59 protein-coding genes and 1 pseudogene (2 of these 60 running past the window's edge) are annotated in these 56271 nt (G+C 54.6%); 34 read left to right on the top strand and 26 right to left on the bottom strand.

Annotated elements, in window-relative coordinates; all coding sequences use genetic code 11:
* The 3 genes from ansA to ACQG11_RS18965 form a co-directional block, all read left to right on the top strand.
* Window positions 1–93, top strand: partial view of an asparaginase gene (ansA, locus tag ACQG11_RS18975; protein ID WP_023305945.1) — the 3' end only. It extends 924 nt beyond the left edge of the window; the window shows 93 of its 1017 coding nt (coding positions 925–1017); its start codon lies off the left edge, out of view; its stop codon occupies window positions 91–93.
* Window positions 94–102: 9 nt separating this feature from the next.
* Complete coding sequence (gene pncA, locus ACQG11_RS18970; protein WP_023305944.1) at window positions 103–744, top strand: bifunctional nicotinamidase/pyrazinamidase; 642 nt, start codon at window positions 103–105, stop codon at window positions 742–744.
* A 225-nt stretch (window positions 745–969) separates the two neighbouring features.
* On the top strand, window positions 970–2223 hold the full coding sequence (locus ACQG11_RS18965; RefSeq protein ID WP_022647792.1) for a glycoside hydrolase family 18 protein: 1254 nt from the start codon (window positions 970–972) through the stop codon (window positions 2221–2223).
* 51 nt (window positions 2224–2274) lie between these two features.
* Here the strand turns inward: ACQG11_RS18965 and ACQG11_RS18960 are convergent, their stop codons facing one another.
* Together ACQG11_RS18960 and msrB are read right to left on the bottom strand one after the other, a co-directional pair.
* Window positions 2275–2547 (bottom strand): YeaC family protein, encoded by a 273-nt coding sequence (locus ACQG11_RS18960; protein WP_058647223.1) that lies wholly within the window; start codon window positions 2545–2547, stop codon window positions 2275–2277.
* Between the two features lie 41 nt (window positions 2548–2588).
* On the bottom strand, window positions 2589–3002 hold the full coding sequence (gene msrB, locus ACQG11_RS18955) for a peptide-methionine (R)-S-oxide reductase MsrB (RefSeq protein ID WP_022647790.1): 414 nt from the start codon (window positions 3000–3002) through the stop codon (window positions 2589–2591).
* 341 nt (window positions 3003–3343) lie between these two features.
* On the opposite strand from msrB, the gene gapA reads away from it, so the two are divergent.
* A complete protein-coding gene (gapA, locus tag ACQG11_RS18950; protein WP_006809136.1) occupies window positions 3344–4339 on the top strand; it encodes a glyceraldehyde-3-phosphate dehydrogenase in 996 nt (331 codons plus the stop codon).
* A gap of 74 nt (window positions 4340–4413) precedes the next feature.
* The gene (locus tag ACQG11_RS18945; protein ID WP_426728663.1) at window positions 4414–5298 is read left to right on the top strand and encodes a D-hexose-6-phosphate mutarotase; all 885 of its coding nucleotides are present in this window, start codon (window positions 4414–4416) and stop codon (window positions 5296–5298) included.
* 66 nt (window positions 5299–5364) lie between these two features.
* Here the strand turns inward: ACQG11_RS18945 and ACQG11_RS18940 are convergent, their stop codons facing one another.
* Window positions 5365–6111, bottom strand: a complete 747-nt coding sequence (locus tag ACQG11_RS18940; protein WP_032676322.1) for a MipA/OmpV family protein — start codon at window positions 6109–6111, stop codon at window positions 5365–5367.
* 432 nt (window positions 6112–6543) lie between these two features.
* On the opposite strand from ACQG11_RS18940, the gene yeaG reads away from it, so the two are divergent.
* From yeaG to ACQG11_RS18925, 3 genes are all read left to right on the top strand, one after another.
* Complete coding sequence (gene yeaG / locus ACQG11_RS18935) at window positions 6544–8478, top strand: protein kinase YeaG (RefSeq protein WP_006809140.1); 1935 nt, start codon at window positions 6544–6546, stop codon at window positions 8476–8478.
* Window positions 8479–8567: 89 nt separating this feature from the next.
* Window positions 8568–9851, top strand: coding sequence for a YeaH/YhbH family protein (locus tag ACQG11_RS18930; RefSeq protein WP_426728662.1), 1284 nt, complete (start codon window positions 8568–8570; stop codon window positions 9849–9851).
* Between the two features lie 99 nt (window positions 9852–9950).
* On the top strand, window positions 9951–10451 hold the full coding sequence (locus tag ACQG11_RS18925; protein ID WP_022647787.1) for a YbaK/prolyl-tRNA synthetase associated domain-containing protein: 501 nt from the start codon (window positions 9951–9953) through the stop codon (window positions 10449–10451).
* A gap of 20 nt (window positions 10452–10471) precedes the next feature.
* Here the strand turns inward: ACQG11_RS18925 and yoaI are convergent, their stop codons facing one another.
* The gene (gene yoaI, locus ACQG11_RS18920) at window positions 10472–10573 is read right to left on the bottom strand and encodes a small membrane protein YoaI (protein ID WP_017384693.1); all 102 of its coding nucleotides are present in this window, start codon (window positions 10571–10573) and stop codon (window positions 10472–10474) included.
* Between the two features lie 285 nt (window positions 10574–10858).
* Here yoaI and ACQG11_RS18915 point away from each other — a divergent pair, with 285 nt between their 5' ends.
* The 3 genes from ACQG11_RS18915 to ACQG11_RS18905 all read left to right on the top strand — a co-directional run bounded on the left by ACQG11_RS18915 (window position 10859) and on the right by ACQG11_RS18905 (window position 14795).
* Window positions 10859–12190 carry a glycoside-pentoside-hexuronide (GPH):cation symporter gene (locus ACQG11_RS18915; protein WP_023305891.1) on the top strand — a complete coding sequence of 444 codons (1332 nt, stop codon included), beginning with the start codon at window positions 10859–10861 and terminating at the stop codon, window positions 12188–12190.
* Between the two features lie 15 nt (window positions 12191–12205).
* Complete coding sequence (locus ACQG11_RS18910; protein WP_426728661.1) at window positions 12206–14242, top strand: glycoside hydrolase family 31 protein; 2037 nt, start codon at window positions 12206–12208, stop codon at window positions 14240–14242.
* A 106-nt stretch (window positions 14243–14348) separates the two neighbouring features.
* The gene (locus tag ACQG11_RS18905; RefSeq protein WP_003857881.1) at window positions 14349–14795 is read left to right on the top strand and encodes a DUF441 domain-containing protein; all 447 of its coding nucleotides are present in this window, start codon (window positions 14349–14351) and stop codon (window positions 14793–14795) included.
* Here the strand turns inward: ACQG11_RS18905 and ACQG11_RS18900 are convergent.
* Entirely contained in the window at window positions 14779–15570 is a 792-nt protein-coding gene (locus ACQG11_RS18900) for an AraC family transcriptional regulator (protein ID WP_023305889.1), read from the bottom strand. The two genes, ACQG11_RS18905 and ACQG11_RS18900, sit on opposite strands and share 17 nt — an antisense overlap.
* A 99-nt stretch (window positions 15571–15669) precedes the next feature.
* Between ACQG11_RS18900 and ACQG11_RS18895 the strand changes: the two genes are divergently transcribed.
* On the top strand, window positions 15670–16857 hold the full coding sequence (locus ACQG11_RS18895; protein WP_228338803.1) for a CynX/NimT family MFS transporter: 1188 nt from the start codon (window positions 15670–15672) through the stop codon (window positions 16855–16857).
* 31 nt (window positions 16858–16888) lie between these two features.
* Here ACQG11_RS18895 and ACQG11_RS18890 read toward each other — a convergent pair.
* Window positions 16889–17596, bottom strand: a pseudogene (locus ACQG11_RS18890) (CTP synthase C-terminal region-related (seleno)protein).
* Window positions 17597–17745: 149 nt separating this feature from the next.
* Here ACQG11_RS18890 and ACQG11_RS18885 point away from each other — a divergent pair.
* Window positions 17746–18090, top strand: coding sequence for a DUF488 domain-containing protein (locus tag ACQG11_RS18885; RefSeq protein ID WP_022647779.1), 345 nt, complete (start codon window positions 17746–17748; stop codon window positions 18088–18090).
* Here ACQG11_RS18885 and ACQG11_RS18880 read toward each other — a convergent pair whose 3' ends face one another.
* Complete coding sequence (locus tag ACQG11_RS18880; protein ID WP_022647778.1) at window positions 18091–18396, bottom strand: hypothetical protein; 306 nt, start codon at window positions 18394–18396, stop codon at window positions 18091–18093.
* Window positions 18397–18476: 80 nt separating this feature from the next.
* The gene (locus tag ACQG11_RS18875; RefSeq protein WP_022647777.1) at window positions 18477–18731 is read right to left on the bottom strand and encodes a putative hemolysin; all 255 of its coding nucleotides are present in this window, start codon (window positions 18729–18731) and stop codon (window positions 18477–18479) included.
* Window positions 18732–19044: 313 nt separating this feature from the next.
* Here ACQG11_RS18875 and ACQG11_RS18870 point away from each other — a divergent pair, with 313 nt between their 5' ends.
* The 3 genes from ACQG11_RS18870 to yoaJ are packed head-to-tail and all read left to right on the top strand — an operon-like array spanning window position 19045 to window position 20292.
* Entirely contained in the window at window positions 19045–20073 is a 1029-nt protein-coding gene (locus ACQG11_RS18870; RefSeq protein WP_063146094.1) for a sensor domain-containing diguanylate cyclase, read from the top strand.
* Window positions 20074–20118: 45 nt separating this feature from the next.
* Window positions 20119–20217 carry a YoaK family small membrane protein gene (locus ACQG11_RS18865; RefSeq protein ID WP_426728660.1) on the top strand — a complete coding sequence of 33 codons (99 nt, stop codon included), beginning with the start codon at window positions 20119–20121 and terminating at the stop codon, window positions 20215–20217.
* Window positions 20218–20292, top strand: a complete 75-nt coding sequence (yoaJ, locus tag ACQG11_RS18860) for a protein YoaJ (RefSeq protein ID WP_071785224.1) — start codon at window positions 20218–20220, stop codon at window positions 20290–20292.
* Window positions 20293–20345: 53 nt separating this feature from the next.
* On the opposite strand, the gene ACQG11_RS18855 is transcribed toward yoaJ, so the two are convergent.
* On the bottom strand, window positions 20346–20594 hold the full coding sequence (locus tag ACQG11_RS18855; protein ID WP_022647775.1) for a GlsB/YeaQ/YmgE family stress response membrane protein: 249 nt from the start codon (window positions 20592–20594) through the stop codon (window positions 20346–20348).
* A gap of 370 nt (window positions 20595–20964) precedes the next feature.
* Here ACQG11_RS18855 and yncL point away from each other — a divergent pair, with 370 nt between their 5' ends.
* Window positions 20965–21057: a stress response membrane protein YncL gene (gene yncL, locus ACQG11_RS18850; RefSeq protein ID WP_071524166.1), complete on the top strand. Its 93-nt coding sequence runs from the start codon at window positions 20965–20967 to the stop codon at window positions 21055–21057.
* Window positions 21058–21180: 123 nt separating this feature from the next.
* Window positions 21181–22680, top strand: coding sequence for an EAL domain-containing protein (locus ACQG11_RS18845; protein ID WP_426728659.1), 1500 nt, complete (start codon window positions 21181–21183; stop codon window positions 22678–22680).
* Window positions 22681–22684: 4 nt separating this feature from the next.
* Here ACQG11_RS18845 and ACQG11_RS18840 read toward each other — a convergent pair whose 3' ends face one another.
* Window positions 22685–22930 (bottom strand): DUF2543 family protein, encoded by a 246-nt coding sequence (locus tag ACQG11_RS18840; protein ID WP_022647773.1) that lies wholly within the window; start codon window positions 22928–22930, stop codon window positions 22685–22687.
* Between the two features lie 76 nt (window positions 22931–23006).
* Window positions 23007–24257: an NADP-dependent isocitrate dehydrogenase gene (icd, locus tag ACQG11_RS18835; RefSeq protein ID WP_003857898.1), complete on the bottom strand. Its 1251-nt coding sequence runs from the start codon at window positions 24255–24257 to the stop codon at window positions 23007–23009.
* A gap of 117 nt (window positions 24258–24374) precedes the next feature.
* Between icd and rluE the strand changes: the two genes are divergently transcribed.
* From rluE to purB, 5 genes are read left to right on the top strand one after another with little or no spacing between them, the layout of a single operon-like run.
* Complete coding sequence (gene rluE, locus ACQG11_RS18830; RefSeq protein ID WP_022647772.1) at window positions 24375–25037, top strand: 23S rRNA pseudouridine(2457) synthase RluE; 663 nt, start codon at window positions 24375–24377, stop codon at window positions 25035–25037.
* On the top strand, window positions 25037–25510 hold the full coding sequence (locus tag ACQG11_RS18825) for an NUDIX hydrolase (RefSeq protein WP_367076246.1): 474 nt from the start codon (window positions 25037–25039) through the stop codon (window positions 25508–25510). Before rluE ends, ACQG11_RS18825 begins: the two co-directional genes overlap by 1 nt.
* 40 nt (window positions 25511–25550) lie before the next feature.
* Window positions 25551–26663 carry a tRNA 2-thiouridine(34) synthase MnmA gene (gene mnmA / locus ACQG11_RS18820; protein WP_058647124.1) on the top strand — a complete coding sequence of 371 codons (1113 nt, stop codon included), beginning with the start codon at window positions 25551–25553 and terminating at the stop codon, window positions 26661–26663.
* A gap of 27 nt (window positions 26664–26690) precedes the next feature.
* On the top strand, window positions 26691–27320 hold the full coding sequence (hflD, locus tag ACQG11_RS18815; protein ID WP_006809213.1) for a high frequency lysogenization protein HflD: 630 nt from the start codon (window positions 26691–26693) through the stop codon (window positions 27318–27320).
* A gap of 19 nt (window positions 27321–27339) precedes the next feature.
* Window positions 27340–28710, top strand: a complete 1371-nt coding sequence (purB, locus tag ACQG11_RS18810) for an adenylosuccinate lyase (protein ID WP_155025236.1) — start codon at window positions 27340–27342, stop codon at window positions 28708–28710.
* Window positions 28711–28794: 84 nt separating this feature from the next.
* Here purB and ACQG11_RS18805 read toward each other — a convergent pair whose 3' ends face one another.
* Complete coding sequence (locus tag ACQG11_RS18805; protein WP_022647769.1) at window positions 28795–29187, bottom strand: hypothetical protein; 393 nt, start codon at window positions 29185–29187, stop codon at window positions 28795–28797.
* A 475-nt stretch (window positions 29188–29662) separates the two neighbouring features.
* On the opposite strand from ACQG11_RS18805, the gene phoP reads away from it, so the two are divergent.
* The 3 genes from phoP (at window position 29663) to ACQG11_RS18790 (ending at window position 33011) form a co-directional block, all read left to right on the top strand.
* A complete protein-coding gene (gene phoP / locus ACQG11_RS18800) occupies window positions 29663–30334 on the top strand; it encodes a two-component system response regulator PhoP (protein ID WP_026094318.1) in 672 nt (223 codons plus the stop codon).
* Window positions 30335–31798: a two-component system sensor histidine kinase PhoQ gene (phoQ, locus tag ACQG11_RS18795; protein ID WP_022647768.1), complete on the top strand. Its 1464-nt coding sequence runs from the start codon at window positions 30335–30337 to the stop codon at window positions 31796–31798. It begins immediately after the preceding gene.
* Between the two features lie 91 nt (window positions 31799–31889).
* Window positions 31890–33011, top strand: coding sequence for a cupin domain-containing protein (locus tag ACQG11_RS18790; protein WP_022647767.1), 1122 nt, complete (start codon window positions 31890–31892; stop codon window positions 33009–33011).
* A gap of 92 nt (window positions 33012–33103) precedes the next feature.
* Here ACQG11_RS18790 and ACQG11_RS18785 read toward each other — a convergent pair whose 3' ends face one another.
* Window positions 33104–33595: an REP-associated tyrosine transposase gene (locus ACQG11_RS18785; RefSeq protein WP_023299811.1), complete on the bottom strand. Its 492-nt coding sequence runs from the start codon at window positions 33593–33595 to the stop codon at window positions 33104–33106.
* A gap of 100 nt (window positions 33596–33695) precedes the next feature.
* Window positions 33696–34919 carry a peptidase T gene (pepT, locus tag ACQG11_RS18780; protein WP_032624465.1) on the bottom strand — a complete coding sequence of 408 codons (1224 nt, stop codon included), beginning with the start codon at window positions 34917–34919 and terminating at the stop codon, window positions 33696–33698.
* 237 nt (window positions 34920–35156) lie between these two features.
* Here pepT and potA point away from each other — a divergent pair, with 237 nt between their 5' ends.
* Genes potA through potD form a run of 4 tightly spaced genes read left to right on the top strand, consistent with a single transcriptional unit; the run spans window position 35157 to window position 38965 of the window.
* On the top strand, window positions 35157–36305 hold the full coding sequence (gene potA / locus ACQG11_RS18775) for a spermidine/putrescine ABC transporter ATP-binding protein PotA (RefSeq protein ID WP_163385517.1): 1149 nt from the start codon (window positions 35157–35159) through the stop codon (window positions 36303–36305).
* The gene (gene potB / locus ACQG11_RS18770; protein WP_022647763.1) at window positions 36289–37146 is read left to right on the top strand and encodes a spermidine/putrescine ABC transporter permease PotB; all 858 of its coding nucleotides are present in this window, start codon (window positions 36289–36291) and stop codon (window positions 37144–37146) included. The genes potA and potB overlap by 17 nt, the downstream gene beginning before the upstream one ends.
* Window positions 37143–37934, top strand: coding sequence for a spermidine/putrescine ABC transporter permease PotC (gene potC / locus ACQG11_RS18765; RefSeq protein ID WP_015570805.1), 792 nt, complete (start codon window positions 37143–37145; stop codon window positions 37932–37934). Before potB ends, potC begins: the two co-directional genes overlap by 4 nt.
* Window positions 37931–38965 (top strand): spermidine/putrescine ABC transporter substrate-binding protein PotD, encoded by a 1035-nt coding sequence (potD, locus tag ACQG11_RS18760; RefSeq protein WP_022647761.1) that lies wholly within the window; start codon window positions 37931–37933, stop codon window positions 38963–38965. Before potC ends, potD begins: the two co-directional genes overlap by 4 nt.
* A 34-nt stretch (window positions 38966–38999) precedes the next feature.
* Here potD and cobB read toward each other — a convergent pair whose 3' ends face one another.
* From cobB to lolC, 5 genes are read right to left on the bottom strand one after another with little or no spacing between them, the layout of a single operon-like run.
* Window positions 39000–39821, bottom strand: coding sequence for a Sir2 family NAD+-dependent deacetylase (gene cobB, locus ACQG11_RS18755; protein WP_022647760.1), 822 nt, complete (start codon window positions 39819–39821; stop codon window positions 39000–39002).
* 14 nt (window positions 39822–39835) lie between these two features.
* Window positions 39836–40747 (bottom strand): N-acetylglucosamine kinase, encoded by a 912-nt coding sequence (gene nagK, locus ACQG11_RS18750; RefSeq protein WP_023299807.1) that lies wholly within the window; start codon window positions 40745–40747, stop codon window positions 39836–39838.
* Window positions 40748–40801: 54 nt separating this feature from the next.
* Window positions 40802–42046: a lipoprotein-releasing ABC transporter permease subunit LolE gene (gene lolE / locus ACQG11_RS18745; RefSeq protein WP_022647758.1), complete on the bottom strand. Its 1245-nt coding sequence runs from the start codon at window positions 42044–42046 to the stop codon at window positions 40802–40804.
* Window positions 42046–42747: a lipoprotein-releasing ABC transporter ATP-binding protein LolD gene (lolD, locus tag ACQG11_RS18740; RefSeq protein WP_022647757.1), complete on the bottom strand. Its 702-nt coding sequence runs from the start codon at window positions 42745–42747 to the stop codon at window positions 42046–42048. Before lolD ends, lolE begins: the two co-directional genes overlap by 1 nt.
* Window positions 42740–43939, bottom strand: a complete 1200-nt coding sequence (gene lolC / locus ACQG11_RS18735) for a lipoprotein-releasing ABC transporter permease subunit LolC (protein WP_017384712.1) — start codon at window positions 43937–43939, stop codon at window positions 42740–42742. The genes lolD and lolC overlap by 8 nt, the downstream gene beginning before the upstream one ends.
* Window positions 43940–44195: 256 nt before the next feature.
* Between lolC and ACQG11_RS18730 the strand changes: the two genes are divergently transcribed.
* From ACQG11_RS18730 to ldtC, 3 genes are all read left to right on the top strand, one after another.
* A complete protein-coding gene (locus tag ACQG11_RS18730; RefSeq protein ID WP_426728658.1) occupies window positions 44196–45269 on the top strand; it encodes an acyltransferase family protein in 1074 nt (357 codons plus the stop codon).
* Window positions 45270–45414: 145 nt separating this feature from the next.
* Window positions 45415–48861 (top strand): transcription-repair coupling factor, encoded by a 3447-nt coding sequence (gene mfd / locus ACQG11_RS18725; RefSeq protein ID WP_023305875.1) that lies wholly within the window; start codon window positions 45415–45417, stop codon window positions 48859–48861.
* 144 nt (window positions 48862–49005) lie between these two features.
* Window positions 49006–49971, top strand: a complete 966-nt coding sequence (gene ldtC / locus ACQG11_RS18720; protein ID WP_022650791.1) for a L,D-transpeptidase LdtC — start codon at window positions 49006–49008, stop codon at window positions 49969–49971.
* Window positions 49972–50048: 77 nt separating this feature from the next.
* On the opposite strand, the gene bhsA is transcribed toward ldtC, so the two are convergent.
* Window positions 50049–50306, bottom strand: a complete 258-nt coding sequence (bhsA, locus tag ACQG11_RS18715) for a multiple stress resistance protein BhsA (RefSeq protein ID WP_006809234.1) — start codon at window positions 50304–50306, stop codon at window positions 50049–50051.
* A 245-nt stretch (window positions 50307–50551) separates the two neighbouring features.
* Between bhsA and comR the strand changes: the two genes are divergently transcribed.
* Window positions 50552–51187, top strand: coding sequence for a TetR family copper-responsive transcriptional repressor ComR (gene comR, locus ACQG11_RS18710; protein WP_022647753.1), 636 nt, complete (start codon window positions 50552–50554; stop codon window positions 51185–51187).
* A gap of 60 nt (window positions 51188–51247) precedes the next feature.
* Here the strand turns inward: comR and ACQG11_RS18705 are convergent, their stop codons facing one another.
* The 6 genes from ACQG11_RS18705 to lpoB form a co-directional block, all read right to left on the bottom strand.
* Window positions 51248–51787: a glycine zipper 2TM domain-containing protein gene (locus ACQG11_RS18705; protein WP_017384715.1), complete on the bottom strand. Its 540-nt coding sequence runs from the start codon at window positions 51785–51787 to the stop codon at window positions 51248–51250.
* A 194-nt stretch (window positions 51788–51981) separates the two neighbouring features.
* A complete protein-coding gene (locus tag ACQG11_RS18700; protein WP_017693633.1) occupies window positions 51982–53286 on the bottom strand; it encodes an NAD(P)/FAD-dependent oxidoreductase in 1305 nt (434 codons plus the stop codon).
* A gap of 236 nt (window positions 53287–53522) precedes the next feature.
* Window positions 53523–54065 (bottom strand): alpha/beta hydrolase YcfP, encoded by a 543-nt coding sequence (gene ycfP, locus ACQG11_RS18695; RefSeq protein ID WP_022647750.1) that lies wholly within the window; start codon window positions 54063–54065, stop codon window positions 53523–53525.
* Between the two features lie 31 nt (window positions 54066–54096).
* Complete coding sequence (gene nagZ / locus ACQG11_RS18690) at window positions 54097–55122, bottom strand: beta-N-acetylhexosaminidase (protein WP_046618348.1); 1026 nt, start codon at window positions 55120–55122, stop codon at window positions 54097–54099.
* An 11-nt stretch (window positions 55123–55133) separates the two neighbouring features.
* Window positions 55134–55958 (bottom strand): thiamine kinase, encoded by an 825-nt coding sequence (gene thiK, locus ACQG11_RS18685; RefSeq protein WP_023305871.1) that lies wholly within the window; start codon window positions 55956–55958, stop codon window positions 55134–55136.
* A protein-coding gene (lpoB, locus tag ACQG11_RS18680) for a penicillin-binding protein activator LpoB (protein WP_085929697.1) crosses the window boundary here: on the bottom strand, window positions 55939–56271 show its 3' portion. Its footprint extends 312 nt past the window's final position; the window shows 333 of its 645 coding nt (coding positions 313–645); its start codon lies off the right edge, out of view — the gene reads right to left on this strand; it ends in the stop codon at window positions 55939–55941. The genes thiK and lpoB overlap by 20 nt, the downstream gene beginning before the upstream one ends.

Genomic DNA, 56271 nt, shown 5'->3' with positions numbered 1-56271 from the left:
CTTCACTATTTACTGAGTCAGGATCTGGATATTGATTCCATTCGCCGCGCCATGATGCAAAACCTGCGCGGTGAACTGACGCCGGACGAATAAGGAGTTCCCATGAAGCAACGCGCCCTGTTACTGGTCGATTTGCAAAATGATTTCTGTGCGGGCGGTGCGCTGGCCGTCGCGGAAGGCGACAGCACCGTAGACGTCGCGAATTCGCTGATTGAGTGGTGTAAGGCTCGTGATGAAGCGGTGGTGGCGAGTCAGGACTGGCATCCGGCAAACCACGGCAGCTTTGCCAGCCAGCACAACGTTGAGCCTTACAGCCAGGGCGAACTGGACGGACTGGCGCAAACCTTCTGGCCCGATCACTGCGTGCAGCAGACGGAAGGCGCTGAGCTGCATCCGCTGCTGAACCAGAAAGCCATCGACGCGGTGTTCCACAAAGGTGAAAATCCAACCATCGACAGCTACAGCGCATTCTTCGATAACGGTCACCGCCAGAAGACGGCGCTTGACGCATGGTTACGCCATCATGAGATCACCGAGCTGATTGTGCTGGGCCTGGCGACGGATTACTGCGTGAAGTTCACCGTGCTGGATGCGCTCCAGTTGGGCTATACCGTGAATGTCATTACCGACGGCTGTCGCGGGGTGAATATTCAGCCGCATGACAGCGCCCAGGCGTTTATGGATATGGCCGCAGAAGGCGCAACGCTGTATACGCTGGCTGACTGGATGGAGACGCAGGCGTAAGCTTTTTTAGCCGTGTGGCGGCTTCGCCTTACCCGGCCTACTTTCTCTGGTTTTGTAGGCCGGGTAAGGCGAAGCCGCCACACGGCAAAACCCCCTCCCCGATCTCCCATAAAGTGAACTCCCTCGCATCACAAGCGAAGCGGCGATGGTATTCTCTTCAGGCTGTTTTTTCGCCACGCCTTTTCTGTGGCGTGGTTATTTTTATTCAGTCAAAGAGGAACTTATATGAAACGTTTGCCCTTGCTGGCAGCATTACCCTTGCTTTGCGCGTCACTGGCTTCCGCCGCGCCCCTGATGTCCGTGGGCTACTTCAATGGCGGTGGCGATGTTACCGCCGGACCGGGTGGCGATATCAATAAACTCGATGTCCGTCAGATCACACACCTCAACTACTCGTTTGGTCTGGTCTATAACAACGAGAAAGACGAAACCAACCCTGCACTGAAAGATCCGGCAAAACTGCATCAAATCTGGTTATCACCCAAGGTGGCATCCGACCTGGCGTTACTTCCTCAGCTTCGTAAACAAAACCCGAATTTAAAAGTGCTGCTTTCCGTTGGCGGCTGGGGCGCACGTGGTTTTTCTGGCGCAGCGGCTACCAAAGAGAGCCGCGCGGTGTTTATTCGCTCCGCGCAGCAGATCGTCAGTCAATACGGCCTGGACGGGATCGATCTCGACTGGGAGTTCCCGGTCAACGGCGCGTGGGGACTGGTCGAGAGCACCCCAGCCGACAGGGATAATTTCACCGCGCTGTTAAAAGAGATGCGTGACGCGTTTGGTAAGAAAAAACTGGTCACGATTGCGGTGGGCGCAAATGCAGAAAGTCCGAAAAGCTGGGTGGATGTGAAGGCCATTGCCCCCCTGCTTGATTACATCAACCTGATGACCTACGACATGGCGTACGGGACGCAGTATTTTAACGCGAATCTGTATGACTCCAGCGCCTGGCCAACGGTGGCTGCCGCAGACAAATACAGCGTTGATTTTGTGGTGAATAACTATCTGGCCGCCGGCCTTAAGCCGCAGCAAATGAACCTCGGAATCGGTTTTTACGGTCGTGTACCGAAGCGCGCCGTTGAACCGGGTATCGACTGGAGTAAACCGGACGCGCAAAACAATCCGGTCACCCAGCCCTACTTCGGGCCGCAGGAACTGGGCCTGTTCAAATCGCTTGGCTATGACCTGACCAAAGATACCTACGTGAAATACAACGATATCGTCCGCAAACTGCTAAACGATCCGCAGAAACGCTTTACCGAGCACTGGGACGAACAGGCGAAGGTGCCGTGGCTGTCGGTAAAATCCGCCGACGGGAAGGCGCTGTTTGCGATCTCCTATGAGAACCCGCGTTCCGTGGCGATTAAAGCAGATTACATCAAGGAGAAAGGTCTCGCCGGGGCGATGTTCTGGGAGTATGGCGCGGATGACAACAACCAGTTAGCGAAGCAGCTGGCGGAGTCGCTTGGGATCCCGCACTAAGGTGTAGTGTGCCGGGTGGCGGCTTCGCCTTACCCGGCCTACATGGGAGATTTATTTGAAGGTTGCAATCGGCTTCGGCGTGATACCGAAGTCTTCTTTCAGTTCGCGCTTACTTTTCATCACCATCTGACCGTTAGTGTCGATGGTCATGTGCTGGGCGTTGGTATTGTGACGCGCCTGCCACAGCATCACCAGCTGCAAGCTGTTCTCTTTTTGCTCAGGTGTGAGCGCCACACCGTCCGGCCATTTTCCCAGCTCAACGGCCGTCACCAGGCGCTGATAAACCTCCGGGGTCATGCCAGCAATCATGTCATTAATATTCACGATCTCTCCCTTTCAAAGGAATAATTTGCTGAATCGTTTTTTCAACCCTTGGTCTGGTCGCCGTTTTCGTCATCGGTAAAGCTCATCGAAGCCGAATTTACGCAGAAACGCTCCCCCGTCGGCTGCGGGCCATCCGGGAAGACATGCCCGAGATGGGCGTCGCAATTCCCACAACGAATTTCGGTGCGCACCATGCCGTGCGAGGAGTCCGTCAGATAGCGGATCGCATCATCGCTGACAGGCTCGTAAAAGCTTGGCCAGCCGCAGCCAGAATCGTACTTAGTCTGGGAGTTAAACAGCGGTGCATCACACACCAGGCAGTGGTAGACGCCTTCCCGTTTATTGTGCAGCAAACGCCCGGTAAACGGCGGTTCCGTGCCGTGATTTTGCGTTACGTAAAACTGCATCTCTGTAAGGTTTTTTTTCAAATCGTCGGGGTTATGTTGGTTCGACATATGCTTACATCTCGCTGTTGAAACAGACATCTTTTAACCCAGATTCTAACAAAACATTAACACCCGCGCGTGCACTTTTGATCTAAACTTATGTGTCGCGAAAAGGCGGTCAGGCAATTGTGATCAATTTCACATTTTAATCCTGCGAGGCCTTTAAAATTCCGGGCGCAGCCCCCATGTGGTTGCTAGCTCAAAGGGAAAGTGAGGCGAGTCAGTCGCACAAACGTTAGTCACAGGATTGATTTGTCGCAATGATTGACACGATTCCGCTTGACGCTGCGTAAGGTTTTTGTAATTTTACAGGCAACCTTTTATTCACTAACAAATAGCTGGTGGAATATATGACTATCAAAGTAGGTATCAACGGTTTTGGCCGTATCGGCCGTATTGTTTTCCGTGCTGCTCAGAAACGTTCTGACATCGAAATCGTTGGTATCAACGATCTCCTGGACGCTGAATACATGGCGTACATGCTGAAGTACGACTCAACTCACGGTCGTTTCGACGGCACCGTTGAAGTGAAAGACGGCCACCTGGTTGTTAACGGCAAAACCATCCGCGTTACTGCTGAGAAAGACCCAGCTAACCTGAAATGGAACGAAATCGGTGTTGACGTTGTAGCTGAAGCTACCGGTATCTTCCTGACCGACGAAACTGCACGTAAACACATCACTGCGGGTGCGAAGAAAGTTGTTCTGACTGGTCCTTCCAAAGACAACACCCCAATGTTCGTTCGCGGTGCAAACTTCGAAACTTACGCTGGCCAGGACATCGTTTCCAACGCATCCTGCACCACCAACTGCCTGGCACCGCTGGCTAAAGTTATCAACGACAACTTCGGCATCATCGAAGGTCTGATGACTACCGTTCACGCTACCACCGCTACTCAGAAAACCGTTGATGGCCCGTCTCACAAAGACTGGCGCGGCGGCCGTGGCGCGGCTCAGAACATCATCCCATCTTCTACCGGTGCTGCTAAAGCAGTAGGTAAAGTACTGCCAGAACTGAATGGCAAACTGACTGGTATGGCGTTCCGCGTTCCAACTCCTAACGTATCCGTTGTTGACCTGACCGTTCGTCTGGAAAAAGCTGCTTCTTACGAAGAAATTAAGAAAGCAATCAAAGCTGCTTCCGAAGGCCCAATGAAAGGCGTTCTGGGTTACACCGAAGACGACGTTGTATCTACCGATTTCAACGGCGAAGTGTGCACTTCCGTGTTCGATGCTAAAGCAGGTATCGCACTGAACGACAACTTCGTGAAACTGGTTTCCTGGTACGACAACGAAACTGGCTACTCTAACAAAGTACTGGACCTGATCGCTCACATCTCCAAATAAGTTGAGATGAGTGCTTGATCCTAAAAGGCGACTTCGGTCGCCTTTTTTATTGTTTTTAGACAGAGGATTGCTTAATGATTAATAAAATTTTTGCACTTCCGGTAGTCGAACAACTTACCCCTGTGCTCTCCCACCGTCAGATTGACGGCGCCGATATCATCGTCGTCGATCATCCGCGCGTTAAAGCCTCCGTAGCGCTCAATGGCGCCCACCTGCTCTCCTGGAAACCAGAAGGCGAAGAAGAAGGCCTGTGGCTGAGCGAGGCCACCTCGTTCAAAAAAGGGGCGGCGATCCGTGGCGGCGTACCGATCTGCTGGCCATGGTTTGGTCCGTCAGCGCAGCAGGGATTGCCGTCTCACGGTTTCGCCCGTAACCAGCAGTGGACGCTGAAAGCCCACAACGAAGATGATAACGGCGCGGTGTTGACCTTTGAACTTCAGGCAAATGATGAAACGCGCGCCCTGTGGCCACATGAATTCACCCTCTATGCCCGCTTCAAGCTGGGTAAAACCTGCGAGATTGAACTGGAAGCGCACGGCGAATTCGAAACAACGTCCGCCCTGCACACCTATTTCAACGTAGGCGACATTCAGGCCGTTAAGGTGAGCGGACTTGGCGATACCTTTATCGACAAAGTGGACAACGCGAAAGAAGGCAGGCTGGACGACGGCGTTCAGAGCTTCCCGGACCGTACCGACCGCGTGTATCTGCACCCGGAAGCCTGTAGCGTCATCCACGACAGCGCGTTGAACCGCGGCATTGACGTGGTTCACCACCACCATAGCAACGTGGTGGGCTGGAACCCGGGCCCTGCCCTTTCCGTCAGCATGGCAGATATCCCTGATGACGGTTACAAGACCTTCGTGTGTGTGGAAACCGCGTGCGTGACCGCCCCGCAGAAAACCAGCGAAGAAAAACCGTCCCGCTTAGGCCAAACGATCAAGATTGTGAAGCGCTAATATTTATCAGGCACCATAAAAAACAAACGGGGCGCAAGCGCCCCGTTTTAATACATCACGTTCTGGTCAGAACTTGTAGGTCACACCCACGGAGAAGATGCCGGACCAGGACTTGTCGACCATCGGACTGTCCTTCACTTCGTCGCTCAGACGGGTATAACGGCCAGTACCGTACACGTTCCAGTCACCGAGGAAGTTATACGAGGCGGTGAGTTCCAGGTACGGATCCCAGCCATCATCAGCGCTGTAGCTCTTCAGACCACTGCGGCGAGACTCAGCCTTAGACACGCCATAGTAGTAGTCATTGTAATTCTCGCTGCTGTACTGCACACCGATACCCGGCGTCAGGGTCACCGCGCCGTTGGTATAGCGATAAAGCCACGCCAGATCCCAGATGAAGCCATTGCTGTTGTCCAGGGTATCGCCCGCCAGCGCCGTGCGCAGGAAGCCATACTCGGTATTATGGACGTAAGAAAGCCCGGCCATCAGTGAGCTTCTGCGCTTGTCCAGCTGACGAAGCGCATTGCTGTCGCTGTCGCCTGGTTTAAAGTACGTTGGGTCGTAATAGGCCATGATGGAGAGCTTATCGGCCGTATCGTTCCACAGATAGTAGCCGCCGCCCAATCCACGGAACCAGAAGTTATCGCCTTCATAGGTGACAACGGGGACAGGATAAACGTCGCGGTCATACTGCTTGTACGGGCTGTTGATCACGCCAGCACCCGCGCCAACAGTCCACTGGCTCTCAGCCTGTACGGTGCTCGCTGCGGTAGCGGCAAGGATGCCCAATGCCAGAAGTTTGAGTTTGGTCACAATCCATTCTTTCCTGTAGTCAAATAATCAGCGGGTGAAGTGTAACCGCCATTCCCGTACATCCCAAAATTTTTTGCGCGCGAATCCATTTGATTAACCCGTTATTTTTCATTTTTCAGATGACATCCCGCTTTCATTTATGTGACCGATAAATGAAAAACCCCCTTTTCGCTTATAACCGCAGTGGAAATTTTTGGATGAGTTATTGATATGTCATTGAAAGTAGATTTTATCCGTATGCAAGTTTTGCAATTGCCATCTACGCTTTAATTTAAGAAGAGGTTTTGCTGAACACCCTGCGGTTCATAGCCTTCGACCTGGCACACAGGTTGCTGCTCTGGCAGTGAGGTGCGAAAGATTCTCTTCCGGGAGCCTCCACTACTCATACGAACGGCTCTTATCCTGTGCTAAAAAACGAAAGGACGGCATGCCATGAATATATTCGATCACTATCGCCAGCGCTACGAAGCTGCCAAGGACGAAGAGTTCACACTGCAGGAGTTTCTTACCATTTGTCGGCAAGATCGCAGTGCCTATGCCAATGCGGCAGAACGGCTATTGATGGCTATCGGTGAGCCAAACATGGTTGATACTGCCCTGGAGCCACGGCTTTCCCGTCTTTTTTCGAATCGGGTAGTCGCCCGATACCCGGCGTTTGAAGAGTTCTATGGTATGGAAGATGCCATTGAGCAGATCGTCTCCTACCTGAAGCATGCCGCTCAGGGGCTGGAAGAGAAGAAACAGATCCTTTACCTGCTGGGTCCCGTCGGCGGGGGTAAATCCTCCCTGGCTGAACGGCTGAAAGCGCTGATGCAGCGCGTGCCGATCTATGTGCTGAGCGCCAACGGCGAGCGCAGCCCGGTCAATGACCATCCGCTGTGCCTGTTTAATCCGCAAGAGGATGCGCAAATTCTGGAAAAAGAGTTTGGCATTCCGCATCGCTATCTCGGTACGATCATGTCGCCGTGGGCGGCAAAACGCCTGCACGAGTTTGGTGGGGACATCACCAAATTCCGCGTCGTGAAAGTGTGGCCGTCTATCCTCGAGCAGATCGCCATTGCTAAAACTGAACCCGGTGACGAGAACAACCAGGACATCTCGGCGCTGGTGGGTAAAGTCGATATCCGTAAGCTGGAACATCACGCGCAAAACGACCCGGATGCCTACGGCTATTCCGGTGCGCTGTGCCGCGCCAACCAGGGGATTATGGAATTTGTCGAGATGTTTAAAGCACCGATCAAAGTGCTGCATCCGCTGCTGACCGCCACCCAGGAGGGGAACTACAACGGGACGGAAGGTATTTCCGCCCTGCCGTTTAACGGGATTATCCTCGCCCACTCGAACGAATCTGAATGGGTGACCTTCCGTAACAACAAAAACAATGAGGCGTTCCTTGACCGTGTGTACATCGTCAAAGTGCCTTATTGCCTGCGGATCTCCGAGGAGATCAAGATTTACGAAAAACTGCTCAACCACAGTGAGCTGGTCCATGCCCCTTGCGCACCGGGAACGCTGGAAACGCTGTCACGCTTCTCGATCCTGTCGCGCCTGAAAGAGCCGGAAAACTCCAGCATTTACTCCAAAATGCGCGTGTATGACGGCGAAAGCCTGAAGGATACCGACCCGAAAGCCAAATCGTACCAGGAATACCGCGATTACGCCGGGGTCGACGAAGGGATGAACGGTTTGTCGACGCGTTTCGCGTTTAAGATCCTCTCCCGCGTCTTTAACTTCGACCACGCGGAGGTGGCCGCCAACCCGGTTCATCTGTTCTACGTGCTGGAACAGCAAATTGAACGTGAACAGTTCCCACAGGAGCAGGCTGAACGCTACCTGGAGTTCCTGAAAGGCTACCTGATCCCGAAATACGCCGAGTTTATCGGCAAAGAGATCCAGACCGCCTACCTGGAATCCTATTCCGAATACGGCCAGAACATTTTCGATCGGTACGTCACCTACGCTGACTTCTGGATCCAGGATCAGGAGTACCGCGACCCGGATACCGGCCAGCTGTTTGACCGTGAATCCCTGAACGCAGAGCTGGAAAAAATTGAGAAACCGGCCGGGATCAGCAACCCGAAAGACTTCCGAAACGAGATTGTGAACTTCGTGCTGCGCGCCAGAGCGCATAACAACGGCCGCAATCCAAACTGGACCAGCTACGAAAAACTGCGCACGGTTATAGAGAAGAAAATGTTCTCTAACACGGAAGAGCTGTTGCCGGTTATCTCGTTCAACGCCAAAACCTCAACCGACGAGCAGAAAAAGCACGACGATTTTGTCGACCGTATGATGGAAAAAGGCTATACGCGCAAACAGGTCCGCCTGCTTTGTGAATGGTATCTGCGCGTGCGTAAATCGTCTTAAAACAAGTGCCCGGTAACGCGCTTACCGGGCCAACAAAATGTCCGGCACTTACGGACGCTGCAAGTTGGCAAATGCAGTACGGGGGATATATGACCTGGTTTATTGACCGGCGTCTTAACGGCAAAAACAAGAGCACGGTGAATCGCCAGCGCTTCTTGCGCCGTTATAAAGCGCAAATTAAACAGTCGATCTCCGAGGCCATCAACAAACGCTCGGTGACCGACGTCGACAGCGGCGAATCCGTCTCCATTCCCAACGATGACATCAGCGAACCGATGTTTCATCAGGGGCGTGGCGGTCTTCGCCATCGCGTGCACCCAGGTAATGACCACTTCGTCCAGAATGACAGAATCGAGCGGCCACAAGGCGGAGGCGGCGGTTCTGGCAGCGGTCAGGGACAAGCCAGCCAGGACGGTGAAGGCCAGGATGAGTTCGTCTTTCAGATTTCAAAAGACGAATATCTCGACCTGCTGTTTGAGGATCTGGCCCTGCCGAATCTGAGAAAGAATCAGCACCGTCAGCTCAACGAATACAAAACCCATCGTGCGGGCTATACCGCAAACGGGGTGCCCGCCAACATCAGCGTAGTGCGTTCACTGCAAAACTCGCTGGCGCGACGCACGGCGATGACGGCAGGCAAACGGCGCGAACTGCGCGAGCTGGAAACCAGCCTGAAAGTGGTGGAAAACACCGAACCGGCGCAACTACTGGAAGAGGAGCGCCTGCGAAAAGAGATCGCCGAACTGCGGGCGAAGATCGACCGGGTACCGTTTATCGACACGTTCGACCTGCGCTACAAGAACTACGAAAAACGTCCGGAGCCTTCCAGCCAGGCGGTGATGTTCTGCCTGATGGACGTGTCAGGTTCAATGGATCAGGCCACCAAGGATATGGCTAAGCGTTTTTATATTCTGCTCTATCTGTTCCTGAGCAGAACGTATAAGAACGTGGAGGTGGTCTACATCCGCCATCACACTCAGGCGAAAGAGGTGGATGAGCATGAGTTTTTCTACTCGCAGGAGACCGGTGGCACCATCGTGTCGAGTGCCCTGAAGCTGATGGATGAGGTGGTAAAGGAGCGTTACGACCCGGAGCAGTGGAACATCTACGCCGCACAGGCATCGGATGGCGATAACTGGGCGGATGACTCGCCCCTGTGTCATGAAATTCTGGCGAAGAAGATCCTGCCGGTGGTGCGCTACTACAGTTACATTGAAATTACCCGTCGCGCCCACCAGACGCTGTGGCGAGAGTATGAGCATCTGCAAGCGATGTTCGATAACTTTGCGATGCAGCACATTCGTGACCAGGATGACATCTATCCGGTCTTCCGGGAACTGTTCCAGAAACAGTCTTCCACCAGCAACGCATGAATCAACAGCCAGCGCTCCCGCTGGCTGTTTTCTTTCAGCCCTCTCCCTCCCGTGCTAATGTAGCAAGCTACGTATTGGCTAATCACAGGTGAAATCGTTATGTCTGATGACGTGATCGGGACGACAACCCATCAGCAGCTAATCAGCTTATTAACCGAGCAGGAGGCGCACTTTCGTGTGGTGGCGCATGAGGCCGTAGGGAAATGCGAAGCGGTCAGTGAAATTCGCGGGACCGATCTCCGCCAGGGAGCAAAAGCGCTGGTCTGTAAGGTAAAAGGCAACGGCGTTAAGAAACATATTCTGGCAATCCTCGCCGCCGATCGGCAGGCCGATCTGAGCCTGCTGGCCAGCCATTTCGGAGGGCTTAAGGCATCTCTCGCCAGTCCGGCCGAAGTGGATGCGCTTACCGGCTGCGTTTTCGGCGCCATTCCCCCCTTCAGCTTTCACCCGGATCTGACGCTGGTCGCCGATCCGTTGCTGTTTGAGCGCTTTGACGAGATCGCCTTTAACGCCGGTCTGCTGGAAAAATCGGTGATTATGGATACCCAGGACTATCTGCGTATCGCCCGTCCTGAACTGGTGTCGTTCCGTAAACAATAAATACAGAGGCTGGCTAACGGTCAGCCGTTTTCCAGCAGCAGCACGGAAGCAATCAAAATAATCGCGATGATAAAAAACGATGAGGAGATAATCAGCGTTTCGACAAACATAGGATCGTTCATGATGCCCTCTGCCTTGCCCATTTCCTTTTTTTTTACTCCCGCATAATGACAGTTAAATGACAATGACGCGTCCGCGAAATGACAATTTTTCGCTGAAACGATTCGCTGTTAACTCCCCTCCCCCGTATAAAGTCACTGTTTAAATACTTTATTTGTTACCGGTATCACGAAAAGAAATTTACGTAACCCCGATGCCAGATCTCGCAATTGTTAACCTTTTCATGATGGTTAACCTTGTTTACGGAGCACCTCATAAATAAACCTTACACTGGCAAGGTGAATACAATGACCGAGATAATTACCCGTAAAGAAAAAATCAGTTATGGGTTAGGCGATATGGCGAGCCATATTGGGCTGGATAACGTCATTATTTTTCTGACGTTTTACTATACGGACGTGGTGGGGTTACCTGCCGCATTCGTGGGCACTATGTTTCTTCTGGCGAGAACCGCCGATGCCATAATTGATCCGGCGATGGGCTATATCGCAGACAGGACGCGTACCCGCTGGGGAAAATTCCGCCCCTGGATGCTGTGGCTGGCGCTGCCCTTTGGCGCAAGCTGTCTGCTGACCTACGCCGTGCCGGCGTCGCTCGACCTGCACGGTAAAATGATTTTCGCCACCGTCAGCTATACCCTGATGATGCTGATGTATACCGCAATCAATATTCCCTATTGCTCCATGGGCGCGGTAATTACGCCCGACAACGATGCGCGAATTTCCCTTCAGTCTTATCGCTTTTTCCTTGCCACGCTGGGTGGCGCGTTGTCGACATTCTTTATGATGCCGCTGGCAGAGTTTTTAGGCGGCGACGATAAATTACTGGGCTACCGCTGGGCGATGGCCATTATGGCGACCGTCGCGGTCATCATGTTCTGGATCTGCTTCGCGAATACGCGTGAACGTATTAAGGCTCCCGCCACCCACAATAATTATCTTGCGGAACTACGGGATTTATTACGAAACGACCAATGGCGAGTTGTCGCCGTCCTGGTATTAACCAATATTGGTTTTGGCGTTATTCGCCTTGGCGCAATGATGTATTTCGTCACTTATTATCTCGGTAGCGCAAGCTATTTTATGTGGATGCTCGGGGCGCATATTCTCGGGAAAGCCGCAGGCAGCGCGCTGGCCAAACGTCTGACGCAGAACGTCAGCAAAGTGCAGATGTTTGGATATTGTTCCGTACTGGCGGGGGTACTCAGCATCGCCCTGTTCTTTGCGCCTAAGTCGGTGCTTATTCTGGTGCCCATGACGTTTATCGTCTCCACCCTTTATCAGGCCACCACCACGCTAATGTGGGTGATGATGGCGGATGTCGCCGATTACGGCGAATGGAAACAGGGCAAACGCATGGACGGCGTGATCTTCTCCACCTTCCTCGCCGTACTCAAGCTGGGGATGGCGATCAGCGGCGCGATTGTTGGCTGGACGCTGGGCTTAAGCGGCTATGTTGCCAATGCCCCGGAACAAACTACCACGGCCATGTACTGCATCATCGCCCTCTTCACCGTCGTACCTGGCATCTTGTCGCTCTGCGCGTTTGCCACGCTGCGCTGGTACAAGCTCGACGACAGCACAATGCAATCCATCCATCTCGCCAAACACCCTGTTTAGAAGGACGCATTATCCATGAGTGAGCTGATTCAACATTCCAACTGTATCGAATGTCGTTTTGAACGCCAGATCCTGCGCATCGAACCCTGGGGAGAAAACAGTCTTCGCGTCAGGGCCACCTGCTCCCCGGCATTTGATGACGCCTTACAGGCACTGTTACCCGCCGCCCCTTGCCAGGCCGAGATTGTCGCCGAAGCGGAAAGCCTGACGCTGCGCAACGGCAATATTACCGCGACCCTGAACCTTAAAGGTCAGTTGGCCTTCTACAATCAGCGCGGCGAACTGCTGCTGGAGGAGATGTGGCGCCAGCGTTCAACGGTGGGTATCGGTGCCAGCGAGAAGAGTCAGGATAAATATGTCAGCGCTCTGAAGCTGGATGGCCGCGAATTTAAACCGCTGATGGGCGGCAAATATCAGCTCACCGTCCGGTTTGAATCGCGTCCGGATGAACGCATCTATGGCATGGGTCAGTATCAACAGCCGTGGTTGGATCTGAAAGGCTGTACGCTGGAGCTGGCTCAGCGCAACTCCCAGGCCAGCGTGCCCTTTATGCAGTCCAGCCTTGGCTATGGCCTGCTGTGGAACAACCCGGCGATTGGTGAAGCCAGCTTTGCAAAAAATCAGACGGAATGGCGCGCCCGCGTCACAGGAGAGATGGACTACTGGATCACCGCCGCTGACACGGTGGCGGAGATCACCCGCCAGTATGTGAAAGCCACCGGTACTCCGCCCCCCGCCCCGGCGTTTATCAGTGGACTGTGGCAGTGCAAATTACGATACCGCACCCAGCAGGAGGTGCTTGAGGTTGCGCGGGAGTATCGCCGCCGTAATCTGCCGCTGTCGGTGATGGTCATCGACTTTTTCCACTGGCCGAATCAGGGCACCTGGTGCTTCGACCCCGTAGACTGGCCCGATCCTGAAGGCATGGTCGACGAGCTGCGCGAAATGGGTATTGCGCTGATGGTGTCGGTGTGGCCAACGGTAGAGGCGCGCAGCCCCCTCTACCCGCTGATGAAAGCCAAAGGCTGGCTGGTCAGCAGTGAGCGCGGCGTGCAGGTCAACCTCGATTTTATGGGCAATACCACCTTCTTTGATGCGACCCATCCAGAGGCGCGGAAATTCGTCTGGGATACGGTGAAGAAAAATTACTACGACATGGGCATTAAGCTGTTCTGGCTGGACGAAGCGGAGCCGGAATACCGCGCCTATGATTTTGACAACTATCGCTACCACGCCGGTCCGGTACTGGAAGTGGGCAATCGCTACCCGCGTGACTTTGCGCAGGGCTTTTACGATGGGCTCCAGGCAAACGGCGAAACCGACATTGTTAACCTGGTACGCTGCGCCTGGGCAGGCAGCCAACGCTTCGGCGTGCTGGCGTGGTCGGGTGATGTCCACTCCTCGTTCCATGCTTTTCGCAATCAACTCGCCGCAGGACTGAATATGGGGCTGGCGGGGATCCCATGGTGGACGACCGATATCGGCGGCTTCCAGGGAGGGAACGTTAACGACCCGGCATTCCATGAATTGCTGATCCGTTGGTTCCAGTGGGCGGTGTTTACACCGGTACTGCGCATGCACGGCTATCGCGAACCGCAGATCCAACCTCCGGAGCGCTACCGTGACGGTATTCCTCAGTGTAACAGCGGTTCGCCTAATGAGCTGTGGAGTTACGGAAAAGAGAATTACGCCATCATGCAGCACTGGCTTACCGTGCGCGAAACCCTGCGCCCATATATTGACGCGCTGTACCAGCAGGCGCATCTGCACGGAGACCCGCTCATGCGTCCGCTGTTCTGGCACTATCCGAAGGATGAGCAGAGCTGGGCGTGTGAAGATCAGTATCTGTTTGGTGAAGATCTTCTGGTGGCGCCGGTTATGCAGGCCGGTCAGCGTGAGCGCGATGTCTGGCTGCCGACGGGCAATAGCTGGATCGCCCTCAACGGTGAGCGCTACGCCGGTGGGGAGCATATCCGGGTGCCTGCGGCGCTGGAAACCATCCCGGTGTTTATCCGCGAAGGGAGTCCGCTTATCCAGCAACTGGTGGACTGACGTCAGGCAAGTGCCCAAAAATAGACAATTTTTTCAGTAAAGCCTGCCTGCCGTCGCGTTTGCGCGTAAAGTAAGCAGGCTTACTATTTTTGGCAAGGATCCCGTCATGTTCGACCCTACACTACTCATACTTCTGGCCCTGGCTGCTCTGGGTTTTGTCAGCCACAATACCACCGTCGCGATTTCCATTCTGGTCCTGATCATCGTTCGCGTCACACCGTTGAACACCTTCTTCCCGTGGATAGAAAAACAGGGGCTTACCATCGGGATCATTATTTTGACCATCGGTGTGATGGCCCCGATTGCCAGCGGAACGCTACCGGCCTCAACGCTGCTGCACTCCTTTGTGAACTGGAAATCGCTGGTGGCGATTGCAGTGGGCGTTTTTGTCTCATGGCTTGGCGGGCGCGGCGTGACGCTGATGAGCAGCCAGCCTTCTCTGGTGGCCGGGCTGCTGGTGGGCACCGTGTTAGGCGTGGCGCTGTTTCGTGGCGTGCCGGTTGGCCCGCTGATTGCTGCCGGACTGGTTTCGCTGTTTATCGGGAAGTCGTAGTCAGGCTGGCGATATAGCGGGCGGGCGTCTGTCCCAGTCCTTTCTTGAACATGGTGATAAAGGCGGTGGTGGAGTCATACCCCAGCGCCTGCGCCGCCTGCTGGACCGACTTTCCGCCGATCAAAAACTGCAATGCGACAATCAGCTGGAGCTGGTGTCGCCAGCGGCGAAAGCTTAAGCCGGTCTCTTTCACCACCAGCCGCGCCAGATTGCGCTCGCTCATGGCAAAGTGGCTGGCCCACTGCGCCAGCGTCTGCCAGGCGGCAGGTTCGTTTGCCATGGTCTCACTCATCAGACGAATTTTCGGATGCGGAGATACCGGCAGCTGGAGATGCTCCTGCGGTTGCAGGGGCAGTTCATCAAACAGGACGTCAACCAGCCTTCCGGTAGCGGGAAGAGGCAGTTCCTCCTGTGACCTGTCCGCGAGCGCCAGCACCAGCTCCCGCACCAGGGGCGATATTTTCAACGTACAGGTACGCGTCGGTAATTCGAGCGCACCGGGTTCAATAAACAGCAGGCAGAGCTGCGCGCCGGGCGTCGCCTTGTTGCTGTGCGGCGTTTGACCCGGTATCCACACCGCATACTGGGGCGGCACCATCAGCATCGCGTTCTCTACTTCACAGGTGATCGCTCCTCCCAGCGCCATAATCAGCTGCCCTTTACGGTGCTGATGCAGCGGAATGTACTGTTCTTGTGCCACCACGCGGATGCGAAAGGCCACCGCCGCGTCGTGCTGGCTATCGGGATCGTAGCCGTCGAGTCCCAGTCCATACATAAAGTTGTCCGATATTAGCGATAAACTGTCATTTTAGCCTGATTTCAACCACGACTTAAATCGGTATGGTATGCGCTCGCCTGAACGTAAGAGACAATAATGACTACTGCTATTCAACCTTCCGGGAAACAGGGCGCGCTGCTGGTTGCAGGCATCCTGATGATCGCCACGACGCTGCGCGTCACCTTTACCGGGGTCGCCCCCCTGCTCGACACCATCCGACAGGACTATGGCTTAAGCACGGCGCAAACCGGCCTGCTCACAACGCTGCCTCTGCTGGCCTTCGCCTTTATCTCTCCCCTTGCCGCAGGCGTCGCCCGGCGCCTGGGCATGGAGCGCAGCCTTTTTATCGCTCTGCTGCTGATTTGCATCGGGATTGGCGTACGTTCGCTGCCGTCGGCCTCGCTGCTGTTTATCGGTACGGCGATCGTGGGCTGTGGGATTGCGCTGGGCAATGTCCTGTTACCCGGATTAATCAAACGTGATTTTCCGGGCCAGGTCGCAAAACTGACGGGGGCTTATTCGCTGACGATGGGGGCCGCCGCTGCCGCAGGGTCGGCGCTGATCGTCCCGCTGTCGCTGGGGAGTGGTGGCTGGCACGGGGCGCTGTTGATGCTGATGTTCTTCCCGCTGGTGGCGCTGCTGCTGTGGTTACCGCAATGGCGCAAGAGGCCGGCCGCCACCCTGACCGGCGCGGGCGCGTTGCACAATCGGGCAATCTGGCGCTCCGCACTCGCCTGGCAGGTGACGCTTTTTCTGGGCATTAACTCGCTGATTTACTACGTCATTATCGGCTGGTTACCCGCGATTTTATTTAGCCACGGCTACAGCGAAACGCAGGCTGGCTCCATGCACGGACTTCTCCAGCTGGCAACCGCTGTTCCCGGTCTCGCCATTCCGCTGATCCTGCACCGTCTTAACGATCAGCGTGGCATAGCCGGGCTTGTCGCTCTGATGTGCGCCGTCAGTGCGGCCGGGTTCTGGTTCGCGCCGGGGCTGGCCGTCGTCTGGACGCTGGTGTTTGGCTTTGGATCCGGCGCCACCATGATCCTCGGCCTGACGTTTATCGGACTGCGCGCCAGCTCGGCCCATCAGGCCGCCGCGCTCTCCGGCATGGCACAGTCGATTGGCTATCTGCTGGCGGCCTGTGGCCCACCGCTGATGGGGAAAATTCACGATACCGCCGGAGACTGGCGCATTCCGCTGCTGGCCTGCGCGCTGGCTGCGGTAGTGATGGCCCTGTGCGGCATGCTGGCCGGGCGTGACCGGGAGATCACACCCCGCTGACATTCAAGGCAGACCTGACGGTCTGCTTTTTTTATCCCTGCGCCGCCCGCAGCATGGCCTGTACCAGCATGACCGGGCGCCCTTGAAGCGCAGCCCGCTCATGCTGGAACAGGGTGATGACAAAGAAAGGATGGGTCAGCAGCTCTGCCGCGCGGATCTCGCCCTGCTCGTCCCAGCCCGTTACGCGCATGTCGCCCCGCTCAAGCTGGCTGGCAAACTCAGACGAGACGCCGTAATTGCAGTGATAACCTTCATGAATTTCCGGCTTGCCGTACGCTTTGGCAATCAGCGTGTTGTTCCGCAGCTCAATCGCGTCGGTTTTTTCCACCAGCGAGCAGGCCAGCGGCGCAATCACCATCCTCCCCTCGGTATCGGTTTCGGCATGGCCTGCATCGTGCCAGCCCAGCACATTACGGGCATACTCAATCAGCGCATGCTGGAACCCGCCGCAGGTGCCGAGAAAAGGGATGCTGTTTTCACGCGCGTAACGCGCGGCAATAAACGCCGCCTCGGTGTTTTTATACGGGCTTGCCGGTACCAGCCAGATGGCATCGTACCCGACCAGGTCTTCGGGGTTGGTCAGCTCAGGCGTGGCGAGCCAGTCATAATCAGCGGTGAGATCCAGAACCGCAGCGGCGTCGTCAATCGCCAGCGGGATCGCCTAGTGCGCAATAACATCGGGATTGTAATCACCAACCAGCGCAATGCGCAGCGTCGTTTTAACCGGGGAGAGTTCCATGAGAGATTCCTTATGCCGGAGGATTTTAGATAACATAAGGAACCTCAGACTACCGTTCTTTTGCAATTATCACAATACCTTAAATTGGGTGGTTAAACACCGGGTGCTATAGTGTTCTTGCCGAACGTCGCACGGTAGGAGGAAAACGGATGATTCAATGTAAGCGCGTATATGAACAGGCAACGTCAGACGATGGTTACCGGGTGCTGGTAGACAGACTCTGGCCGCGAGGGATAAAAAAGACCGACCTCGCCTGTGATGAGTGGTGTAAAGCGCTAACGCCGTCCAGCGAACTGCGGAAAGCCTTTCACAGTGAAACGATCGATTTCACCGCGTTCAGTGAAGCCTATCGTAAAGAGCTGGCGCAGCAGCAGGATGAAGGCAAACGCCTGGCGGCCCTCGCCCGACAGCAGACCGTGACGCTACTCTATGGGGCGAAAAATACGGAGCAGAATCACGCGCGGGTACTGGCGGACTGGCTGCGTGAACTGTGATTAACCGATTGCCAGCTCATCCACGTTGTGTGGCATCTCGTCGGGAGTAAGCGGCATCAAATGTTCCGGGCGAACAAACGCAAAACCGTGCTGATTATCAAAGGCGTAAACATCACCGGTGACCAGCCACAGCGCACGCGCTGATGTATCAGGTAATTGCGTCATGACGCCGTTAACCGGGTTCACAAAACGCTGGCCCGGCTGACAAAGGCCAAACAGCTCTACGGATTTACCGATATTTCGACGGCCCGCCGTCGTACGCGCACCCACAATTATCGCCATGCTGCCCGGTTTTAACTGAAACATACTTCTTCTCGCAAACGTACCGCCAGAAACTGGCTAAGAATAATCCTAAAGAGAAGTGTATCGCAGTTTTATTGCCGTTGTCATCTGGTCGGTTGCGGATGATCGCGTCGATAGAGATCCCATTCATCGATCACTTCCCCGCCTGGCAATTTACACTCGGTACGTACACCCTGCGGGCTTTGAACAGGGATTTGCTCTCCCCCTTTTTCCAGACAGTACACTGACGCCGGATTTGCCATACCAATAGCGTGCGGCGGTTGAGGCGCATCGGGAGGAGGTGTCTTTGTTGAGCATGCGGCCAGCGGTAAAACCAGCGCCAGGAGAAGATATTTCATTATCATGATCCTTCAGGGTGTTGAAAACGTCAGAGTAACGGGTCATCGCCGTTTTCTCCATGATTTCTCCATTAAACCTGCACGATTCATCCCTATAGTGGTGTCTGTTCTCACTCTGACCAGAGAACATCATTCCGTAATCAAGATGTTTTGCCCCGATCTCAACATCGGGGCTTTTTTTTAGCCTCTCCTTCATCCGCTTTCAGAAGAATCTATAAAATTAATCCAGTTCATGTTTTACTATGACCGGAGTCTATATTTTCAGCATAACATGCAGATACAGAGGTCTTCTGCATGGGAGTCAACCTGCCTCATGTCAGATATCATTCTTGCCCGTGTTTCAGAAACCCTCTCCACCGAGCAATCTCTCGACAGTCTGGTGCGTCAGCTACTGGAAATGCTGGAAATTGTGACGGATATGGAATCAACCTACCTGACCAAAATCGATATCAACGCGCGTTTGCAGCACATTTTATATGCCCGTAACAGCAAGCAAATGCAGATCCCGGAAGGGTTCAGCGTGCCTTGGGACGAAACGCTCTGTAAGCGCGCCATGGATAGCGACACCTTGTTCAGTAACGAGGTGCCCGACCGCTGGCCGGAGTGTGAAGCGGCAAAAGCACTGGGTATTACAACCTATATGAGCGTGCCGGTTCACCTGGCTGACGGTTCTCTGTACGGCACGCTTTGCGCTGCCAGCACCGCACAGAAACAGTTCAGCGAACGTGGCGAGCAGGTGATCAGGCTCTTTGCCGGGTTAATTGGTCAGTACATTCAGAAAGAGTCGCTTGTGCTTCAGCTTCGTGAAGCAAATGCGGCGCTCATTGCCCACTCTTACACCGACGCCCTTACCGGCCTGCCGAATCGTCGCGCCATTTTTGAAAACCTTACCACCCTGTTCTCACTGGCGCGCCATCTTAACCGCAACGTCATGATTGCCTTTATTGATCTCGATGATTTCAAGCGAATCAATGATCAGTACGGTCATGAAGCGGGCGATCGGTTCCTCGTTCAGGTCGGCAATCGACTGACTCACCAGCAAACGCAGGACGAAATTATCGGCCGGCTCGGCGGCGATGAATTTCTGGTTGCCAGCCTGAGTCACAGCGATGATGGCGACGCCAGCACAGAGGTCAACGCTATCAAAACCCGCCTCAACGGCCGTATCGCGGGCGAATACGGGTTAGGTAATGTCACTATTCTCTATCCCGGTGCAAGCTATGGCATCGTTATTGTTGATCCTCACTGCACAGATGAAGATAGTGCCCTGCGCACCGCAGACCTCGCGATGTATCAGGATAAAAAAGGAAAAAACAAAACAGGCTTTGTCGCGTTAGATTAAAACCGTACACTCTACGGCCTTATACAAACTCAAACAGGTGATGGCATGAGAATAGGGATCCTCTTTCCGGTGTTTATTTTTATCACGGCAGTCGTGTTTTTAGGCTGGTTTTTCCTTGGCGGTTACGCCGCGCCGGGGGCATAAATGAGAAAAACGACCCTCATCATGCTGATTGTCGCCATCGTGGCCGTCGCCGGTACGCAGTTAGGCTGGTGGTAACGCCCAAAGTAAAAAGGCCGCCCTCAGGCAGCCTTTTTTAACACAGGTCAGATTTAGCTTTTGATTTTTCTGTAGATAAACAGAACAACCAGCGCGCCAATCACCGCGACGACAAAGCTGCCGAAGTTGAAGCCATCAACTCTGCCAAAGCCGAACAGGGTACTGATCCAGCCACCGACGACTGCACCCACAATCCCCAGAACGATCGTGACGATGAAACCGCCGCCATCTTTGCCCGGCATAATCCACTTCGCCAGGATCCCCGCAATCAGCCCAAAGATAATCCAGGATAAAATTCCCATAGCTTTCCTCTCTGTATGGTTTTTGTCATTAAATCAACGACACAGAAAAGGATAGCACAGGATCTGAGAAAGGAAATTTGTGATAAGAATCACACGGTTCGTTTGAGTAAAATCTGAGCAATAAAAATTGCCGTTCCACACTCATCGTGGGGTTGCATCTTTTACTGAGAAAGATTATCTTTCTCATTACTGAATAGTTGAGCAAATCACTCAGGTATTCAGTACGACATTGCTCACATTGCTTCCAGTATTTCTTGCCCACTTTTTAGTGGGCTTTTTTTTGCCTCACCCCACCAAAATCTGGCGTTTTTTCCCATGAGGTGAACCGCTATTCTCTGTGGCTACTGAACAGCAAAGTGAATCTGATAACATGAACGTATCGAGCAAGTTCGTCATCTGCCTTAATCTTGTTTCTGCCAGTACGCTACTGTTACTGCTCTCAACACGGTTTGAGTGGTTCTGAGATGTAATGAGTCGGCATGGTGGCTTTCCTTTCAATTACGTGCGGGCTCAACGCGCATACTTGTAGCTTTAATGACCTGTGTTAAGATCCCTGCACCTCAGGACGTGGCGGGACAGCAGGAAAATGAACAAGGCCATTGCCGTTGCTATCATCTCAACCTTTATGGTCGTCCTGTCGCTGTATGCGGTTAACGCCATTATCGTTGAGCAGCAAAAGGACCGGCAGAGGGAGATCTCCCACACGCTCTTACGCTATTCCGAAGACTTGACGCAAAATATCGCCAGTACGCTTAAAAATACCTCCGCGAAGGGATGCGATAACGCCAGCCTGAACGTCTACCGTAATTTAAAGATGCAGAGTCTCTATTTCGCCGATATGGGGTTTATTGAAAATGGGAAAATTACCTGCACCGCATTTTGGGGCAAGCTGGCAAATCCCATCGCCCTTCCCTCTGAGCTTCACAACACCCTGAACGGATTCAGTCTGGCGCAATTTTCACAGAAAGATTTTTTTGTAGGCAATGCGACAATTTATAACCATCTTATTATCTTCACATCACGTTCAGCCTACGATAAATTCTCTCCGGTCACCGCCAACTATTCACTTCGTTCTACCACGAAAGATTTCGACCGAACCTTTTTTACCGTTACGTCACCTACAGAAAACCTTAGCCGCTTGTCGTCACTGTTATTCACACAGACCGTGACGCAGTGCAGCACGCGCTGGGATTTGTGCGTTACCGTCACCCACCACAATGCCGGACTGGCATCGCTCTCCCGCGTAGTGATGGTACTCCTGTGCCTGTTTTTATACTTTATCTGGGTATCCCTGACGCTGTTTTCTCTTCGACTTTATGAAGATCGACTTTCTCTTGAGCGAACGCTGGTCAAGGCGGTGATAGCGAATACTATCAGCGTTCATTTTCAGCCCATAATTCGGGTTGCTGATAAGAAAATCGTCGGGGTTGAAGTGTTATCAAGATGGCAGGATAACAATCACAAAGAGGTTTCTCCTGAGCTGTTTATCCCGTTAATTAAAAAAATTGGTCTGTATAACGTTTATTATCAGAACATGATAAAGAAATCCCTGGCGGAAATTGCCGGGCTGGCGGCCGAACATCAGTTAATGATTTCACTGAACGTTGGCCGGACGGAAATTGAAGACGGCAAATTTCTGGCGGTATTACGTCATGCATGCTTAGAGAACGCTATTCCCTTATCGTTAATCAAAGTTGAGTTATCCGAGAATGGCGTTTCCACCTCGGCCATCCTTGAAGAGTTTTGTGAGGATCTTAAATCGGCAGGCGTCAAAATTTCAATAGACGATTTTGGCGTGCAAAACTCTAATCTGGCAAGGCTGTCCAATCTCAAATATGACGAAATCAAAGTGGATAAGTCGTTAGTGGATGGCATCAACGAGCATTATAAACAGGATATCCTGGTGATCTTTAGCGACGCGCTCGCTAAACTGCACAAAACCCTGGTGTTTGAGGGAGTCGAAAGCGAAACGCAATATCAGTTCATCGCGCAGAGATACCCCGATGCCCTCGTGCAAGGCTGGTACTTTTCAAAATCACTAACCCGGCACGACCTCGCCAGCCTGCTGGCTTACTCAGCGCGATGAAGCGTTATTCATTGCCCCATTGATTCAGGAAGTTCGCAATATCGTCAATGCGCGCTTCATCTATCTCCGCCTGGACAGCCATCTCCCGCTGCGCCTCTTCACTGATTTCCTCATTGTTGTATAAGCGAGTGAGCAGCAGCTGAAAATAGTGTGCCAGTGGCGTACGCTCCGCCTCTTCTGGCGGTTTTGCCGTTTCAGTCGCATACTCGTCGACGATGTCATAATACTTGAGCGGGATATCATGGGTCATAACGTTGTTTTCCGTCTTGTGTGCATAAAAAACGGGAACCCTCAGGCTCCCGTTGTCATTTAACCCAGCGAGTGGATTACATGTTCGCGATAATCGCGTCGCCAAACTCTGAGCATTTCAGCAGTTTAGCGCCTTCCATCAGACGTTCAAAGTCATAGGTGACGGTTTTGGCGTTAATCGCGCCTTCCATACCCTTAACAATCAGGTCTGCGGCTTCGAACCATTCCATATGACGCAGCATCATCTCTGCGGACAGAATGATTGAGCCTGGGTTAACTTTGTCCTGGCCTGCATATTTCGGTGCAGTACCGTGAGTTGCTTCAAACAGGGCGCACTCGTCACCGATGTTCGCGCCCGGGGCGATACCGATACCACCGACCTGCGCTGCCAGCGCATCAGAGATGTAGTCGCCGTTCAGGTTCATACAGGCGATCACGTCATATTCAGCAGGACGCAGCAGGATCTGTTGCAGGAACGCATCGGCGATCACATCTTTAATGATGATCTCTTTACCGGTGTTCGGGTTTTTAATTTTCTGCCATGGGCCGCCGTCGATCAGTTCACCGCCGAACTCTTCGGTCGCCAGCTGGTAGCCCCAGTCTTTGAACGCGCCTTCGGTGAACTTCATGATATTGCCTTTGTGAACCAGGGTCACAGAGTCACGATCGTTGGTGATAGCGTATTCGATGGCGGCACGCACCAGACGCTTGGTCCCTTCTTCGGAGCACGGCTTGATGCCGATGCCGCAATGCTCAGGGAAGCGAATTTTCTTCACGCCCATCTCTTCGCGCAGGAATTTAATCACTTTTTCTGCATCAGCAGAATCCGCTTTCCATTCGATACCGGCGTAGATGTCTTCAGAGTTTTCACGGAAGATGACCATGTCGGTCAGTTCCGGGTGCTTAACCGGGCTTGGAGTGCCCTGGTAGTAACGCACCGGACGCAGACACACATACAGATCCAGTTCCTGACGCAGCGCCACGTTCAGGGAGCGAATGCCGCCGCCAACTGGCGTGGTCAGAGGGCCTTTGATAGCAACGCGATAGTCGCGGATCAGGTCCAGCGTTTCGGCTGGCAGCCAGACGTCCTGGCCATAAACTTGAGTCGATTTTTCACCGGTGTAAATTTCCATCCAGGAAATTTTACGCTCGCCTTTGTAGGCTTTCTCAACAGCGGCATCAACCACTTTCAGCATTGCCGGGGTAACGTCTACACCGATACCGTCACCTTCGATGAACGGGATAATCGGGTTGTGAGGAACGTTAATCTTGCCGTTTTGCAGGGTGATCTTTTTACCTTCCGCCGGAACAACTACTTTGCTTTCCATTAACCTCTCCTTCGAGCGCTTCTGGTTGTTACTGATCTTATGTTAATAAATTGTAATGAGCCTTTCGATAGTACCTGATTGTCCGACGCCATGAAAGGTCTTCGTTATTAGGCTATAATGCGGCAATTGATAGAGCCTGAAAATACCATGAAGAAAACTTCTTTTAGAAAACACCGGGTTGAGCGATTCAGCTCACGACAAGCCACCAGAAGAACGCCAGAACCCCAGCCAACGCGGGTCATACTGTTCAATAAACCCTACGATGTATTGCCGCAGTTTACCGACGAGGCCGGGCGCAGCACGCTGAAGGATTTTATCCCCGTTCAGGGGGTCTACGCGGCCGGGCGTCTGGATCGCGACAGCGAGGGGCTGCTGGTGCTTACCAATGACGGCGTGCTCCAGGCCAGGCTTACTCAGCCGGGCAAACGTACCGGAAAAATTTACTATGTGCAGGTTGAAGGCGAGCCGGACGACGCGTCGCTGGCAAAGCTGCGCAACGGCGTAACGCTGAACGATGGTCCTACCCTGCCAGCTGGTATTGAGCGCGTGAATGAACCCGAGTGGCTGTGGCCGCGCAACCCGCCGATTCGTGAGCGCAAATCGATTCCCACCAGCTGGCTTAAAATCACCCTTTATGAAGGCCGCAACCGACAGGTCAGGCGCATGACTGCGCATGTGGGCTTCCCTACCCTGCGACTCATTCGCTACGCCATGGGCAGCTACACGCTGGACTCGCTGGCTAACGGGGAATGGCGGGATGTTACCCCTAAGGAGAACTGATGTTTAAACCCCATGTTACGGTCGCCTGCGTGGTCCACGCGCAGGGGAAATTCCTGGTGGTGGAAGAGACCATCAACGGCAAAGCGCTTTGGAATCAGCCAGCCGGGCATCTTGAAGCCAACGAAACCTTATTGCAGGCAGCGAAACGCGAGCTCTGGGAAGAGACGGGTATCCGCGCCGAACCGCAGCACTTTATCCGTATGCATCAGTGGATAGCGCCTGACCAGACATCTTTCCTGCGCTTTTTATTCGCCGTTGAGCTTAACGAAACGTGCGCCACTGAACCGCACGACGACGATATCGATCGCTGCCTGTGGGTGACCGCAGACGAGATCCTGAACGCGCCAAACCTGCGCTCGCCGCTGGTTGCGGAAAGCATCCGCTGCTGGCAGTCTGCGGCTCGCCTGCCGCTGGATGTCATTGCAGAATTTAACTGGCCGTTTACAGAGGGTGTCAATGGTGGGGGGGCGTGATAGAATACGCCGCCTTGAAGTTCAATGTCGTGAGTATTCCATGTCAGATAACAGCCAGAAAAAAGTGATCGTCGGCATGTCCGGCGGTGTCGATTCCTCCGTTTCCGCCTACCTGTTGCAGCAACAGGGCTATAAGGTGGAGGGCCTGTTCATGAAGAACTGGGAGGAAGACGATGGCGAGGAATACTGCACTGCCGCTGCGGATCTCGCCGATGCGCAGGCCGTGTGCGATAAGCTCGGCATCGAACTGCACACCGTTAACTTTGCCGCAGAATACTGGGACAACGTTTTTGAACTCTTCCTCGAAGAGTACAAAGCGGGCCGCACGCCAAACCCGGATATCCTGTGTAACAAAGAGATCAAATTCAAAGCCTTCCTGGAATTCGCCGCGGAAGATCTGGGCGCAGACTACATTGCGACCGGCCACTACGTGCGTCGCGCGGATGTGAATGGTAAAAGCCAGCTGCTGCGCGGTCTGGATGGCAATAAAGATCAGAGCTACTTCCTCTACACGCTGAGCCATGAACAGATTGCCCAAAGTCTGTTCCCGGTCGGCGAGCTTGAAAAGCCGGAAGTGCGTAAGATTGCTGAAGATTTGGATCTGATCACCGCGAAGAAAAAAGACTCCACCGGTATCTGTTTTATCGGCGAGCGTAAATTCCGCGAGTTCCTGGGGCGCTACCTGCCTGCACAGCCGGGCAAAATCGTCACCGTTGACGGTGATGAGATTGGTCAGCACCAGGGGCTGATGTACCACACTCTCGGCCAGCGTAAAGGTCTGGGTATCGGCGGCACCAAAGAGGGCAGCGAAGATCCGTGGTACGTGGTCGACAAAGATGTCGAAAACAATATTCTGGTGGTGGCTCAGGGTCACGACCATCCGCGCCTGATGTCCGTTGGACTTATCGCGCAACAGCTGCACTGGGTCGATCGCGAGCCGCTGAAAGGCACGCTGCGCTGCACCGTGAAAACGCGCTACCGCCAGACCGACATCCCTTGCACCGTCACCCCACTGGATGACGATCGCATTGACGTGCGTTTCGACGAGCCGGTTTCCGCCGTTACCCCTGGCCAGTCTGCTGTTTTCTACAGCGGCGAAATTTGCCTCGGCGGTGGGATTATTGAACAGCGCCTGCCGCTGCCTGCTGTTTAAACCGTTTGCACACATAAAGGAGACCGTGTGGCGAAGAACTATTACGACATCACCCTGGCGCTGGCGGGAATTTGCCAGTCAGCCCGTCTGGTGCAACAGCTGGCGCATCAGGGTCATTGCGACGCTGATGCCCTGCACGTTTCACTCAACAGCGTTATCGATCTTAACCCAGGCTCCACGCTGGGCGTCTTTGGCGGCAGTGAAACCAATCTTCGTCTCGGTCTTGAAACCCTGCTCGGCGTGCTCAACGCCAGCAACCGTCAGGGGTTGAACGCGGAACTGACCCGCTACACCTTAAGCCTGATGGTGCTGGAACGTAAGCTGAACGCGGCGAAAGGCGCAATGAATACCCTGGGCGATCGCATCGCCGGGCTACAGCGCCAGCTCGACCACTTTGACCTCCAGTCTGAGACCCTGCTGAGCGCGATGGCCGGTATCTACGTCGACGTAATTAGCCCGCTCGGCCCGCGTATTCAGGTCACCGGTTCGCCTGCCGTATTGCAAAGCCCACAGGTACAGGCGAAGGTACGTGCTTCGCTGCTGGCAGGTATCCGTGCCGCCGTGCTGTGGCAACAGGTCGGCGGTGGCCGCCTACAGCTCATGTTTTCTCGTCATCGCCTGACGACTCAGGCAAAACAAATTCTTGCTCATTGTTAACCTCCCGGAGTTGCGAATTATGGAATTATCCTCACTGACCGCCGTATCCCCTGTCGATGGACGCTACGGCGATAAAGTCAGCGCGCTGCGCGGGATCTTCAGCGAATATGGCCTGCTGAAGTTCCGTGTTCAGGTTGAAGTGCGCTGGCTGCAAAAGCTGGCCGCCCAGACAGCAATCAAGGAAGTTCCTGCTTTTGACGTAAAGGCAAACGATTACCTTGATAAAATCGTTGCTGAGTTCAGCGAAGAAGATGCCGCGCGTATTAAAACCATCGAACGCACCACCAACCACGACGTGAAAGCGGTTGAATACTTCCTGAAAGAGAAAGTGGCAAGCGTCCCTGCGCTGCACGCGGTATCTGAATTTATTCACTTCGCCTGTACCTCTGAAGATATTAACAACCTGTCTCACGCGCTGATGCTCTCTACCGCACGCAAAGAGGTGGTACTCCCTTACTGGTGTAAAATCATCGATGCGGTGAAAGCGCTGTCCGTGGAGTACCGTGATATTCCGCTGCTGTCCCGTACTCATGGCCAGCCAGCAACCCCATCCACCATGGGTAAAGAGATGGCGAACGTGGCGTACCGCATGGAACGCCAGTATCGTCAGCTGGAGCAGGTTGAGATCCTCGGCAAAATCAACGGCGCGGTGGGTAACTACAACGCCCACATTGCGGCGTACCCGGAAGTGGACTGGCACCAGTTCAGTGAAGAGTTCGTGACGTCTCTGGGGATCCAGTGGAACCCGTACACCACCCAGATTGAGCCGCACGACTACATCGCTGAACTGTTTGACTGCATTGCGCGCTTCAACACCATCCTGATCGACTTCGATCGTGACGTCTGGGGCTACATCGCCCTGAACCACTTCAAGCAGAAGACCATCGCCGGGGAAATCGGTTCGTCCACCATGCCGCACAAAGTGAACCCAATCGACTTCGAAAACTCCGAAGGTAACCTGGGCCTGGCGAATGCCGTGTTGCAGCATATGGCGAGTAAGCTGCCGGTCTCCCGCTGGCAGCGCGACCTGACTGACTCCACGGTGCTGCGTAACCTGGGCGTGGGTATTGGCTACGCGCTGATCGCCTACCAGTCCACCCTGAAGGGTGTGAGCAAGCTGGAGGTGAACCGCGACCGTCTGCTGGACGAGCTGGATCACAACTGGGAAGTGCTGGCGGAGCCGATTCAGACCGTGATGCGTCGTTATGGCATCGAAAAACCGTACGAGAAACTCAAAGAACTGACCCGCGGTAAACGCGTTGATGCTGAGGGTATGAAACAGTTTATCGATGGTCTGGCGCTGCCCGAAGAAGAAAAAGCGCGCCTGAAAGAGATGACCCCGGCAAACTATATTGGCCGCGCCATTACTATGGTTGACGAGCTGAAGTAATCACCCTCCCCCTTTCCACCCGGAAAGGGGGCTGCTTTTCATCATCGTGTCGACGTTCACACCCCGTTACAGGCTCTGCCGGGATTACAACCTGTTGTCAGGCTGGTTGTTATTTTTCGCCGTGGAATAACTTTCCGGAATATATCGTTTTAAGCCGAACGGGCACAGCCTGAACTGGCACGGGGTCTCAACCGTGCATGGCCGATCCATCTCCTGCCGGTTACCTGGACACGCGTTTTTCTGTTTGAACCCCATCCAGCCTATTGATGTATAGGGCATTGCCTGCGCTATCCATACCCTACGCCGCCGATCGTTAATCAGGATACCCTGGTTTGAGGTGGTGATGATTTCACCGGCACGAACGTAATAATCCCCTTTTAGCCAAAGGATATAATTCAGGCCATATTGTGTTTCAACTTTGCAAAAGATGGTTCCACTTTCCGGGCTCGCAATAGTCTCAACAACCTTCCATTCCATAGAATCCTCTTTACTCGCTATATTGCTGTTTTGTTGTGTAAAAATGCTGATTTTCTGGCACATCTTATGCAAATCTAATTTCGCACCATAAAATAAGCGTAGACAAAGACAGACATAGTGAGAACATCCTTACAAAAAAAAGGGCAATCTTTACAAAACTGGCGTGCCCGTTCTGTCAAAAAAGCGACTCGCCTTCAACCGTTCATAAACGGATGGATGTTTTATCCGGATTGCGGAAGCGTGCGAAAACAAGTCAGTTTATATTACCCGCGCCTTCTGGGGGCGTATGAGGCTTATGTGAGGTGGGTGGGCGATTTGAAACAGGATCAGGTCAACATACTTAATAATCAGATGCCTGGCGTAATGCCACCTGTCTTCAGAAGCATGAAAAAAATCATTTAATTTCATAACGCTGGTGTCAACCTGGATAATCAGCGTTAAACTATTCATACCATTTATAAAGGGAGAAATGATGATGCGCGTACTGGTTGTTGAGGATAACGCATTGCTACGTCATCACCTGAAAGTTCAACTTCAGGAGATGGGTCATCAGGTGGACGATGCTGAAGACGCAAAAGAGGCCGATTATTATCTCAATGAACACCTGCCGGACATCGCCATTGTCGATTTAGGGCTGCCGGATGAAGACGGATTATCTCTTATCCGCCGCTGGCGTAGCCATGACGTTTCCCTGCCGGTACTGGTGCTGACTGCTCGCGAAGGCTGGCAGGACAAGGTTGAAGTGTTGAGCGCAGGCGCAGATGACTACGTGACCAAACCCTTCCATATTGAAGAAGTCGCCGCGCGTATGCAGGCGCTGCTGCGCCGCAACAGCGGGCTGGCGTCACAGGTGATCTCTCTGCCGCCGTTCCAGGTGGATCTCTCCCGCCGCGAATTTTCAATAAATGATGAAGTAATCAAGCTGACCGCATTCGAATACACCATCATGGAAACGCTGATCCGTAACAACGGTAAAGTGGTGAGCAAAGATTCCCTGATGCTTCAGCTTTATCCGGATGCCGAACTGCGCGAAAGCCACACCATTGACGTGCTGATGGGCCGCCTGCGCAAAAAAATTCAGGCACAGTACCCGCACGACGTGATTACCACCGTGCGTGGTCAGGGCTACCTGTTCGAATTACGCTAAATGAAAGGGATTTTGCGCCACATTTTACCCCTTTCACTGCGGGTTCGCTTTCTGCTGGCAACCGCCGCCGTCGTGCTCGTGCTGTCCCTCTCTTACGGAATGGTGGCGTTGGTCGGGTACAGCGTAAGCTTCGATAAAACCACCTTCCGCCTGCTTCGCGGCGAAAGTAATCTGTTCTATACCCTGGCGAAATGGGAGAACAACCAAATCACCGTCGAGATGCCGGAAAACCTGAACCAGCAGAGCCCAACGCTGGCACTCATTTACGATGAAAAAGGAAAATTGCTGTGGGCGCAGCGCGACGTCCCCTGGCTGAAAAAGCGCATCCGTCCGGAATGGCTTAAAACCAATGGTTTTCACGAAATAGAAGCCGACCTCAACTCTACCAGCATCCTGCTGCGTGACGATCGGGCGTTACAGAACAAGCTCAATGAGATCCGCGCTGAAGATGACGACACGGAGATGACCCACTCGGTGGCCATCAACCTGTATCCCGCCACTCTGAACATGCCGCAGCTGACCATTGTAGTGATCGATACCATACCGGTTGAGCTAAAACGTTCGTATATGGTCTGGAACTGGTTCGTGTACGTTCTGGCTGCCAACCTGCTGCTGGTGATCCCTCTCCTGTGGGTTGCTGCGTGGTGGAGCCTCCGCCCGATTGAATCCCTTGCCAAAGAGGTGCGCGAGCTGGAGGAACATCACCGCGAGAAGCTTAACCCTGAAACTACGCGCGAACTGACCAGCCTGGTGCGCAACCTCAACCGCCTGCTGAAAAGCGAACGTGAACGTTACGACAAGTATCGCACGACGCTCACCGATCTTACGCACAGCCTGAAAACCCCGCTGGCAGTGATGCAAAGTACACTGCGTTCAATGCGCAGTTCGAAAATGAGCGTGGATGACGCCGAGCCGGTAATGCTGGAGCAAATCAGCCGTATTTCACAGCAGATTGGTTATTACCTGCACCGCGCGAGCATGCGTTCCGGAAGCGCCTTATTGAGCCGTGAACTGCACCCGGTAGCCCCGCTGCTGGATAACCTCACCTCTGCGCTGAACAAGGTTTACCAGCGTAAAGGGGTAAACATCAGTCTGGATATCTCACCGGAAATAAGCTTTGTTGGCGAGAAGAATGACTTTATGGAAGTGATGGGAAATCTGCTCGATAACGCCTGCAAATATTGTCTGGAGTTTGTCGAGGTGTCCGCGCGCGTAACGGATAACGAACTGCATATTATCGTTGAGGATGATGGTCCTGGCATTCCCCATAATAAACGCGAGGTGGTATTCGATCGCGGTCAGCGCGCCGATACGCTGCGCCCGGGCCAGGGTGTCGGATTATCCGTCGCCCGGGAAATTGTCGATCAGTACGAGGGCAAGATTGAAACCGGCGAAAGTCTGCTGGGCGGTGCCCGTATGGAAGTCATTTTTGGCCGCCAACAGCCCGTATTGAACGATAGTTAACCCGAAATGTGAAAAATACGCGGATCTCGCAGCCAGGGGTCGGTGCTTCCGTTATAATCCGTTTCAGTAAGAGCCTGCGGAATACAAAAATATGGATTATCAATTAACGCTTAACTGGCCCGAATTTATTGAACGTTACTGGCAAAAACGCCCGGTCGTTCTTAAACGCGGGATCAGCAATTTTATCGACCCTATATCTCCTGACGAACTCGCTGGTCTGGCGATGGAAAACGAGGTAGACAGCCGTCTGGTGAGCCATCAGGACGGGAAATGGCAGGTCAGCCACGGTCCCTTTGAAAGCTACGATCACCTGGGCGAAAGCAACTGGTCTTTACTGGTGCAGGCGGTCAACAACTGGCACGAACCCACCGCAGCCTTGATGCGTCCCTTCCGCGCCCTCCCAGACTGGCGAATGGACGATCTGATGATCTCCTTCTCTGTTCCCGGTGGCGGCGTGGGTCCGCATCTTGATCAGTACGACGTGTTTATCATTCAGGGTACCGGTCGCCGTCGCTGGCGAGTGGGCGAAAAAGTGCCAATGAAGCAGCACTGCCCGCACCCGGATCTGCTTCAGGTTGATCCGTTTGAAGGGATCATTGATGAAGAGCTGGAGCCAGGCGACATTCTGTATATCCCGCCAGGCTTCCCGCATGAAGGTTATTCCCTTGAAAACTCGCTAAACTATTCGGTTGGTTTCCGCGCGCCAAGCGGCCGCGAGATGATCAGCGGATTCGCTGACTATGTTTTACAGCGCGAGCTGGGCAGCCATCGTTACAGCGATCCGGATGTTCCGGCGCGTGAGCACCCGGCCGATATTCTGCCAGAGGAGCTGGATAAGCTGCGCGGTATGATGCTGGATCTGATCAACGAACCGGAGCACTTCAGACAGTGGTTTGGCGAGTTTATCAGCCAGTCGCGTCACGAACTGGACGTCGCACCGCCAGAGCCGCCGTATCAGGCAGATGAAATTTATGATGCCCTCCAGCAGGGCGATAAGCTGGTTCGTCTGGGCGGATTACGTGTATTGCGCATTGGCGAAGAGGTATTCGTCAACGGCGAGCGCCTGGACTCTCCACACCGTCCGGCACTGGAAGCGATTGCCAGCCATATGGTGCTGTCTGCGGATACCTTTGGCGACGCGCTGGACGATCCCTCCTTCCTCGCCATGCTGGCCGCGCTGGTTAACAGCGGGTACTGGTTTTTTGAGGACTGAGTCATGATGTTTGCCGGGTGGCGGCTACGCCTTACCCGGCCTACAAAAGCCGTTCCCGCAGGCCCGGTAAGCGATGCGCCACCGGGCTTTTTTTACTTCCGCTCCCCCGCCGCAAAATCCTCAATCTCACCCGCCCAGTCTGCCGGATATAACCCCTCCCGCACGTCCCGATGAAACGTTGAATAGGGCCAGTCGACGACTTTCCCGACATAGCCATGCTTCAGCGGATTGATGTAGACGTAATCCATATGCCGCCGGTAATCCTGTTCATTGCGAATGGTGTGTTCCCAGAAACGCGGTTGCCAGACGTGGCGCATCTCAATGTTGCGGCTAAACATTTTTTTGATGTCGCGCCAGCGCGACGAAAAGTCACTGTCCCCTTCCGGTAAGGTCCAGATACAGTGCATATGTTCAGGCAGGATAACCCAGGCGTTAATGGTGAAGGGCTTCGCATGCTTAACCGTGGCGGTAGCGGAACGCAAGCTGTCGATGTGGCGGGTAAGTAAATCGCTCTGGCGGTTTTGCAGATTGACGGTGAAAAACCAGGTTCCACCGGGGATGTAGTGGCGGCGGTAGTTTGACATTTGAACTCCCTGTTCATGTGCCGGGTGGCGGCTACGCCTTACCCGGCCTACAAAAGCCTTTACTGTAGGCCCGGTAAGCGCAGCGCCACCGGGCTTTTTCTTACCGCTTCGCGGTTAACTCTGCTATCCGCACAATCACCTGCACCGCTTTTTCCATCCCTTCCAGCGTCACGAACTCATGCTTGCCGTGGTAGTTATATCCACCGGTAAACAGGTTCGGGCACGGCAGGCCCATAAATGACAGCTGCGAACCATCGGTACCACCACGGATCGGTTTCATCACCGGCTCGATATCACAATCGCGCATCGCCTGCTGGGCGATATCAAGAATGTGCGGATGCTCCATCACCTTCTCGCGCATATTGTAATAGCTGTCTTCGATGATGAGCTCAATATAGCAATCCGGGTGCAGCCCCTTGCCGACCTTTTTCGCGATCTCCATCATCTTACGCTTGCGCGCTTCAAAGGCTTTGCGGTCAAAATCGCGGACGATATAGTGCATCTGCGCGCTGTCCACGTTCCCCTTGATGCTGGTCAGATGATAAAAACCCTCATACCCTTCCGTCATCTCCGGGCTCTCTTCGGCAGGAACTTCCGCATGAATACGCGCAGCCAGCGACAGCGCATTCACCATCACCCCTTTCGCAGAGCCCGGGTGCACGTTATTCCCGACGATTTTGATCGTCACCGATGCCGCGTTAAAGTTTTCATACTCAAGTTCACCCACGCCGCCACCGTCGACGGTGTAGGCCCACTGAGCGTTAAACGCCTCAACGTCAAAATGTTTCGCGCCTTTTCCTACCTCTTCATCCGGCGTGAAGGCCACGCGGATATCGCCATGTGGGATATTTTTGCCCTTCAGCACCGCCAGCGCCGTCATGATCTCGGCGATACCCGCTTTGTCATCGGCCCCCAGCAAGGTTTTGCCGTCGGTGGTGATTAACGTCTGCCCCAGCAGCTGATGCAGTACCGGGAACATCACCGGCGACAGCACTTCGTCGCCAATGCCCAGCGCAATATCTCCGCCGCGGTAGTTTTCAACAATCTGCGGATTAACGTGTTTACCGCTAAAATCAGGTGAGGTATCGACATGAGAAATAAAGCCAATCGCCGGGATATCTCCCTCAACGTTGGCCGGCAGCGTTCCCATCACGGTCCCTTTTTCACTGAGCGTGACATCAACCAGCCCCATGGCCTCCAGCTGCTCTTTCAGCAGATTTAGCAGCTTCCACTGGCCTTCGGTGCTTGGCACCTGTCGGACCCCCGGCTTAGATTGGGTATCCAGCGAAACGTAATGTAAGAAACGCTCAAGTAGTTTATCCATGCAGTCACCCTCACTTTTTGTGACAACATTATCATTAAGCAGCAAAACGCAAATATTGCGTCAGGTCACTTTTATCCCGCAAACGAGAACTTTTTACGTTTATATCGTTCTGCGTTAATAAATGTAGCTTATGAATAAGTGAGAAGGATTGGCGATTCAATGGGTTTGCCGTAGAATGTCCGCCCTCATTACGAGTCACCAAGGTGGTTACACACAAACCCCGCTTCAGTCTGCTGCCTGAGGCGTCTATATGGGACAGCGCGAAAATTGAATACACAACCCCGTTCCCTTTCACCGCTGGTGCAACTGGAACGAATTCGTAAAAGTTTCGATGGCAAAGATGTCATTTCCGATCTTAATCTGACCATCAATGACGGTGAGTTTCTCACGCTGCTTGGCCCCTCCGGCTGCGGCAAAACCACCGTCCTGCGCCTTATTGCCGGGCTGGAAAGCGTCGATAACGGCCATATCCATCTTGAGAACCAGGACATTACCCAGGTCCCTGCCGAAGATCGCCACGTCAATACCGTCTTTCAGAGCTATGCCCTGTTCCCGCACATGACCGTGTTTGAGAACGTGGCGTTTGGCCTGCGGATGCAAAAAACACCCGCCAGCGAGATCCCGCCGCGCGTTACCGAAGCCCTGCGCATGGTGCAGCTGGAGGCATTCGCCCAGCGCAAGCCGCATCAACTTTCTGGTGGTCAGCAGCAGCGTGTGGCTATTGCCCGCGCCGTGGTCAACAAACCACGCCTGCTCCTGCTGGATGAATCCCTCTCCGCGCTGGACTACAAACTGCGCAAGCAGATGCAGAACGAGCTGAAAGCGCTTCAGCGTAAGCTCGGCATCACGTTCGTGTTTGTCACTCACGATCAGGAAGAAGCCCTGACTATGTCAGACCGTATCGTGGTGATGCGTGAGGGCAAGATTGAGCAGGACGGCACACCGCGTGAAATTTACGAGGAGCCGAAAAACCTGTTCGTCGCCAGCTTCATTGGCGAAATCAATATTTTCAACGCCACGGTGATTGAGCGTCTGGACGAGCAGCGCGTGCGCGCCAACGTGGAAGGCCGCGAATGCAACATCACGGTGAACTTTGCCGTGGAAAAGGGACAAAGGCTCAACGTTCTGCTGCGCCCGGAAGATCTTCGCGTCGATGAGATCCACGACACGGCTGACGCCGAAGGTCTGATCGGTTACGTTCGCGAAAGAAACTACAAAGGGATGACCCTCGAATCCGTTGTGGAACTGGAAAACGGCAAAATGGTGATGGTTAGTGAGTTCTTCAACGAGGACGATCCGGACTTCGACCACTCGCTGGATCAGAAGATGGTCATCAACTGGGTAGAAAGCTGGGAGGTTGTACTGGCTGATGAAGAACACAAGTAAGTTCCAGAATGTGGTGATTGCCACGATCGTCGGTTGGCTTGTGTTGTTTGTCTTTCTGCCCAACCTGATGATCATCGTAACCAGCTTCCTGACCCGCGACGACGCGAACTTCGTCGCGATGGTCTTTACGCTGGACAACTACGCACGCCTGCTCGATCCGCTCTACTTTGACGTGCTGCTGCACTCGCTCAATATGGCGCTGATTGCCACCGTTGCCTGTCTGGTGCTGGGGTATCCGTTCGCGTGGTTCCTGGCTCGCCTGCCGCAAAAAGTGCGTCCGCTGCTGCTGTTTTTACTGATTGTGCCATTCTGGACCAACTCGTTAATCCGCATATATGGGCTGAAAATCTTCCTCAGCACCAAAGGTTATCTTAACGAGTTTCTGCTGTGGCTTGGGGTTATTGATACGCCGATCCGCATTATGTTCACTCCGAGCGCGGTGATCGTCGGCCTGGTCTATATCCTGCTGCCGTTTATGGTGATGCCGCTTTACTCAAGCATTGAAAAGCTTGATAAACCACTTCTGGAAGCCGCGAGAGACCTGGGGGCCAGCAAGCTGCAAACCTTTATCCGCATCATTATCCCGCTGACCATGCCGGGCATTATTGCCGGATGTCTGCTGGTCATGTTGCCTGCGATGGGCCTGTTCTACGTGTCGGACCTGATGGGCGGGGCGAAAAACCTGCTGATCGGCAACGTGATCAAGAGCCAGTTCCTGAACATCCGCGACTGGCCGTTCGGCTCGGCCACCAGCATTACGCTGACGGTGGTAATGGGGCTGATGCTGCTGGTTTACTGGCGTGCCTCACGCCTGCTGAATAAGAAGGTGGAGCTGGAATGATCGGTCGACTGCTTCGCGGCGGTTTTATGACCGCCATTTATGCGTATCTTTATATTCCGATAATCATTTTGATCGTGAACTCCTTTAACAGTTCACGCTTCGGGATCAACTGGCAAGGGTTTACCACCAAATGGTATGGCCTGCTGATGAACAATGACAGCCTGCTACAGGCTGCTCAGCACTCGCTGACGATGGCGGTATTCTCTGCCACCTTCGCGACGCTGATTGGCTCGCTGACCGCCGTGGCGCTGTACCGCTACCGTTTTCGCGGTAAGCCGTTCGTCAGCGGTATGCTGTTTGTGGTGATGATGTCCCCGGACATCGTGATGGCCATTTCACTGCTGGTGCTGTTTATGCTGCTGGGCGTCCAGCTCGGTTTCTGGTCGCTGCTGTTTTCGCATATCACCTTCTGCCTGCCGTTTGTGGTGGTAACCGTCTACGCGCGACTGAAAGGATTCGACGTACGCATGCTGGAAGCGGCGAAGGATCTGGGAGCCAGCGAGATGACCATTCTTCGCAAAATCATCCTGCCGCTGGCGATGCCTGCCGTGGCAGCCGGATGGCTGCTCAGCTTTACCCTGTCGATGGACGACGTGGTCGTGTCCTCCTTCGTCACCGGGCCGAGCTACGAAATTCTGCCGTTGAAGATCTACTCAATGGTGAAAGTCGGTGTTTCACCCGAAGTGAACGCGCTGGCGACTATTCTGTTGGTGTTATCGCTGGTTCTGGTGATTGCCAGCCAGGTTATTGCTCGTGATAAAACAAAATCTCAGGGGACACAGAAATGAAAAAAATGCTTGCCGCTGCGGCACTGGTGCTCGGAATGGGTGCCGCGCATGCTGATGACAGCAAAACGCTCTATTTCTACAACTGGACCGAGTATGTGCCGCCGGGCCTGCTGGAGCAGTTCACCAAAGAGACGGGCATCAAGGTGATCTATTCGACCTACGAGTCGAATGAAACCATGTACGCCAAGCTCAAAACCTATAAAGATGGCGCGTATGACCTGGTGGTGCCGTCGACCTATTTCGTCGACAAGATGCGCAAAGAAGGCATGATCCAGAAGATCGATAAAACGAAGCTAACCAATTTTTCAAACCTCGATCCTGAGATGCTAAACAAGCCATTCGACCCGAACAACGATTATTCCATTCCGTACATCTGGGGCGCGACGGCAATTGGCGTCAACAGCGATGCCGTTGATCCAAAAACGGTTTCATCCTGGGCTGATCTGTGGAAGCCGGAATACAAAAGCAGCCTGCTGTTAACCGATGATGCGCGCGAAGTGTTCCAGATTGCGCTGCGTAAACTCGGCTACTCCGGCAACACCACCGATCCGAAAGAGATCGAAGCGGCGTATAACGAACTGAAAAAGCTGATGCCAAACGTGGCGGCGTTCAACTCGGATAACCCGGCTAACCCGTATATGGAAGGTGAAGTGAATCTGGGGATGGTCTGGAACGGCTCTGCGTTTGTGGCGCGTCAGGCCGGTACGCCGCTGGAGGTGGTCTGGCCGAAAGAGGGCGGCATCTTCTGGATGGACAGCCTCGCGATCCCGGCTAATGCGAAAAACGTCGATGGCGCCCTGAAGCTGATTAACTTCCTGCTGCGCCCGGATGTGGCAAAACAGGTGGCGGAAACTATTGGTTACCCGACACCAAACCTGGCCGCGCGGAAGCTGTTAAGTCCTGAAGTGGCGAATGATAAATCGCTTTATCCGGACGCTGAAACCATCAGCAAAGGGGAATGGCAGAACGACGTCGGTGACGCGAGCCGCCTGTATGAAGAGTATTATCAGAAGCTAAAAGCAGGCCGTTAATGCACAACGGGCGACGCAAGGTCGCCCGTTACCCTTACAGCCCCTTAAGGAGTTTATCAACAAAGGCTGGCACCACCTCGCTGGCCAGACCGTAATGCTTCTCTTCAAACTCACTCCCGACCTGGCTTGGCTCCAGATTAAGCTCAACCGTATGGGCACCTTGCAGTCGCGCTTCGTGAACAAACCCCGCCGCTGGATAGACATGCCCTGAGGTACCAATGGCGATAAAGACGTCCGCCATGGCCAGGGCGCTGTAGATCTCATCCATTCCCAGCGGCATTTCGCCAAACCAGACCACATGGGGACGCAGACGCGAAGGGAACTGACAGCAGTGGCAGCGGTCTTCGTCCAGCACGTCCTCTTTCCACTCCAGCACCTGCCCACTCCATGCGCACCGCACCTTGAGCAGTTCGCCGTGCATGTGAATGATGTTGTGGTTTCCGGCTCTTTCGTGAAGATTGTCGATGTTTTGCGTCACCAGCAGAAAACGATCCCCCAGCGCCTCCTCCAGCTTTGCCAGCGCCAGGTGCGCCGCGTTTGGCGCAATCTCCGGCTGCTGAAGCTGGCGACGACGGGCGTTGTAAAACGCCTGAACCAGCGCCGGATCGCGGGCGAAACCTTCCGGCGTCGCCACATCTTCTACTCGGTGTTCTTCCCACAGCCCGTCCGCCGCGCGGAAGGTCTGAATACCGGATTCGGCGGAGATCCCCGCCCCGGTCAACACCACCACTCTGGGTTTATCCATCGCTTCTGGCATCATCCTGTCTCTGAAAAAGATCCGCTGACGCAGGCGTTCACGTAAGCGGCGTTTATTTTTGCGAAAACGGCTGAGTCGACCCTGGCGACGCGACAGCATAGTAACCTCGTAAACTAATCGGTGAGATGAAGGAATGCGGCTCCGCGCATGCCTCCTGCGTCCCCGTGTCGCGCACGCTCAATGCGCGGCACGCGGGCGACCGGCAATAAATGTCGGGGCAAACGCCCGGACAGCTGTTCCGTAATCGCAGTGAAATTTGACAGCCCTCCCCCGATCACCAGCAGATCCGGGTCGACGATGGTCAGGATATTCCCCAGACACACCGCCAGCAAATCAAGATAGCGCTCAACGTGCTCACGCGCCTGCGCGTCTCCCTGCTCCCACAGCGTAATGATTTGAGGGGCCTCAAGTTTCTGATGATAGAAGTGTTCATAAAGCCATGCAAACCCGCGCCCTGAAAGGTAACTCTCAATGCAGCCGTGCTGACCACAGCCGCAGCGGGTAAGCGGGAAATCACGACCAACGACGTCCAGCGCATCCACTGGCAGACGGATATGACCAAATTCTCCGGTAATGTAGCTGCGCCCGGTAATGGGCTTACCGTTAATGACAATCCCGCCACCGACGCCCGTTCCGAGGATCAGCCCCATCACCAACGGATAGCGACGAAACTCGTCGTCCCAGGCCTCTGAGAGAGCAAAACAGTTGGCATCGTTGTCTAAGCGCACGTCGCGCTCAAGGAGAGCAGAAAGATCGGCACGCAGCGGTTTGCCGCTGGCAGCAGGAACGTTGGCGGCATACAGCGTGCCGTCGTCGGTTTCGGGCATACCCGGTATACCAATGCCGACGCTGCCTTTGACGCCAAAGCGTTCATCCGCCTGCGCCACCAGCGCGGCAATGGCGGTTAAAAATTCATCGTAGCTATCGCGCGGCGTAGGCACGCGGGTTTCCCATTGTAGCTTAAGGTCTTTATCGAACACGCCGAGCGCAATCTTGGTGCCGCCAATATCAAATCCGTAATACATGATGCATTCCTCTGTTTGATTCAGCGGCCAAAAGACCGCTAAACCATGACGAAATTACTGGCCACTTAATACCCTCGCCGGATCAATTCGGCTTGCGCGACGCGCCGGATACCAGCTTGCCAGCAGACTCAGTAAAAGTGCTGTAACCAGCACATAAATGACGTCCAGCCAGTGCAGTTCAGACGGCAGGAAGTCAATAAAATAGATATCGCCTGACAGGAATTGATGGCCGATAAGCGCCTCAATCCCATTGATAATCGGCGTCAGCTGAAGAGACACCACCACGCCGATGACCACGCCGCAGAGGCTACCAAACAGCCCCGCCAGCAAACCGTACCAGACGAAGATGGCGCGAATAAGACCGTCTTTCGCCCCTAAGGTACGCAGCACGGCAATGTCGCCGCTCTTGTCCTTAACGGCCATGACCAGCGTCGAGACGATATTAAAGCACGCCACGCCAATCACCAGCACCATCGCCAGATACATAATCGCGCGGATCATCTGGATATCACGGTACATATACCCGTAAGTGCCGATCCAGCTTTTGATGTAGACATAGTTATTGGTCACGCTGCCAGCGTCACGCACCAGTGTATTGGCGTTGAAAACGTCGTTAACCTTAATGGCAATGCCCGTCACGCTGTCGCTCATATCCAGATACTGGCGCGCATCTTCCAGCGGCACCATCGCGAAGCTGTGATCGAGCTGGCCGCTCAGCTGCAAAATACCGGTGACGTGCAGACGCACGCGCTTAGGCTGCTGCAATTTGTGATCAGCGCTGGCGTTCGGGATCATGATCGAGACCCAGTCGCCCTGCTTCACCTTCAGTGCATCGGCAACGCCTTTGCCCATGATGATCTGCTGTTCGCCAGCCTTAAAGTTTGCCCATGCGCCATTTTGCACATAGCGAGGCAGCGCACTCAGACGCTCCTCCTGACGTGGATTCACCCCTTTCACCTGAATGGCGCGCAGGTTTACCCCGCTCTCTACCAGCCCGGTAAAGTTGATGTAAGGTGCAGCCGCCGCAATGCCGGGTACCTTTTCCACTTTGTTCAGGGCATCACGCCAGCTGGACCACGGCTGGTTAACCGGCTCGATTTCACCGTGGGGTACAACGGCCAGAATGCGGTTATTCAGTTCGCGCTCAAAGCCATTCATGGCGCTTAAGCCCACGATTAGAACCGCCACGCCCAGGGCGATACCGATGGTGGAGATCACGGAGATAAGGGAAACCATCCCGCTCCGGCGACGACCGCGGCTAAAGCGTAACCCAATGAGTAACGATAACGGTGAAGCCATTACTCCGCTCCCATCAGCGTCAGTTCTGCATTCAGACGACCGTCGCGCATTTCCAGCTGACGGCCCATCCGCTTAGCCAGCTGCAAATCGTGCGTGACCACCAGAAACGCGGTTCCCTGCGCGGCGTTCAGTTCGCCGAGAAGCTGGAAAATGCTGTCTGCGTTACGCGCATCGAGGTTGCCTGTCGGTTCATCCGCCAGCACCAGGCGCGGGTTGTTGACCAGCGCACGGGCGATGGCCACACGCTGACGCTCGCCGCCGGAAAGCTCAGACGGACGATGATTCCCGCGATGACCCAGCCCTACCGCGTTTAGCATGTCGCTGGCGCGGGCATTAATTTCCGCGGGTTTCTTTTTACCAATCAGCAGCGGCATTGCGACGTTTTCCAGCGCCGTAAAGTCCGGCAGCAGGTGGTGGAATTGATAGATAAAACCCAGCTCACGGTTACGCAGCTCGGCTTTCGCCGTAGACGACATTTTACTCAGCGGCTGACCGGAGAAGATCACATCGCCTTCGGTTGGCGTGTCCAGCCCGCCCAGCAGGTGCAGCAGCGTACTTTTGCCGGAGCCGGAGCTGCCAACAATCGCCATCATCTCGCCTTCACCCACGCTAAAGCTGACATTGTGCAGCACGTCGGTCTGCACAGTGCCTTCCTGATAGCGTTTGGACAGGTTGTCGCACTGCAACAGGATCTTATTCATAACGTAAAGCCTCAGCGGGTTGAGTGGCGGCAGCCCGCCAGGAAGGATAAAGCGTAGAGAGCAGCGCAATGGCCATCGCGGCCAGCGCAATACCGACCACCTGGAGCGGCTCGATAGCCACTGGCAGCGCCGCGCCATCAAGCAGCGCGCCGATAATCGGCATGAGATTGTTGAGCTGGCTGGCGAGCAGCGCACCCAGCGCCGCGCCGAGCAGCGCGCCGATGATGCCAGCGCTGGCACCCTGGACCATAAATACCGCCATGATCTGGCGCGGCGTCAGCCCCTGGGTTTGCAGAATGGCGACTTCGCCTTGCTTCTCCATCACCATCAGCCCGAGCGAGGTGATGATATTAAACGCGGCAACGGCCACGATCAGGCTCAGCAGCAGCCCCATCATGTTTTTCTCCATGCGCACGGCCTGGAACAGTTCGCCTTTGCGGTCGCGCCAGTCCTGCCATTTCGTTCCTTCCGGTAGCGTCTGCTGGCTAAGGGTATCCACCTTTAGCGGCGCATCAAGCCACAGACGCCAGCCGGTGATATTTCCCGCCGGGTAGCGCATCAGACGCGAGGCGTCCTGAATGTTAACCAGCATCTGGTAACCATCGACTTCGCTGTTCGCCGCAAACGTGCCAATCACGTTGAACAGGCGCTGGCTTGGCAGACGCCCCATCGGCGTAAACTGACTGGCTGAGGGCACCATCACGCGCAGTTGATCGCCACGGTTGACCCCGAGCTGCCCGGCAAGCTGCTCGCCGAGGATGACGTTGTATTTACCCGCTTCCAGGTCGGTTTGTTTTACGTTGACCAGGAACGGCGTCAGCGGATCTTTTTGCGCCGGATCGATACCCAGCATCACCCCGACCGCCACGCTGCGGGCGCTTTGCAGCACCACATCGCCCGTCGTGAGGGGCGCAACGCGCGTGACACCCTGTAACTTCACCGCGCTTTCCGGCAGCTGTTGCGGGTTAACGGAGCCCTGAGTGGAAGAGAGAACGGCCTGCGGCATCAGCCCCAGGATATTGTTTTGCAGCTCGCGCTCGAAGCCGTTCATGACGGAAAGCACCGTCACCAGAGCCATCACGCCAAGCGTAATGCCAATAGTCGAAAGCCAGGAGACAAAGCGACCGAAGCGGTCCGCGGCGCGCCCACGCATGTAACGTAAGCCTATGAAGAGTGCGACAGGTTGATACATGAAATCCGTCTGTTTGCTGATAGCAGACCCACGAGTATATAAGCGAATCCGCTAAGCGTAAATGACTGAAACCGTAAGATTCGGTAATCATTTTTCCGAAAAATTCAGATAAATCATCATGCTACTGACTGAACTTCCGCCATACAGCCTCCACCTTTTCCGAAAATCGTCCTGATACAGACTGTTACCCGTTACATCGGGGTTTCATTTTACAACAATCGACCTTTCGTTTATGGCAACAAGGTCGTCACACACAATGAAACAAAAAGCATTATGGATTAACCAGATAAAAGGTCTGTGCATCTGCCTGGTGGTGATTTACCACTCGGTGATCACCTTTTATCCTCACCTGGACGGGCTACAGCATCCGTTATCGGGCCTGCTCGCCAAATGCTGGGTCTACTTTAATCTTTACCTCGCCCCGTTCCGTATGCCGGTGTTTTTCTTCATCTCCGGCTATTTGATTCGTCGATATATTGACGAGGTGAACTGGCGCACCAGTCTCGACAAGCGGATCTGGAGCATTGTCTGGGTGCTGGCCCTGTGGGGCGTCCTGCAATGGCAGGCGCTGACCCATCTGAATGCCTGGCTCGCCCCCGAGCGTGAACTGGCGACAGCATCCAATGCGGCCTACGCCGATTCCGTTTCAGGGTTTGTACTGGGAATGCTCACGGCCAGCACCAGCCTGTGGTACTTGTACGCCTTAGTGGTCTACTTCACGCTCTGTAAACTGCTGAGCCGCTGGAAACTGCCGATGCTGGGGCTTCTGGCGCTGGCAAGCCTCGCCATTAACTTCCTGCCTTTACCGTGGTGGGGAATGAACAGCGTGGTGCGCAACATGATCTACTACAGCCTCGGCGCATGGTACGGCGCGCAGTTGATGACGTGGATGAAAGGGATGAATTTACGCCGCAGCTGGCTGGTACTTATCGCCTCTGGCGCGGTGTCGGTAGTGCTGTGGTTTGCTAATGTTCCTCTGCCGCTCTCACTGCTGTCGATCGTGGTCATCATGAAGCTCTTTTACAGCTTCGAGCAGCGTTATGCCGTTCATCCCAATAATCTGCTGAACGTCATCGGTTCAAACACCATCGCGATTTATACCACCCACCGCATTTTAATTGAGGCGTTTAGCCTGCTCCTGATTCGCGAAATGAATGCGGCGTACTGGACGATCTGGGCGGAGTTAACGCTGATTCTGGTCTATCCGTTCGTCAGCCTGCTCGTCTGCACGCTGGTTGGACTGGGCGCACGTAAGCTCTCGACCGCCCTCTTTGGCGACCTTTTCTTCTCCCCTCCCGCACGGCTTACGCCACAGCTCGCCAGCCGCTAACCTACCCTGCCCCCATCCGGGGGCACTTTTCCTCTTGTGCGGTTACGATTTGCTTATGCATAACGATCGAGGATAATAAAGACATTGCGTATCAGTGATATGCCCCAATACTGTTGGTATATCCCCAAGAGACCCTGACATAGCCATGCCTGAACACTATCGTTTTTCCTTGCCTGTAAAAGCAGGTGACCAACGCCAGCTGGGCGAACTGACAGGCGCGGCCTGCGCCACGCTGGTGGCGGAAATTGCCGAGCGCCATCCGGGGCCGGTGGTGCTGGTTGCCCCGGACATGCAAAACGCCCTGCGCCTGCACGACGAAATTCGTCAGTTCACCGACAGTCTGGTATTCAGCCTGGCCGACTGGGAAACGCTTCCCTACGACAGTTTCTCTCCGCACCAGGAGATCATCTCCTCACGCCTGTCGACGCTGTATCAGCTCCCCACCATGCAGCGCGGCGTGCTGATTGTGCCGGTGAATACCCTGATGCAGCGCGTCTGTCCGCACAGCTATTTGCACGGCCATGCGCTGGTGATGAAAAAAGGCCAGCGCCTGTCGCGCGATGCCCTGCGCGTGCAGCTTGACGGAGCCGGTTACCGCCATGTCGATCAGGTGATGGAACACGGCGAATACGCGACGCGCGGTGCGCTGCTGGATCTCTATCCGATGGGCAGCGACCAGCCGTATCGTCTGGATTTCTTCGATGATGAGATCGACAGCCTGCGCGTGTTCGACGCCGACACCCAGCGCACGCTGGAGGAAGTGGACTCCATTAATCTGCTGCCCGCCCATGAGTTCCCGACGGATAAAACCGCCATCGAACTGTTCCGCAGCCAGTGGCGCGACAGGTTCGACGTGAAACGTGATGCCGAACATATCTACCAGCAGGTCAGCAAAGGCACCCTTCCGGCGGGGATCGAGTACTGGCAGCCCCTGTTCTTTAACGAACCGCTGCCGGCGCTGTTCAGCTACTTCCCGGCCAATACGCTGATTGTTAACACCGGGGATATCGACGCCAGCGCCAGCCGCTTTGAAAGCGAAACGCGCGCCCGCTTTGAAAACCGGGGCGTTGACCCGATGCGTCCGCTGCTGCCGCCGGAAATGCTGTGGCTGCGTACCGACGAGCTCAACGCCGAGCTAAAACGCTGGCCGCGTATGCAGCTCAAAACCGATTCGCTTGCCGATAAGGCGGCGAACACCAATCTCGCGTTCCGGACGCTGCCCGATCTGGCCGTCCAGGCGCAGCAGAAATCCCCGCTCGATAACCTGCGCAAGTTTCTTGATTCCTTCACCGGGCCAGTGGTGTTCTCCGTTGAGAGTGAGGGTCGTCGTGAAGCGCTGGGCGAACTACTAGGGCGGATCAAAGTTGCACCGAAGCGCATTCATCGCCTGAGCGAAGCGACCGGAAATGGTCGTTACCTGATGATCGGCTCCGCCGAACACGGATTTATTGATACGCTCAATAACCTGGCCTTGATTTGTGAAAGCGACCTGCTGGGCGAGCGCGTGGCGCGCCGTCGTCAGGACAGCCGTCGCACCATCAACCCGGACACCCTGATCCGCAACCTGGCCGAACTGCACCCCGGTCAGCCGATCGTTCACCTGGAACACGGTGTGGGTCGCTATCAGGGAATGACCACCCTCGAAGCAGGCGGCATCAAAGGTGAATACCTGATGCTGACCTACGCGAACGACGCCAAACTGTACGTGCCAGTGTCGTCCCTGCACCTTATCAGCCGCTACGCCGGTGGCGCGGAAGATAACGCGCCGCTGCATAAACTGGGCGGCGACGCCTGGTCACGCGCGCGGCAGAAGGCGGCGGAAAAAGTGCGCGACGTGGCCGCCGAGCTGCTGGACATTTACGCCCAGCGTGCGGCCAAAGAGGGTTATGCGTTTAAGCATGATAAAGAGCAGTACCAGCTGTTCTGCGACAGCTTCCCGTTTGAAACTACGCCGGATCAGGCTCAGGCCATAAATGCCGTGCTGAGCGACATGTGCCAGCCGCTGGCGATGGATCGCTTAGTCTGCGGCGACGTGGGCTTCGGTAAAACCGAGGTAGCAATGCGTGCCGCTTTCCTGGCGGTGGAAAACAACAAGCAGGTGGCGGTGCTGGTGCCGACTACCCTCCTCGCCCAGCAGCACTTCGACAACTTCCGCGACCGCTTCGCCAACTGGCCGGTACGCATTGAGATGCTGTCGCGTTTCCGCAGCGCCAAAGAGCAGACGCAAATCCTGGAACAGGCAAGCGAAGGCAAAATTGACATTCTGATCGGCACCCACAAGCTGCTGCAAAGCGACGTGAAGTGGAAAGATCTGGGGCTGCTGATCGTCGATGAAGAGCACCGCTTTGGGGTGCGCCACAAAGAGCGCATCAAAGCGATGCGCGCCGACGTCGACATTCTGACCCTGACCGCCACGCCGATCCCGCGCACCCTGAATATGGCGATGAGCGGCATGCGCGATCTGTCGATTATTGCCACCCCGCCGGCGCGCCGTCTGGCGGTGAAAACCTTTGTTCGCGAGTACGACAATCTGGTGGTTCGCGAGGCGATCCTGCGTGAAGTGCTGCGCGGCGGCCAGGTATATTACCTGTATAACGACGTTGAAAACATTCAGAAAGCCGCCGACAGGCTGGCAGAGCTGGTGCCGGAAGCGCGCATCGCCATTGGTCACGGCCAGATGCGCGAGCGCGAGCTGGAGCGGGTGATGAACGACTTCCACCATCAGCGTTTCAACGTGCTGGTATGTACCACCATCATTGAGACCGGGATCGACATTCCGACGGCGAACACCATCATCATCGAACGCGCGGATCACTTCGGCCTGGCCCAGCTGCATCAGCTGCGCGGGCGCGTCGGGCGTTCGCACCATCAGGCCTACGCGTGGCTGCTGACGCCGCATCCGAAGGCGATGACCACCGACGCGCAAAAGCGTCTGGAAGCTATCGCCTCGCTGGAAGATCTGGGTGCTGGTTTTGCGCTGGCGACGCACGACCTGGAGATCCGCGGCGCCGGTGAGTTGTTGGGTGAAGACCAGAGCGGCTCCATGGAAACCATCGGTTTTTCTCTGTATATGGAGCTGCTGGAAAATGCCGTCGACGCGCTTAAAGCCGGACGTGAACCGTCTCTGGAAGATCTCACCAGCCAGCAGACCGAAGTGGAACTGCGCATGCCTTCCCTGTTGCCGGATGATTTTATTCCTGACGTGAATACCCGTCTGTCGTTCTACAAACGCATTGCCAGCGCGAAACGTGAAGGCGAGCTGGAAGAGATTAAAGTCGAACTGATTGACCGTTTTGGGATATTGCCCGATGCGGCGCGCAACCTGCTGGATATTGCCCGCCTGCGTCAGCAGGCGCAGAAGCTGGGCATTCGTAAGCTTGAAGGCAACGAGAAAGGCGGCGTAATTGAGTTTGCCGAGAAGAACCACGTCGATCCGATGTGGCTGATTGGCCTTCTGCAAAAACAGCCGCAGCATTTCCGTCTTGATGGCCCGACGCGTCTGAAATTTACTCAGGATCTGACGGAACGTAAAATCCGCATGGACTGGGTGCGTAACTTTATGCGTCAGTTGGAAGAGAACGCCATCGCATAACGGTTTCCCCCGCCAGCGCCCGGCTGGTGGGGGACAATTTACAAACTCTTTGCACTTCGCCCGATCTTCCCGACCATACATTCGCCATAATTATCATTAACGCCTTATAAAACAATAACCTTATCTTTTGTATGGATTATGATAATGATGATTTCTTCGCGTTTTACCCGCTGGTTAACTCTGGTTGCGCTGGCCGCGACGGTTGCCGTCGCGCTCCCTGCTCGCGCCAATACCTGGCCTCTTCCGCCCGCCGGCAGCAACGTCGTCGGTGAAAACCGCTTTCACGTGGTTGAAAACGATGGCGGTTCGCTGGAAGCGATTGCTAAAAAATATAACGTCGGGTTCCTGGCGCTGTTGCAGGCCAACCCGGGCGTAGATCCCTATGTGCCCCGGGCGGGCAGCGTACTGACGATTCCGCTGCAAACCATCCTGCCGGACGCGCCGCGTCAGGGGATTGTGATAAACCTCGCCGAGCTGCGTCTTTACTATTACCCGCCGGGGAAAAATGAAGTAACCGTCTACCCTATCGGCATCGGCCAGCTGGGAGGCGATACGCTCACGCCGACCATGGTGACCACCGTCTCCGACAAGCGCGCTAATCCAACCTGGACTCCGACGGCAAACATCCGCGCCCGCTATAAGGCACAGGGTATCGATCTCCCTGCCGTGGTTCCCGCGGGCCCGGATAATCCGATGGGGCACCATGCCATTCGCCTGGCGGCATACGGTGGAGTTTACCTGCTGCACGGAACAAATGCGGATTTCGGGATCGGGATGCGCGTCAGCTCCGGCTGCATTCGCCTGCGCGATGACGACATCAAAACGCTCTACCGCGTGATTGCCCCTGGCACGAAAGTGAATATCATCAATACGCCGATTAAAGTGTCTGAAGAGCCGGGTGGCGTCCGTCTGGTTGAGATCCACCAGCCGCTATCGAAAAACATTAATGACGATCCGCAGACGCTGCCGATTAATCTGAATGCCTCGATGGTGAGCTTTAAAACGAATGCAAACACCGATGGCGCAGTGATGGAGCGGGCGATGGAAGCGCGCTCGGGGATGCCAACCGATGTCACGCGGCATCATGAGGTTGCTCAGCAGTCAATGTAGAACGGTAATAACGACAAACGCCCTGCATTAGCAGGGCGTTTTTTTTTGCAGTGGCATAACGGAGGGTTGCGTTACGCTTATTTGTAGATAACTGCGGTACCGTGCAGGGTGTTAGGACCGGTCACAGAGGTGATGCGGAATGATTTCGCACCCATTTCGTCAGCTTTTTGTGCCAGCTGATCTTCCAGAGAGCCGAGGTTAGTCCCGGCAGTGGCAGAGATGGTACCGACTTTCTGCTGGTCTGCTGGAGTGGATTGCACTTCAACAGCAGCGAAGCTTGCGAAAGAGAGTGAACTCAGAACGGCGGCAGCGATGAGGGTTTTAACGTTTTTCATGATTTTATACCTTTGGGCAGATGATGTAGTGGTCGTTAGTTATTTAGTTAACGATCGATAGGTAAATGATAGATGTGATCCAGGTCACACGTCAACCCATTTTTATAATGGTCGTTAAATTAATTTCATTTTCCTTATATTTCATAAAGATAAAATTAAATTATTTTTAAGAAATCACCGCTGGTCGTCGCAGACGTTTATTTTTATAATGACTATTCAACAAAACAACAGAGGACCAACGGCACATGACAACCGATGTCACGCGTTGCGCAAAGAAAAGCCGTGGCCGACCAAAAGTGTTCGACAGGGATGCGGCGCTCGATAAGGCCATGACGCTCTTCTGGCAGCATGGGTATGAAGCCACGTCGCTCTCCGACCTGGTGGAAGCAACGGGCGCGAAAGCCCCTACCCTGTACGCAGAGTTCACCAACAAAGAAGGCTTATTCCGGGCCGTACTGGACAGATACATCTCGCGCTTCGCGGCAAAACACGAAGCCCAGCTATTCTGTGAAGAAAAAACGGTTGAGCAGGCATTGCAGGATTATTTCTGCGCAGTCGCAACCTGCTTTACCAGTAAAGACACGCCCGCGGGCTGTTTTATGATCAACACCTCCGCGACCCTCGCGGCATCGTCGAAAGAGATTGCCAACACGGTCAAATCGCGCCATGCGATGCAGGAGGAGACGCTCAGCACGTTTCTGGCTCAACGCCAGCAGCGCGGTGAAATTCCGGCGCATTGCCGTCCGCAGGAGCTGGCCCAGTATCTGAGCTGTATTCTACAGGGGATGTCCATCAGCGCCCGTGAAGGCGCGACGCTGGAAAAACTGCAGGGGATTACGCAAACAACGCTGCGCCTGTGGCCTGAACTTCTTAAACTCTGACGCAAAAAAAAAGCTCCTCAGCCTGAGCGCATGAGGAGCTAAGTTCAGAGAACATCTTTTTTACACTTTGTTATTCAGTATCAGCTGACCATTGCTGTCGAGAGGGATCTGCGTACCAGGATCTTTATCCATGCGGATTTTGCCCTGCTGATCGCCAATTTTGTAGGTTACGTCGTAGCCCAACATTTTTTCAGACTTGTCATATACGGTTTTACAGCGCTGCTGCGTTGTGGTGTAGGTATCATTTTCCTGCATCGCACCCTGCACCTGGTTACCGGCATAACCGCCACCCAGCGCACCAACTACCGTCGCGACATCCTTACCACGGCCACCACCAAACTGATGACCAATCACCCCACCAGCAACCGCGCCCAGCACGGAGCCAGCGATACGGTTTTCATCCTGAACCGGACGACGATGGGTGACAGAAACATTACGGCACTCCTGACGAGGCGTCTTGACCGTCTCTTTGATCGGTGTAGCGGAAACCACCTGCGCATACTGCGGGCCACGATCAAGTACGTTCAGACTGGCAACGGCAGCCACACCTAACGCAGCTGCGACGCCAATCCCTATACCCGCCAACATTGATTTATTCACGGGACTTCCTCCTTTGTTGCAATTGGTAGCAATTTTGCAGCGCAATAAACGCTTCGCCAATAAGATAAAGGATCAAAAAACCGGGGGATGAGCTGGGATAGCGTCTGTTTAAGAGAACTCTTAAGCGTCAGGAGCGAAATGCACAGCATGATGTGCTAAAAATTCCCTCCGGAGAGCCCGGAGGGAGGGAGAAATTAATGCAGCTTCAGGCGTGGGCGGATAACGCGGTTGATGCGGCCGACCAGCATCATCAGGCCGGTTTTGAAGTAGCCGTGCAGCGCAATCTGGTGCATACGGTACAGAGAAATGTACACGAAGCGGGCGATGCGCCCTTCCACCATCATGGAGCCGCGCATGAGGTTGCCCATCAGGCTGCCCACGGTGGAAAAGTTTGAGAGCGATACCAGAGAGCCGTGGTCTTTGTAGACATAGGCTTTCATCGGTTTGCCTTTCATCTGCGCCAGGATGTTATGCAGCACGAGGCTTGCCATCTGGTGCGCGGCCTGAGCGCGAGGAGGCACAAACCCGCCTTCCGGACGCGCGCAGGAGGCACAGTCGCCGATAGCGAAGATGTCCGGATCGCGCGTGGTTTGCAGCGTCGGCTCTGTCACCAGCTGGTTAATGCGGTTTGTCTCCAGCCCACCGATATCTTTCATGAAATCAGGCGCTTTGATCCCCGCAGCCCAGACCATCAGGTCGGCCTGGATGTATTCGCCGTCTTTGGTATGCAGTCCGCCCTCATCCGCGCTGGTCACCATGGTCTGGGTCAGCACGCGCACGCCCAGTTTGGTCAGCTCGTTGTGCGCCGCGCCAGAAATACGCGGCGGCAGCGCAGGCAGAATACGTTCACCTGCTTCCACCAGCGTCACATTCAGCGCTTCATTAGTCAGTCCTTTGTAGCCGTAGCTGTGCAGCTGTTTGACCGCATTGTGCAACTCCGCCGATAATTCAACGCCCGTTGCGCCGCCGCCCACGATAGCAATGTTAACCTTGCCGTTAGCACCCATGTTGTTGGTGTACTTCAGGAACAGGTTAAGCATCTCCTGATGGAAACGACGCGCCTGATGCGGGTTATCCAGGAAGATACAGTGCTCTTTTACGCCTGGGGTGTTGAAATCATTGGACGTACTGCCCAGGGCCATCACCAGCGTGTCATAGGCCAGCTTGCGCTCAGGAACCAGCAGCTCGCCTTTATCATCACGCAGCTCAGCCAGCGTGATGGTTTTATTTTCACGGTTGATGTCCACCACCGAACCCAGCTGGAACTGGAAGTGGTGGTTACGCGCATGCGCCAGATAGCTGAGCGCATCCACGCCCTCATCCAGCGACCCGGTCGCCACTTCGTGCAGTAACGGCTTCCACAGATGGCTGTGGTTACGATCCACCAGCGTGATTTTGGCTTTCTTACCGCGACCCAGTTTCTTACCCAGCTGCGTCGCCAGCTCCAGCCCGCCAGCTCCACCGCCGACAATCACTATCTTTTTCAATGGCGTAGTCAACGTGACCCCCTCAAATTATTAACCAATTGTTAATTAAAAGTTATATAAATAACCCTTAATTAACAACAGGTTACTGCGCTGAAACCATTCAGATTCATTGAGAATAGCACGTCAGGCGCATTGGTCATACCAAAATTGATATGTATCAAGTTTTGATGGTTTAAAAGTAGACAACTCTGACAAAAAAGAGGCCCGGCACGCTTTCACGTACCGGGCCTTTGTCAGGTTCAGGGAGTTCAGCCCAGCGTTTTAAAGGCCTTAATACGCTGCAAGTGCGGGGAAATATTTTTGAACTTGTGGGTCTGCTCTTCGTCCCAGACAATTTCGTAGTAATGATGCAGAAGTTCGGCAGCGCGGGAGCTGTCCAGCGCTTCATCGTTGCGGGAGAGGATCGCCAGACACCGGTCGCGGTTCTTTTCGCGGAAATTGCTCACGCATTTTGTTGCGATATCGGCGTACTCTTCCGGACGGTCAATCTTGCCTTCCATGTTTTCGTTTGGAAACAGGTTAGGATTAAAAATGACCTGACGGATATCGCACAAAAAACCGATGCGCTCTGCCCAGTATCCCCCCAACCCCACGCCGCAGATCAGCGGACGATCGTCGATATTGAGCTGCAACATTTTGTCCACTTCTTTAAGCAGATGCTGCATGTCATGCTTCGGATGACGCGTGCTGTAACTGATCAGCCGGACATCCGGATCGATAAACTGCAATTGCAGCACTTTCTCATGATTACCAGGACTGTTTGAGTCAAAACCGTGTAAATAAATGATCATCGTCTCACCACGCTACGCCTTCCGGGATGAATTAAAGGGCTGCTTTATGTGCCTGCCAGCGCTCGTTCAGGGCTTCAAGCCGGGCGTTTACCGTTTTCCAGCGCGCCGAGTCCATCAGCTCCTGACGACTAAATGAACCTTTATGATACAATTGTGTAACACGTTCAGCATTGATCGGCGACAGGTTATCCAGCACGCTCACCGCCCCTTTACGATTATTGCAGACGAGGATCATATCGCAACCTGCATCCAGCGAAGCCTGCCCACGTTCGGCATAGCTTCCCATGATCGCCGCCCCTTCCATGGATAAATCGTCAGAGAAAATTACGCCATTGAAGCCTAACTCGTGACGCAGCACGGTTTTAAGCCAGTGCGGAGAGCCGCTGGCCGGACGCGGATCAACGTCACTGTAGATGACGTGCGCAGGCATAATAGCGTCCAGCTTGTTATCGGTAATCAGCGAGCGGAAAACAGACATATCTTTAGCGCGAATGTCTGCTTCCGGGCGCGGATCGCGCGGGGTTTCTTTATGGGAATCCGCCGTCACCGCCCCGTGGCCCGGGAAATGCTTGCCGGTGGTTTTCATGCCCGCATCGTGCATACCGTCAATGAAGCGCGTCGCCATTGCCAGCGCGATACGTGGATCGTCATGATACGAACGCTCACCTATTGCCGCACTAATGTGTCCTACGTCCAGCACCGGGGCGAAGCTGATATCGATATCCATGGCGATCATCTCGCTGGCCATCAGCCAGCCTGCGTCCTGCGCCAGTTGACCGCCCTCTTCAGCACCCAGCAGCGCAGCAAAAGATTGTGCGGCGGGTAAACGCGTAAACCCTTCGCGGAAACGCTGCACGCGTCCACCTTCCTGGTCGACGGCCACCACCAGGCGATTGCGTGACGCCGCGCGGATCTGGCGAACCAGCTCGCGCAACTGCGCCGGATCGTGATAATTGCGGGTGAAAAGAATCAGCCCCCCTACCAGCGGGTGCGCCAGAATTTCGCGCTCTTCCGCATCCAGCTCAAACCCTTCAACATCCAACATTACTGGACCCACACCAACCTCTCTTATCCTTTCGTTTGTAACTGACGCCAGGCATCATTTGCCAGCGCAATAAATTGTTCGTCATCTGTCTGCTGAAGGCGCATTTCAAACCATCCCGCCATCAGCATCAGCACCCACGGACGCCAGCGCGCGACCTGCCGCGCAAGGGTGAGTACATTTATGTTGGCGTTTCGGGCATAGGCGGTTATCAGCTGAACGCGCGAAGCCTCATCAGGCATCCAGACCGCAGCGAGTTCAAGCGCCACGTCACCGTCCCCTGCATATTCCCAGTCGATAAGTTTCTCGCCCGCCGTGGTATGAACGATATTCCCCGCATGGACATCCATATGCAGCGGCGCCAGACGTAACGCCTTCGGCTCTCCCGCTTTACGCAGCCGCTTAAGCTGCGCCAGCCAGAAGGGCGTGCGTCGTCCAGGCGCAGCCTGCTGCCAATAGCTATCCAGTAATGGAAGTAACGTCACCTGCCAGCCCAGACGCGGCTGTCGATGCAGATGATACAGCATGGCTGCCAGCGTGGGCGTATCGGGAAGCTCGCTTTTGATCTCACCCGCAATAAACGCCACCGCCATCCAGTCCCTGATAAAGAGATGAGGTTTCGGGGCAAGGTCGGCGGGAAGGCGCTTCAGGGCGCGGAACTGGCGACGAAAATGGGCGGCAGGCGCGGCGGCATCGTGATGCTGACGTAAAACCAGCCGATGGTCGCCACGCTCAATAATGCAACTCGCGCCGCCAAGCCCGACGGGGGCTTGCGGCGCGATAACACGGTACTGGGGGAAATAACGCGTCAGGACATCATGACGCGTGCGCTTATTGTTGCGTAACGGCACCTTTACCTGACCAGATAATTTCGCCGGTTTGAACCAGCATTAACTGCATCTGCAACGACGGCGTGTTCACGTTGCCTGTCGCGTTAGAATAAAGGACATACTGCGCGCCAACGTTGCGGGCGATACCAATCGCTTTACTGCGCGAACCCAGGCTGTCCTGAGGCGACAGACCAAGCTGTTGCTTGGCGACCGCGAGCTGCTGGGCTGAGACCAGCGTAAATTTACCGTTGTTTGCCAGCGCGTTGCGCAGGGTTTCCGTCGCTTCTCCCGCATTCAGGGAACCGTTTGTACGGTTGTTCACGCTGTCCACCAG

The sequence above is a fragment of the Enterobacter cloacae complex sp. 372C4 genome, from assembly GCF_050030615.1.
GTDB lineage: Bacteria > Pseudomonadota > Gammaproteobacteria > Enterobacterales > Enterobacteriaceae > Enterobacter > Enterobacter intestinihominis.
Note: the sequence above shows the minus strand (reverse complement) of the source record. Positions and strands in the feature narration are given on the sequence as shown.

Coding starts and splice junctions, on each gene's coding strand:
- pncA (WP_023305944.1), top strand. CDS start 103: ATGAAGCAACGCGCCCTGTTACTGGTCGATTTGCAAAATGATTTCTGT.
- ACQG11_RS18965 (WP_022647792.1), top strand. CDS start 970: ATGAAACGTTTGCCCTTGCTGGCAGCATTACCCTTGCTTTGCGCGTCA.
- msrB (WP_022647790.1), bottom strand. CDS start 3,002: ATGTCGAACCAACATAACCCCGACGATTTGAAAAAAAACCTTACAGAG.
- gapA (WP_006809136.1), top strand. CDS start 3,344: ATGACTATCAAAGTAGGTATCAACGGTTTTGGCCGTATCGGCCGTATT.
- ACQG11_RS18945 (WP_426728663.1), top strand. CDS start 4,414: ATGATTAATAAAATTTTTGCACTTCCGGTAGTCGAACAACTTACCCCT.
- yeaG (WP_006809140.1), top strand. CDS start 6,544: ATGAATATATTCGATCACTATCGCCAGCGCTACGAAGCTGCCAAGGAC.
- ACQG11_RS18930 (WP_426728662.1), top strand. CDS start 8,568: ATGACCTGGTTTATTGACCGGCGTCTTAACGGCAAAAACAAGAGCACG.
- ACQG11_RS18925 (WP_022647787.1), top strand. CDS start 9,951: ATGTCTGATGACGTGATCGGGACGACAACCCATCAGCAGCTAATCAGC.
- yoaI (WP_017384693.1), bottom strand. CDS start 10,573: ATGAACGATCCTATGTTTGTCGAAACGCTGATTATCTCCTCATCGTTT.
- ACQG11_RS18915 (WP_023305891.1), top strand. CDS start 10,859: ATGACCGAGATAATTACCCGTAAAGAAAAAATCAGTTATGGGTTAGGC.
- ACQG11_RS18910 (WP_426728661.1), top strand. CDS start 12,206: ATGAGTGAGCTGATTCAACATTCCAACTGTATCGAATGTCGTTTTGAA.
- ACQG11_RS18905 (WP_003857881.1), top strand. CDS start 14,349: ATGTTCGACCCTACACTACTCATACTTCTGGCCCTGGCTGCTCTGGGT.
- ACQG11_RS18900 (WP_023305889.1), bottom strand. CDS start 15,570: ATGTATGGACTGGGACTCGACGGCTACGATCCCGATAGCCAGCACGAC.
- ACQG11_RS18895 (WP_228338803.1), top strand. CDS start 15,670: ATGACTACTGCTATTCAACCTTCCGGGAAACAGGGCGCGCTGCTGGTT.
- ACQG11_RS18885 (WP_022647779.1), top strand. CDS start 17,746: ATGATTCAATGTAAGCGCGTATATGAACAGGCAACGTCAGACGATGGT.
- ACQG11_RS18880 (WP_022647778.1), bottom strand. CDS start 18,396: ATGTTTCAGTTAAAACCGGGCAGCATGGCGATAATTGTGGGTGCGCGT.
- ACQG11_RS18875 (WP_022647777.1), bottom strand. CDS start 18,731: ATGAAATATCTTCTCCTGGCGCTGGTTTTACCGCTGGCCGCATGCTCA.
- ACQG11_RS18870 (WP_063146094.1), top strand. CDS start 19,045: ATGTCAGATATCATTCTTGCCCGTGTTTCAGAAACCCTCTCCACCGAG.
- ACQG11_RS18865 (WP_426728660.1), top strand. CDS start 20,119: ATGAGAATAGGGATCCTCTTTCCGGTGTTTATTTTTATCACGGCAGTC.
- ACQG11_RS18855 (WP_022647775.1), bottom strand. CDS start 20,594: ATGGGAATTTTATCCTGGATTATCTTTGGGCTGATTGCGGGGATCCTG.
- yncL (WP_071524166.1), top strand. CDS start 20,965: ATGAACGTATCGAGCAAGTTCGTCATCTGCCTTAATCTTGTTTCTGCC.
- ACQG11_RS18845 (WP_426728659.1), top strand. CDS start 21,181: ATGAACAAGGCCATTGCCGTTGCTATCATCTCAACCTTTATGGTCGTC.
- ACQG11_RS18840 (WP_022647773.1), bottom strand. CDS start 22,930: ATGACCCATGATATCCCGCTCAAGTATTATGACATCGTCGACGAGTAT.
- icd (WP_003857898.1), bottom strand. CDS start 24,257: ATGGAAAGCAAAGTAGTTGTTCCGGCGGAAGGTAAAAAGATCACCCTG.
- rluE (WP_022647772.1), top strand. CDS start 24,375: ATGCGGCAATTGATAGAGCCTGAAAATACCATGAAGAAAACTTCTTTT.
- ACQG11_RS18825 (WP_367076246.1), top strand. CDS start 25,037: ATGTTTAAACCCCATGTTACGGTCGCCTGCGTGGTCCACGCGCAGGGG.
- mnmA (WP_058647124.1), top strand. CDS start 25,551: ATGTCAGATAACAGCCAGAAAAAAGTGATCGTCGGCATGTCCGGCGGT.
- purB (WP_155025236.1), top strand. CDS start 27,340: ATGGAATTATCCTCACTGACCGCCGTATCCCCTGTCGATGGACGCTAC.
- ACQG11_RS18805 (WP_022647769.1), bottom strand. CDS start 29,187: ATGGAATGGAAGGTTGTTGAGACTATTGCGAGCCCGGAAAGTGGAACC.
- phoP (WP_026094318.1), top strand. CDS start 29,663: ATGCGCGTACTGGTTGTTGAGGATAACGCATTGCTACGTCATCACCTG.
- phoQ (WP_022647768.1), top strand. CDS start 30,335: ATGAAAGGGATTTTGCGCCACATTTTACCCCTTTCACTGCGGGTTCGC.
- ACQG11_RS18790 (WP_022647767.1), top strand. CDS start 31,890: ATGGATTATCAATTAACGCTTAACTGGCCCGAATTTATTGAACGTTAC.
- ACQG11_RS18785 (WP_023299811.1), bottom strand. CDS start 33,595: ATGTCAAACTACCGCCGCCACTACATCCCCGGTGGAACCTGGTTTTTC.
- pepT (WP_032624465.1), bottom strand. CDS start 34,919: ATGGATAAACTACTTGAGCGTTTCTTACATTACGTTTCGCTGGATACC.
- potB (WP_022647763.1), top strand. CDS start 36,289: ATGAAGAACACAAGTAAGTTCCAGAATGTGGTGATTGCCACGATCGTC.
- potC (WP_015570805.1), top strand. CDS start 37,143: ATGATCGGTCGACTGCTTCGCGGCGGTTTTATGACCGCCATTTATGCG.
- potD (WP_022647761.1), top strand. CDS start 37,931: ATGAAAAAAATGCTTGCCGCTGCGGCACTGGTGCTCGGAATGGGTGCC.
- cobB (WP_022647760.1), bottom strand. CDS start 39,821: ATGCTGTCGCGTCGCCAGGGTCGACTCAGCCGTTTTCGCAAAAATAAA.
- nagK (WP_023299807.1), bottom strand. CDS start 40,747: ATGTATTACGGATTTGATATTGGCGGCACCAAGATTGCGCTCGGCGTG.
- lolE (WP_022647758.1), bottom strand. CDS start 42,046: ATGGCTTCACCGTTATCGTTACTCATTGGGTTACGCTTTAGCCGCGGT.
- lolD (WP_022647757.1), bottom strand. CDS start 42,747: ATGAATAAGATCCTGTTGCAGTGCGACAACCTGTCCAAACGCTATCAG.
- lolC (WP_017384712.1), bottom strand. CDS start 43,939: ATGTATCAACCTGTCGCACTCTTCATAGGCTTACGTTACATGCGTGGG.
- ACQG11_RS18730 (WP_426728658.1), top strand. CDS start 44,196: ATGAAACAAAAAGCATTATGGATTAACCAGATAAAAGGTCTGTGCATC.
- mfd (WP_023305875.1), top strand. CDS start 45,415: ATGCCTGAACACTATCGTTTTTCCTTGCCTGTAAAAGCAGGTGACCAA.
- ldtC (WP_022650791.1), top strand. CDS start 49,006: ATGATGATTTCTTCGCGTTTTACCCGCTGGTTAACTCTGGTTGCGCTG.
- bhsA (WP_006809234.1), bottom strand. CDS start 50,306: ATGAAAAACGTTAAAACCCTCATCGCTGCCGCCGTTCTGAGTTCACTC.
- comR (WP_022647753.1), top strand. CDS start 50,552: ATGACAACCGATGTCACGCGTTGCGCAAAGAAAAGCCGTGGCCGACCA.
- ycfP (WP_022647750.1), bottom strand. CDS start 54,065: ATGATCATTTATTTACACGGTTTTGACTCAAACAGTCCTGGTAATCAT.